At 65.4% G+C, this 47,180-nt stretch carries 49 protein-coding genes; 25 read left to right on the top strand and 24 right to left on the bottom strand.

Annotation, left to right across the window (positions count from 1 at the left end):
- Nucleotides 1–155 precede the first annotated feature (155 nt).
- From C0V72_RS10845 to C0V72_RS10830, 4 genes are all read left to right on the top strand, one after another.
- A complete protein-coding gene (locus C0V72_RS10845) occupies nt 156–770 on the top strand; it encodes an acyltransferase family protein (RefSeq protein WP_143704574.1) in 615 nt (204 codons plus the stop codon).
- 169 nt (nt 771–939) lie between these two features.
- Complete coding sequence (locus tag C0V72_RS10840; RefSeq protein WP_101794151.1) at nt 940–1,530, top strand: GNAT family N-acetyltransferase; 591 nt, start codon at nt 940–942, stop codon at nt 1,528–1,530.
- Between the two features lie 19 nt (nt 1,531–1,549).
- The gene (locus C0V72_RS10835; RefSeq protein ID WP_101794150.1) at nt 1,550–2,536 is read left to right on the top strand and encodes an asparaginase; all 987 of its coding nucleotides are present in this window, start codon (nt 1,550–1,552) and stop codon (nt 2,534–2,536) included.
- A 77-nt stretch (nt 2,537–2,613) separates the two neighbouring features.
- Entirely contained in the window at nt 2,614–3,105 is a 492-nt protein-coding gene (locus C0V72_RS10830; RefSeq protein WP_101794149.1) for a nucleoside deaminase, read from the top strand.
- 54 nt (nt 3,106–3,159) lie between these two features.
- Here the strand turns inward: C0V72_RS10830 and C0V72_RS10825 are convergent, their stop codons facing one another.
- From C0V72_RS10825 to fmt, 3 genes are all read right to left on the bottom strand, one after another.
- Nucleotides 3,160–4,272, bottom strand: coding sequence for a zinc-binding dehydrogenase (locus C0V72_RS10825; protein ID WP_101794148.1), 1,113 nt, complete (start codon nt 4,270–4,272; stop codon nt 3,160–3,162).
- Between the two features lie 117 nt (nt 4,273–4,389).
- A complete protein-coding gene (truA, locus tag C0V72_RS10820; protein ID WP_101794147.1) occupies nt 4,390–5,142 on the bottom strand; it encodes a tRNA pseudouridine(38-40) synthase TruA in 753 nt (250 codons plus the stop codon).
- A 106-nt stretch (nt 5,143–5,248) separates the two neighbouring features.
- Nucleotides 5,249–6,154 (bottom strand): methionyl-tRNA formyltransferase, encoded by a 906-nt coding sequence (fmt, locus tag C0V72_RS10815; RefSeq protein WP_101794146.1) that lies wholly within the window; start codon nt 6,152–6,154, stop codon nt 5,249–5,251.
- A gap of 112 nt (nt 6,155–6,266) precedes the next feature.
- On the opposite strand from fmt, the gene recR reads away from it, so the two are divergent.
- The 3 genes from recR (at nt 6,267) to C0V72_RS10800 (ending at nt 9,203) form a co-directional block, all read left to right on the top strand.
- Nucleotides 6,267–6,863 carry a recombination mediator RecR gene (recR, locus tag C0V72_RS10810; RefSeq protein WP_101794145.1) on the top strand — a complete coding sequence of 199 codons (597 nt, stop codon included), beginning with the start codon at nt 6,267–6,269 and terminating at the stop codon, nt 6,861–6,863.
- Nucleotides 6,864–6,910: 47 nt separating this feature from the next.
- The gene (def, locus tag C0V72_RS10805) at nt 6,911–7,486 is read left to right on the top strand and encodes a peptide deformylase (RefSeq protein ID WP_101794144.1); all 576 of its coding nucleotides are present in this window, start codon (nt 6,911–6,913) and stop codon (nt 7,484–7,486) included.
- Nucleotides 7,487–7,706: 220 nt separating this feature from the next.
- On the top strand, nt 7,707–9,203 hold the full coding sequence (locus C0V72_RS10800) for a DNA recombination protein RmuC (protein ID WP_101794143.1): 1,497 nt from the start codon (nt 7,707–7,709) through the stop codon (nt 9,201–9,203).
- Here the strand turns inward: C0V72_RS10800 and C0V72_RS10795 are convergent.
- From C0V72_RS10795 to C0V72_RS10765, 7 genes are all read right to left on the bottom strand, one after another.
- Nucleotides 9,173–9,970 carry a TrmH family RNA methyltransferase gene (locus tag C0V72_RS10795; protein ID WP_101794142.1) on the bottom strand — a complete coding sequence of 266 codons (798 nt, stop codon included), beginning with the start codon at nt 9,968–9,970 and terminating at the stop codon, nt 9,173–9,175. The two genes, C0V72_RS10800 and C0V72_RS10795, sit on opposite strands and share 31 nt — an antisense overlap.
- Before the next feature lie 32 nt (nt 9,971–10,002).
- Nucleotides 10,003–10,281, bottom strand: coding sequence for an HPr family phosphocarrier protein (locus C0V72_RS10790; protein WP_101794141.1), 279 nt, complete (start codon nt 10,279–10,281; stop codon nt 10,003–10,005).
- Nucleotides 10,282–10,292: 11 nt separating this feature from the next.
- Complete coding sequence (locus C0V72_RS10785) at nt 10,293–10,718, bottom strand: PTS sugar transporter subunit IIA (RefSeq protein WP_101794140.1); 426 nt, start codon at nt 10,716–10,718, stop codon at nt 10,293–10,295.
- 107 nt (nt 10,719–10,825) lie between these two features.
- A complete protein-coding gene (gene rapZ, locus C0V72_RS10780) occupies nt 10,826–11,743 on the bottom strand; it encodes an RNase adapter RapZ (RefSeq protein WP_101794139.1) in 918 nt (305 codons plus the stop codon).
- Nucleotides 11,740–12,243, bottom strand: coding sequence for an HPr kinase/phosphorylase (locus tag C0V72_RS10775; protein WP_101794138.1), 504 nt, complete (start codon nt 12,241–12,243; stop codon nt 11,740–11,742). The genes rapZ and C0V72_RS10775 overlap by 4 nt, the downstream gene beginning before the upstream one ends.
- Complete coding sequence (locus tag C0V72_RS10770; protein WP_101794137.1) at nt 12,240–13,844, bottom strand: sensor histidine kinase; 1,605 nt, start codon at nt 13,842–13,844, stop codon at nt 12,240–12,242. Before C0V72_RS10770 ends, C0V72_RS10775 begins: the two co-directional genes overlap by 4 nt.
- Nucleotides 13,837–14,616 (bottom strand): response regulator transcription factor, encoded by a 780-nt coding sequence (locus C0V72_RS10765; protein WP_101794136.1) that lies wholly within the window; start codon nt 14,614–14,616, stop codon nt 13,837–13,839. Before C0V72_RS10765 ends, C0V72_RS10770 begins: the two co-directional genes overlap by 8 nt.
- A 375-nt stretch (nt 14,617–14,991) precedes the next feature.
- Here C0V72_RS10765 and C0V72_RS10755 point away from each other — a divergent pair, with 375 nt between their 5' ends.
- Both C0V72_RS10755 and C0V72_RS10750 read left to right on the top strand, forming a co-directional pair.
- The gene (locus C0V72_RS10755; protein WP_101794134.1) at nt 14,992–16,608 is read left to right on the top strand and encodes a phosphoenolpyruvate carboxykinase; all 1,617 of its coding nucleotides are present in this window, start codon (nt 14,992–14,994) and stop codon (nt 16,606–16,608) included.
- Between the two features lie 121 nt (nt 16,609–16,729).
- The gene (locus tag C0V72_RS10750; protein ID WP_101794133.1) at nt 16,730–17,053 is read left to right on the top strand and encodes a hypothetical protein; all 324 of its coding nucleotides are present in this window, start codon (nt 16,730–16,732) and stop codon (nt 17,051–17,053) included.
- Between the two features lie 11 nt (nt 17,054–17,064).
- Here C0V72_RS10750 and C0V72_RS10745 read toward each other — a convergent pair whose 3' ends face one another.
- The 3 genes from C0V72_RS10745 to C0V72_RS10735 all read right to left on the bottom strand — a co-directional run bounded on the left by C0V72_RS10745 (nt 17,065) and on the right by C0V72_RS10735 (nt 22,273).
- The gene (locus C0V72_RS10745; protein WP_233999903.1) at nt 17,065–18,636 is read right to left on the bottom strand and encodes a hypothetical protein; all 1,572 of its coding nucleotides are present in this window, start codon (nt 18,634–18,636) and stop codon (nt 17,065–17,067) included.
- 94 nt (nt 18,637–18,730) lie between these two features.
- Nucleotides 18,731–20,353, bottom strand: a complete 1,623-nt coding sequence (locus tag C0V72_RS10740; protein WP_101794132.1) for a cyclic nucleotide-binding domain-containing thioredoxin-disulfide reductase — start codon at nt 20,351–20,353, stop codon at nt 18,731–18,733.
- 69 nt (nt 20,354–20,422) lie between these two features.
- Nucleotides 20,423–22,273 carry a DUF885 domain-containing protein gene (locus tag C0V72_RS10735; protein WP_101794131.1) on the bottom strand — a complete coding sequence of 617 codons (1,851 nt, stop codon included), beginning with the start codon at nt 22,271–22,273 and terminating at the stop codon, nt 20,423–20,425.
- 74 nt (nt 22,274–22,347) lie between these two features.
- Here C0V72_RS10735 and C0V72_RS10730 point away from each other — a divergent pair, with 74 nt between their 5' ends.
- A complete protein-coding gene (locus C0V72_RS10730; RefSeq protein ID WP_101794157.1) occupies nt 22,348–22,560 on the top strand; it encodes a hypothetical protein in 213 nt (70 codons plus the stop codon).
- 55 nt (nt 22,561–22,615) lie between these two features.
- Here the strand turns inward: C0V72_RS10730 and C0V72_RS10725 are convergent, their stop codons facing one another.
- Together C0V72_RS10725 and C0V72_RS10720 are read right to left on the bottom strand one after the other, a co-directional pair.
- Nucleotides 22,616–23,290 carry an energy transducer TonB gene (locus tag C0V72_RS10725; protein ID WP_101794130.1) on the bottom strand — a complete coding sequence of 225 codons (675 nt, stop codon included), beginning with the start codon at nt 23,288–23,290 and terminating at the stop codon, nt 22,616–22,618.
- 204 nt (nt 23,291–23,494) lie between these two features.
- Nucleotides 23,495–24,151, bottom strand: a complete 657-nt coding sequence (locus tag C0V72_RS10720) for an alpha/beta hydrolase (RefSeq protein ID WP_101794129.1) — start codon at nt 24,149–24,151, stop codon at nt 23,495–23,497.
- A gap of 170 nt (nt 24,152–24,321) precedes the next feature.
- Here C0V72_RS10720 and C0V72_RS10715 point away from each other — a divergent pair, with 170 nt between their 5' ends.
- The 3 genes from C0V72_RS10715 to C0V72_RS10705 all read left to right on the top strand — a co-directional run bounded on the left by C0V72_RS10715 (nt 24,322) and on the right by C0V72_RS10705 (nt 26,868).
- Nucleotides 24,322–25,317, top strand: coding sequence for a cysteine desulfurase family protein (locus C0V72_RS10715; RefSeq protein WP_442792583.1), 996 nt, complete (start codon nt 24,322–24,324; stop codon nt 25,315–25,317).
- A 121-nt stretch (nt 25,318–25,438) separates the two neighbouring features.
- Nucleotides 25,439–26,536: a cysteine desulfurase family protein gene (locus C0V72_RS10710; RefSeq protein ID WP_101794127.1), complete on the top strand. Its 1,098-nt coding sequence runs from the start codon at nt 25,439–25,441 to the stop codon at nt 26,534–26,536.
- Entirely contained in the window at nt 26,533–26,868 is a 336-nt protein-coding gene (locus C0V72_RS10705) for a 2Fe-2S iron-sulfur cluster-binding protein (RefSeq protein ID WP_101794126.1), read from the top strand. Before C0V72_RS10710 ends, C0V72_RS10705 begins: the two co-directional genes overlap by 4 nt.
- Nucleotides 26,869–26,872: 4 nt before the next feature.
- On the opposite strand, the gene C0V72_RS10700 is transcribed toward C0V72_RS10705, so the two are convergent.
- Nucleotides 26,873–27,430, bottom strand: coding sequence for a type 1 glutamine amidotransferase domain-containing protein (locus C0V72_RS10700; protein WP_101794125.1), 558 nt, complete (start codon nt 27,428–27,430; stop codon nt 26,873–26,875).
- A 195-nt stretch (nt 27,431–27,625) separates the two neighbouring features.
- Here C0V72_RS10700 and parC point away from each other — a divergent pair, with 195 nt between their 5' ends.
- The gene (gene parC / locus C0V72_RS10695) at nt 27,626–29,929 is read left to right on the top strand and encodes a DNA topoisomerase IV subunit A (RefSeq protein ID WP_101794124.1); all 2,304 of its coding nucleotides are present in this window, start codon (nt 27,626–27,628) and stop codon (nt 29,927–29,929) included.
- A gap of 72 nt (nt 29,930–30,001) precedes the next feature.
- On the opposite strand, the gene C0V72_RS10690 is transcribed toward parC, so the two are convergent.
- The 6 genes from C0V72_RS10690 to C0V72_RS10665 form a co-directional block, all read right to left on the bottom strand.
- Nucleotides 30,002–30,532, bottom strand: coding sequence for a hypothetical protein (locus C0V72_RS10690; RefSeq protein ID WP_143704573.1), 531 nt, complete (start codon nt 30,530–30,532; stop codon nt 30,002–30,004).
- Between the two features lie 261 nt (nt 30,533–30,793).
- On the bottom strand, nt 30,794–31,981 hold the full coding sequence (locus tag C0V72_RS10685; RefSeq protein ID WP_101794122.1) for a CCA tRNA nucleotidyltransferase: 1,188 nt from the start codon (nt 31,979–31,981) through the stop codon (nt 30,794–30,796).
- Nucleotides 31,971–32,579 (bottom strand): CoA pyrophosphatase, encoded by a 609-nt coding sequence (locus C0V72_RS10680; RefSeq protein WP_101794121.1) that lies wholly within the window; start codon nt 32,577–32,579, stop codon nt 31,971–31,973. The genes C0V72_RS10685 and C0V72_RS10680 overlap by 11 nt, the downstream gene beginning before the upstream one ends.
- Nucleotides 32,576–33,130 carry a DUF1285 domain-containing protein gene (locus C0V72_RS10675; RefSeq protein ID WP_101794120.1) on the bottom strand — a complete coding sequence of 185 codons (555 nt, stop codon included), beginning with the start codon at nt 33,128–33,130 and terminating at the stop codon, nt 32,576–32,578. The genes C0V72_RS10680 and C0V72_RS10675 overlap by 4 nt, the downstream gene beginning before the upstream one ends.
- A 155-nt stretch (nt 33,131–33,285) precedes the next feature.
- Nucleotides 33,286–33,819, bottom strand: a complete 534-nt coding sequence (locus C0V72_RS10670) for a GNAT family N-acetyltransferase (protein WP_101794119.1) — start codon at nt 33,817–33,819, stop codon at nt 33,286–33,288.
- On the bottom strand, nt 33,819–34,982 hold the full coding sequence (locus C0V72_RS10665) for a PQQ-dependent sugar dehydrogenase (RefSeq protein WP_101794118.1): 1,164 nt from the start codon (nt 34,980–34,982) through the stop codon (nt 33,819–33,821). Before C0V72_RS10665 ends, C0V72_RS10670 begins: the two co-directional genes overlap by 1 nt.
- Here C0V72_RS10665 and C0V72_RS10660 point away from each other — a divergent pair.
- From C0V72_RS10660 to C0V72_RS10640, 5 genes are all read left to right on the top strand, one after another.
- Nucleotides 34,981–35,616, top strand: coding sequence for a ribonuclease HII (locus tag C0V72_RS10660; RefSeq protein ID WP_101794117.1), 636 nt, complete (start codon nt 34,981–34,983; stop codon nt 35,614–35,616). The genes C0V72_RS10665 and C0V72_RS10660 overlap by 2 nt on opposite strands.
- Before the next feature lie 310 nt (nt 35,617–35,926).
- Nucleotides 35,927–37,081: a site-specific DNA-methyltransferase gene (locus C0V72_RS10655; RefSeq protein ID WP_101794156.1), complete on the top strand. Its 1,155-nt coding sequence runs from the start codon at nt 35,927–35,929 to the stop codon at nt 37,079–37,081.
- 169 nt (nt 37,082–37,250) lie between these two features.
- Nucleotides 37,251–38,039 (top strand): outer membrane protein, encoded by a 789-nt coding sequence (locus C0V72_RS10650; protein ID WP_101794116.1) that lies wholly within the window; start codon nt 37,251–37,253, stop codon nt 38,037–38,039.
- Between the two features lie 128 nt (nt 38,040–38,167).
- Entirely contained in the window at nt 38,168–39,280 is a 1,113-nt protein-coding gene (folP, locus tag C0V72_RS10645; protein WP_101794115.1) for a dihydropteroate synthase, read from the top strand.
- A 78-nt stretch (nt 39,281–39,358) separates the two neighbouring features.
- On the top strand, nt 39,359–40,543 hold the full coding sequence (locus C0V72_RS10640) for an alkaline phosphatase D family protein (RefSeq protein ID WP_233999902.1): 1,185 nt from the start codon (nt 39,359–39,361) through the stop codon (nt 40,541–40,543).
- Nucleotides 40,544–40,610: 67 nt separating this feature from the next.
- On the opposite strand, the gene C0V72_RS10635 is transcribed toward C0V72_RS10640, so the two are convergent.
- Together C0V72_RS10635 and C0V72_RS10630 are read right to left on the bottom strand one after the other, a co-directional pair.
- Nucleotides 40,611–41,372 (bottom strand): SDR family NAD(P)-dependent oxidoreductase, encoded by a 762-nt coding sequence (locus C0V72_RS10635; protein WP_101794114.1) that lies wholly within the window; start codon nt 41,370–41,372, stop codon nt 40,611–40,613.
- A gap of 31 nt (nt 41,373–41,403) precedes the next feature.
- Entirely contained in the window at nt 41,404–42,840 is a 1,437-nt protein-coding gene (locus tag C0V72_RS10630; RefSeq protein WP_101794113.1) for a sigma-54-dependent transcriptional regulator, read from the bottom strand.
- Between the two features lie 302 nt (nt 42,841–43,142).
- On the opposite strand from C0V72_RS10630, the gene C0V72_RS16240 reads away from it, so the two are divergent.
- The 6 genes from C0V72_RS16240 (at nt 43,143) to C0V72_RS10605 (ending at nt 46,963) form a co-directional block, all read left to right on the top strand.
- A complete protein-coding gene (locus C0V72_RS16240; RefSeq protein WP_143704572.1) occupies nt 43,143–43,265 on the top strand; it encodes an aa3-type cytochrome c oxidase subunit IV in 123 nt (40 codons plus the stop codon).
- 12 nt (nt 43,266–43,277) lie between these two features.
- Complete coding sequence (locus tag C0V72_RS10625; RefSeq protein ID WP_101794112.1) at nt 43,278–44,399, top strand: NAD(P) transhydrogenase subunit alpha; 1,122 nt, start codon at nt 43,278–43,280, stop codon at nt 44,397–44,399.
- Between the two features lie 107 nt (nt 44,400–44,506).
- The gene (locus C0V72_RS10620; RefSeq protein ID WP_324761534.1) at nt 44,507–44,866 is read left to right on the top strand and encodes an endonuclease domain-containing protein; all 360 of its coding nucleotides are present in this window, start codon (nt 44,507–44,509) and stop codon (nt 44,864–44,866) included.
- Nucleotides 44,866–45,147: a proton-translocating transhydrogenase family protein gene (locus tag C0V72_RS10615; protein ID WP_067407592.1), complete on the top strand. Its 282-nt coding sequence runs from the start codon at nt 44,866–44,868 to the stop codon at nt 45,145–45,147. Before C0V72_RS10620 ends, C0V72_RS10615 begins: the two co-directional genes overlap by 1 nt.
- A gap of 3 nt (nt 45,148–45,150) precedes the next feature.
- Nucleotides 45,151–46,608: an NAD(P)(+) transhydrogenase (Re/Si-specific) subunit beta gene (locus C0V72_RS10610; protein WP_442792582.1), complete on the top strand. Its 1,458-nt coding sequence runs from the start codon at nt 45,151–45,153 to the stop codon at nt 46,606–46,608.
- 13 nt (nt 46,609–46,621) lie between these two features.
- Nucleotides 46,622–46,963 (top strand): hypothetical protein, encoded by a 342-nt coding sequence (locus C0V72_RS10605; protein ID WP_101794111.1) that lies wholly within the window; start codon nt 46,622–46,624, stop codon nt 46,961–46,963.
- Nucleotides 46,964–47,180 lie beyond the last annotated feature (217 nt).

The raw sequence follows: 47,180 nt of genomic DNA, 5'->3' as shown, positions 1-47,180 counted from the left end.
GAGGCCGGCTTCTGATCCCTTGCATCAAAAGACACCCCCCTGTCCTCACTCGATGTCCCAGAAAAATCAAACTGGCCCGGCTTTCGCAACAGGTCTAGTTTACTCTACCGGGTGTCTTCGCGCTTAACCCCTATCCAGCTGCGATCAATGGCAGTTTGTGGACTCTGTTCTACGAAGTGCTCTGTTATGGTGGTGTGGTTGTGCTGGGGCTCGCTGGATTGTTTAGGCACCGGATGCTCTTTCTGGCTTTCACCGGCGTGGTTGCAGTCTTCTTCATTATCGCGCTGGACTGGAGCCCAACGCATCCAGCACTTCGCAGGGTCGATCTGCTCATTCAGGTGGGTTACCCATTTGTGCTTGGGATGGCTGCCTACCTGTGGCGGGACCGCTTGTCGCTCAACTGGAAGATCGGCGGCTTGCTCTGGCTACTATGCATCCCGATGCTGTATTCTGCTTATGCGCCCTTCTTCGTCGTCAGTGCGCTTGCATACTCTGTGTCAATTTTCGCCTTCGTGCCGAGAGGCGTGCTTATGCGATACAACAGCATTGGTGATTTCTCTTACGGGATCTACATCTATGCTTTTCCAATCCAGCAGCTTGTAGCGATGAATAACGCTGATTTTGGTCCGTATGAAAATATGGCCTGGTCATTTCCTCTTGTACTCATCATTGCGATCGCCTCTTGGAAATTCATCGAGGAACCCGCGTTGCGATACACGGACTGGCTGGCTGATCGCTTCCAGATCATGAAGGCGAGGGTCGGGGCTTAACGCGGAAGGCTTGTTTAACAGCCGAGCCGGCCCAGAGGGCCGCAACCCGTCCAGCGCCAACGGTCCAGAGGCAGTGGTGCCTGCTAGCATCGCATATTCGCCAGACCTGGGATATCCTCGGGCAGCGATCCCGCCTTGGGACGCAGCGCGAACACGGTTATGAAGCGGCATGATCATTGAGACGCAGCTGAATGATGGAACGCCCGTCTGCATTCGCCGGGTGCGCAAGGATGATGAACAGCGCATCAAGGATGGAATCGCGCAGCTTTCGCCCCAGTCGCGCTATCTGCGGTTCTTTTCCGGCATGCGCGAGGCGCCGCCGCAGGTGATCCGCGCGCTGGTCACGGTCGATGGGCACGATCACATCGCGTGGGGCGCGCTGCGCTCGGATTTGCCCGAAGTGCCAGCGCTGGGCGTGGTCCATGCCTTCCGCGAAGCTGATGATCCGGGCGCCGCGGAGTTTTCGGTCGCGGTGGTGGATGCCTATCATGGCCGCGGCCTTGCGCGTCTGCTGACAGCGGTGCTGCTGCTCGATTGCCAGCGCGAAGGGTTGGCGCGGCTGTCGGTCAACATCCTGCCCGAAAACCGCCCGGCGCTGACGCTGGTCCGCTCGCTCGGGGCGGAAGGGAAGGGGTTTGATGCCGGCGTCTCGCAGCTGGAGATCGACATTGCCGAGGCGCTGTCAGCGCTCAGGGCGGAAAGCGATGTGCCGGGGCTGGCGGCGGTCTTCGATCAGTTCGGCGCTTCCAACGGGCTGTGACAGCCTCTAGGGCGGGGGGATGATACCCCCTCGCATTCTCGTATTGGGCACCGGCGGCACGATTGCCGGTGCGGGCAGCAGCGCCACGGGCGCAGCGTACCGGCCCGGCGGCCTCGCGCTCGAAACCCTGATTGCGCACCTCGATGCGCTGGGCCTTGCAGCGCAGCTGGTGCCGCAGGATGTGGCGCGGATCGGCTCGCAGGATATCGGCATGGCGGAATGGCGCGCGCTCCACGCGGCGTGCATGGGCGCACTGGCCGATCCGGCGGTGGACGCGGTGATCATCACCCACGGCACGGATACGGCAGAGGAAACCGGCTTCCTGCTGGATCTGACGCTGCCCACCGCCAAGCCGGTGATCCTTGTCGGGGCGATGCGGCCCGCCGATGCGGTGGGCACGGACGGGATGCGCAACTTCGCCAATGCGGTGAAGGTGGCGAGCGACGCAGCGGCGGCCGGGCGCGGCGTCATGCTGGTGATGGGCGATGCGGTGCTGCCCGCGCGCGATGCGCGGAAGGCCGCGACCAGCGCCATCGACGCCTTCCGCACCTTCCCGCGCGGCCCGCTGGCGCGCGTGACCCCCTCAAGCCTCGACTGGTTCGGCCCGCCCCACCGGTTGGGAGAGCCGGCGCGCTATCCGTTCCCGGCAGAGCTGCCGCGGGTCGCGATCCTCACGGCGGGCGCGGGGATGGATGCAAAGCCGGTCGAAGCCCTGCTCGGCATCGGCGCGCGCGGGATCGTGCTGGCGGGCATGGGGCAGGGCAATGCCCCGGCGAGCGTGCTGGAAGCCCTGTCCCGTGCGGCGGCGAGCGGCGTCCCGGTGGTCCGCGCCAGCCGCGTCGATGAAGGGCTGGTCGACCGCAATGTCGAGGTCGATGACGATGCCTTGGGGCTGGTCGCAGCACGGGCGCTCGGCCCGGCCAAGGCGCGGATGCTGCTGATGGTGCTGGTGGCCAGCGGGATCACGGACGCGGACGAAGTGCAGGCGGCGTTTGACAGGGGGTAAGGCCTCCCGCCCGCATTCAGCATGGACCTTAACGGGGGATAGTGGCCTTATCACCCCATGCAAACCATGAGGACCCCATGACGCCCGACGATGAAACATGGATGCGCGAGGCGATTGCGCTGGCACGGACCAAGGGCAGCACCCCTGCCGATACGCCGATTGCCGCGATCATCGTGCGCGATGGGGCGATCATCGCCGCCGAAACCAACCGCACCGCCGAAGACAACGACGCCACAGCCCATGCGGAAATCTGCGCGTTTCGGGCGGGCGGGGCCAAAGTGGGCGATATGGAACTGCGCGGGGCGACGCTCTATTCGACGCTCCAGCCGTGCGGGATGTGCACCATGGCGAGCATCTGGGCCAAGGTCGGCCGGATCGTTTACGGTGCCGGGCGCGATGATGTTCACAAGATGTATTTCGAGGACCGTAATCTCGATACGGTCGATTTCATCCGCGATGCTTACCGCGATGATCTGAGCCTTGAGGGCGGGTGCCTGAAAGACGAATGTGCCGCGCTGTATTATCGCCCCGACGATGATGTGCCCGAGGAAGAGCAGGGCAATATCTGATCGGCCGGGCGCAGCAAGGGCGGGCACGCAGCAGCGGCCCGCCCGGTGCGCGGCTTAGCCCCAGGGTGTGACCAGATATTTCTCGCCGGTCTTCATCTGGCGGTAATCGCAGATCGCGGGCTTTTCGAGCATCCCTTCGAGTGTCACCTTCGCCTTGTAATGACTGGCAAAGGTGGTGGTGAGGTTCGCCTGGACGCGGGCCCGCATCCGCACCACGGTCTCCATCCCGGCGCGCGCGAGGAACGGCGTCAGCAGCCACCCGGCGATGCTCCATTGCAGGCCATAGGACGGCGTCAGGATGGTCGGGTTCTGGAGATCGAGCCGTCCGTAGATATACATCTTCTTCTGCTGGTTCGAGCCATAGCGCGAGAACTCGCTCATCTGGCTGACCGCGACCTGCTCCATCGCCTTCAGCACGCCGTCAGACGCCTGACCGCCGCCGATCGGATCGAAGCCGAGGAACGCGCCCGTCTCGGCAATCGCGGCGCGCAGGTCGGCCATGTAGGTGGGGGCGGAGCTATCGACCACGTAAGTCGCGCCCTGCGCCTTGAGCATCGCCACGTGTTCCGGCTTGCGGACGATGTTCACCAGCTTCATCCCGTCATCGATGCAGATGCGGTTGAGCATCTGGCCCAGGTTCGAGGCGGCGGCCAGGTGGACGATGGCCGAGTGGCCCTCCATCTTTGCAGTCTCGACAAAGCCCAGCGCAGTCATCGGGTTGACGAAGCTGGAGGCGCCGGTTTCGGGCGAATGCTCGCCCAGCGGCAGGCACATCATCGCGTCGGCGATGGCGTATTGCGAGAAGGCGTTGCCGGGCACGCAGGCAACGCGCTGGCCCATCAGGGCCTTGGCCATGTCGCTGTCACCCGTCGCGATTACCGTGCCGGCGCCTTCGTTGCCGGCGGGAAGCCGCTGGCCGTGGCGGGCCTTGTTCCCCGAAAGGAAGGGCTCGGGCATCGTGGCAACGACCTTGCCGGGAGTGTATTCGGCGGTCTCGAAATCAGCCGCGCTGGTCAGGATCGCGAGATCCGAAGGATTGATCGGCGCGGCCTCCATCTTGACCAGCACCTGATTGCCGGTGGGCGCGGGGAACTGGCTTTCCGCCACTTCCAGCGTCAGCTTGCCGTCGGCGGTGAGGGTGGTGAAAAGCTGCTTTCCGGTGGTCATGGCGATGTTCTCCCGTCCATTTTTCGTCATTGCGAGGAGCCGAAGGCGACGCGGCGATCCAGCTCCGGAACTGGATTGCTTCGCTACGCTCGCAATGACGAGATGGCTAGGGTGACGTTACGTCACTATTTCGGGATAGGTCGCCGCGACGAAATAGAGCCCGTGCGGCGGGGCGTTCAGCCCCAGCGCGCCCCGGTCGCGCGCCGCCAGCGCCTCGGCCATGCGGCGTTCCGGCCATGTGCCCGCACCCACCAGCTTGAGGCAGCCCACCATCGAGCGCACCTGATGGTGAAGGAAGCTGCGCGCAGCGGCGTGGATGTGGATTTCCTCGCCCACCCGCTCCACGTCCAGCTGATCGAGCGACTTCACCGGATCGGCCGCCTGACAATGGACTGACCGGAAGGTGGTGAAATCGTGCCGCCCCACCAGCGCCTGCGCCGCGCGGTGCATCGCGTCCGCGTCGAGCGGCTGGGCGACATGCCACGCCCGGTCGCGCTGAAGGGTCAACGGCGCGCGGCGGGCGGCGATCCGGTACAGGTAACGCCGGCTGGTGCAGGAAAAGCGCGCATGCCAATCATCCGGCACCACCTCGCAGGCGGTCACCGCGATGGGATCGGGCCGCACCTGCGCGTTGATTGCGGCCATCAGGCGAAAGGGGTCGAAGGGCTTTTCGATATCGACATGGCTGCGCATCGCCAGCGCGTGAACGCCCGCATCCGTGCGCCCGGCGGAGTGCAAGGTGACAGTCTCGCCGGTGATCCGGTGCAGCGCGTCCTCAACGGACTGCTGCACGCTCGGCCCGTGGGACTGGCGTTGCAGCCCGAAGAAGGGCGTGCCGTCGAATTCCAAGGTGAGGGCGAAGCGGGTCATTGCGCCAATCCGTCACCCCAGCGAAAGCTGGGGCCTAGGGCCGAATGCGCAGTGCTCGCCGCACTAGGCCCCAGCTTTCGCTGGGGTGACGAGAAAGGGTGGGTTTTCACGAAAGCACCGTCTTCGCCGCCACCGGCCGACCGCGCAGGAAATCGCTGCGCTCCAGCACCGGTTTGCCCGCGCGCTGAAGCCGCAGGGGCCGGATCGCGCCCATCCCGCAGGCGATGGTGAAGTCGTCGTCCAGCACCGTTCTGGGCGCACCGCTGGCGTCTGCCACCTCGGCGAGCAACAGCTTCACGCGTTCGCCCGCCAGCTCAAACCAAGCACCCGGAAACGGCGCCAGCCCGCGCACCTTGCGTTCGATCACCTCGGCACTTTCGGCCCAGTCGATCTTGCCTTCCGCCTTGTCGATCTTGGGCGCGTAGATCGCTGCCGTGTCGTCCTGTACCTCGGGCGGGAAGGCGCCGAGATCGGCCAGCACCTCCACCATCGCCGCTGCGCCCAGCGTGCCCAGTTCGCCGAACAGCTCGCCCGTCGTCTTGCGCCCCACCGGCACGGCGACCTTGTGGAGCATCGGCCCGGTATCCAGCCCCGCTTCCATCTGCATGATCGTCACGCCCGTCTCCACGTCGCCCGCCATCACCGCGCGGTGGATCGGCGCCGCCCCGCGCCAGCGCGGCAGCAGGCTGGCGTGGATGTTGAGGCAGCCATGCACCGGCGCACCCAGCACCGCCTGTGGCAGGATCAACCCGTAAGCCGCGACCACCGCCACATCGGCATGCAGCGCCGCGAATTCCGCCTGCGCTTGCGGGTTCCTGAGCGATGCTGGGACACGCACCGGCACGCCCAAACCCTCCGCCGCCACTTGCACGGGCGAGGGGCTGAGCTGCTTGCCCCGTCCCGCTGGCCGCGGCGGCTGGGTGTAGACGCAGGCGATCTCGTGCCCCGCTTCGTGCAAAGCGCGCAAGGCCGGCACCGCGAAATCGGGCGTTCCCATAAAAACTACACGCACGTCACCAGTCCCGTTCGCCCTAAGCTTGTCGAAGGGCTGTCCTTACTTCTATCGCGGACAAAAGAAAGACAGGCCTTCGACAAGCTCAGGCCGAACGGAGTATAGCCGGAGCATGGCATCGCAAGAGATCGAAGCGCTGAGTTCCGCACTGGCCCGCCTGCCCGGTCTGGGCCCGCGTTCGGCGCGCCGTGCGGTGCTGTGGCTGGTCAAGCACCGCGAAACGGCCTTGCCGGCTCTGCTCGAAGCCTTGGCGGGGGTGGCCGAGACGCTGGTCGAATGCCAGACCTGCGGCAATGTCGACACCCGCGACCCTTGCGGCATTTGCGCCGATCCGCGCCGCGATGCCCGCGCGCTGTGCGTGGTCGAGGAGGTTTCCGACGTCTGGGCATTGGACCGGGCCCGGCTGTTTCCGGGGCGCTACCACGTGCTGGGCGGCCGGCTGTCGGCGCTAGACGGGATTGCGCCCGACAATCTCAACATCGCCAGCCTGCTCACCCGGGTGGAAGCCGGCGGGATCGATGAAGTCGTGCTGGCGATGAATGCCACGCTGGAAGGGCAGACCACCGCGCACTACGTCGCCGAGCGGCTCGAAGCCTTCCCGGTGCGTGTCACTCAGCTTGCCCACGGATTGCCTGTTGGCGGAGAGCTCGATTACCTCGATGAAGGCACACTGGCGCAAGCCCTGCGGGCCCGGCGGCCGGTGGGATAGCACGCGGCGCGTTGAAATCCGCGCATCCCTCGCCTAAGTAGCGCGGCATGGCTATCCGCGAAATCCTTGAAGTGCCGGACCCCCGGCTGAAGACCATCTCTGTTCCGGTTGAACCGCACGAGTTCGGCGACGACCTGCGCACGCTGGTCGAAGACATGTTCGAAACGATGTACGATGCCCCCGGCATTGGCCTGGCCGCGATCCAGGTCGGCGTGCCCAAGCGCGTGCTGGTGATCGACCTGCAACCCGACGATCCGGATGCCGAGCCGGTCGAATGTTCATCGCATGGCGGACACAAGCACACGCATCCTGCCACCAAGAAGGAACCGCGGGTGTTCATCAACCCGGAAATCCTCGATCCCGCAACCGAGCTGTCGTCCTATCAGGAAGGGTGCCTTTCCGTCCCCGAGATCTACGCCGATGTCGAACGCCCGGCGACCTGCCGCGTGCGGTATCAGGATCTGGACGGCAACACCCATGAAGAGGCGCTCGAAGGGCTGATGGCGACGTGCCTCCAGCACGAGATGGACCATCTGGAAGGCATCCTGTTCATCGACCACCTGTCGCGGCTGAAGAAGGCGATGGCGCTGAAGAAGCTGGAAAAGATCCGCCGCGCGGCGTAACTGATTTGCGAAGGCGCCTGCGCGCCTTCGTCCTCGCTGCGTTTCGTGCTGTGCACGAGCAGCTGCGGGCGGCCGGTTGGCCTTGCAGCGCCTTGCGCCGATGTGAGCGCTATTCTCACCTCCACGTCACCCCGGACTTGATCCGGGGCTCGGCTTTTTTCTTGTTGGAAAGCGCGACGCGGGCCTGGCGTTCACTATACGTTCCATGTAGGCTCGTCGCATGGACCTTGCGATACTCTCGATTCTCGCCCTCGTTATCGGCGCTGCGCTCGGCTGGTTTTTCGCTGCGCGCCCGCTTGCTGACCTGCGTGCACGGCTGGCAGCGGCGGAAGCGGCGGGGGCTGAGGGGGAGGCGCGGTTTGCCCGCGCCATCGCCGAATTGGGCGAAGCGCGGATCGAGGTGGCCGGGCTGAAAGAGCGCGCCGGGCAGGCCGATGGCTTGCTGACCCGGCTTGATGCTGTGCAGGCCGACCGGACGCTGCTGGCGCAGCGGCTGGCCGCGCTGGAAAGCGCTGCGGCCGAGCGTGAAAAGGCGTTCGCTGAACAGAAGGCCGGGCTGATCGCCGCGCAAGAATCCTTGCGCAAGGAATTCGAAAACGCTGGCAGCCGGGTGCTCGAACAGGCCCAGAAGGCTTTCCTCGAACGCGCCGACGCGCGTTTTCGTCAGTCGGAAGAAGCGGGCGAAGCCAAGCTCAAGGCGCTGCTGTCTCCGGTGGGTGAACGGCTGGCGAGTTACGAAAAGCAGGTCGCCGAACTGGAGGCCAAGCGGACCGATGCTTTCGGGCAGCTCACGGGCGTCATCCAGTCGATGCGCGAAGGGCAGGAAGAAATCCGCAAGGAAGCCCGGCGGCTCGGCAATTCTCTCACCAACGCGCCCAAAGCGCGCGGACGCTGGGGGGAGCGCGCGCTTCAGAACGTGCTCGAACAATGCGGCCTTGCCGAACATACCGATTTTCACCTCGAACAATCGCTCGAGACGGAAGAAGGCCGGTTGCGGCCCGATGCGATTGTCAATGTGCCGGGCCAGAAGAAGCTGGTGATCGACGCCAAGGTATCACTGAACGCCTATCAGGCCGCGTTCGAAGCGGATGACGAGGGTGAACGCAAGCGCCACCTCGATCTGCACGCCAAATCGATGCGCGGGCATGTGCAGACGCTGGGTTCCAAAAGCTACCAGAGCCAGTTCGACGACGCGCCCGATTATGTGGTGATGTTTGTGCCGGGTGAACACTTCGTTGCCGCCGCGCTCGAACATGATCCCGAATTGTGGGACTTCGCCTTCCGCAACAAGGTGCTGCTGGCAACCCCGACCAACCTCGTGGCGATTGCCCGCACAGTCGCGCAGGTGTGGCGGCAGGACAAGATGGCGTCCGAGGCCGCAGAAATCGGGCGGATGGGCGCGGAATTGTATGACCGCCTCGCCACGGCTGCCGAGCACCTGAAGCGTGTGGGCGGGGGCCTGGAAAGCGCCGTCAACAATTACAACAAGTTCGTCGGTAGCTTTGAACGCAACGTGCTCTCGTCAGGGCGGCGTCTGGCGGAGAAGGGCGTCGAAATCGGGAAGCGCGAAATTGAAGCCGTGCCGCTGGTGGAAAGCGCCCCGCGTTACAATGCAGCCGATGGCGATGCGGTCGCGGCCGAATATCCGGCGCTGCAACCGCGCAAGGACGCAGCGGAGCAGCTGCGCTACCCCTCCAGCCCCGCCAGCACTTCGTAAGCCAGCACCGCGCCTGCCACAGCAGCGTTCAGCGAATCTGCCCGGCCTCGCATCGGCATCGTCACCCTCAGGTCACACGCCGCCTCGTATTCCTCGGGCAGCCCCTGCGATTCGTTGCCCACCAGAATGAAGCACGGCGCAGCGTAAGGCGCGCCGCGATAGGGCACGGCATCGCGCAAGCTTGCTGCCACCAACTGGCCGGCTCCGCTGCGCAGCCACGGCACAAACTCCTCCCACCGCGCCTGCGCCAGCCCCACGGTGAACAGCGCGCCCATGCTCGCGCGCACGGCTTCGGCGCTGAACGGATCGGCGCAATCGTCGATCAGGATCAGCCCGCCCGCGCCGACCGCATCGCAGGTTCGCAGCATGGTCCCCAGGTTGCCCGGATCGCGCAAGGCCTGCGCGACCAGCCAGATCGGCGCCCGGCTGCGGTCCAGCAGGCCGAGCGCGGTGTCCCATTCATCAAACACCCCGGTCACCGACTGGGCGTTATCCTTGCCGGTGATCTTGGAAAGGATGTCAGGGCTGGTTTCGATCACCTCGCCGCCCGCTGCGATAACATCGGCCTCAAGCGCGGCCAGCAAGGCATGCTGGCGGCCCTCGGCCATGACCAGCGTCTGCGGCACCCGGCCTGAAGCGCGCGCATCTTCCAGCAGCCGCAGACCCTCGACCAGAAACTGGCCGCTGCGTTTGCGATGCTTCTTGTCGCGCAAGGACCGCAGATATTTGACGGTCGGATTGGAAAAGCCGGTGATGTGCTTGCGCATGGCAGAACCGCTGGCGGCAGAAAGCCCCTGCGTCAATCCTCGCCGAAGCCGCCTGTGACCAGCGCGATCAGATCGGACAGCACGGCTTCGGCGTTGTCACCTTCGACCATCACTTCGACCGTATCGCCCTTGGCCGCCCCCAGCATCATCAAGCCCAGGATCGACCCGCCGGCCGCGCTGTGCGGCGCTTTGGTGACGGTCACCTTCACCCCATCAGGCAAGGCGGCGACCGCGCCGACGAACTTCGCGCTCGCCCGGGCGTGCAGACCCCGGCGGTTGACGATCGTTACGCTCTGTCTGGCTTCCCCCACCGCGATTGTCCTCAGGTTTTCGCGCGTGCAGGCGCTGTGTCCTGCCCCAGCAATTCGCTGGCGATGGTGATGTAATTGCGCCCGGCGGTCTGCGCGGCCAGCACGGCAGCAGTCACATCCATCGCCTTGCGCGCTCCGGCGAGGCGGATCAGCATCGGCAGATTGATGCCCGCAATCACTTCGACATGCCCGGCATTCAGCAACGAGATCGCCAGGTTCGATGGCGTGCCGCCGAACAGGTCGGTGAGGATGATGACGCCGCTGCCCTGATCGACCGTGGCGATGGCCTCGGCGATGTCGGCGCGGCGCTGCTCCATGTCATCATTGGGGCCGATGCAGACCGTGACGATCCCGTCTTGCGGGCCGACAACGTGCTCCATAGCCTCGACAAATTGGTCCGCGAGGCGGCCATGAGTTACCAGGATCAAGCCGATCATGTGTGAATAGGGGTCCGTTAACTGCCCGCCCGAGGGGCTGCCTTACGCGTTAATACCATGCCGGACAATGCGCGGGGTGCATTGAAGCAGCGAATTTGCGGCCACGCCTAGCGCCGATCACGTTCGATCGCGTCAGCCGCGCGGGAGCCGAGATTGCGGTGCCGGACAGTGGGCGAAAATCCCGCGCTGCGCAAGGCCTGCGCCATCTGCTCGGCGGCGAAGACCGAACGGTGTCTCCCGCCGGTACACCCGAAGGCGACGTGGACATAGGGTTTGCCCTGTGCAGCATAGCGCGGCAGCAGCAATAGCAGCAGGTCGCGGATCCGTGCGAAGGCGTCGGCAAAGGCCGGATCGCGGGTGATATGTTCGCCCACTGCGGCGTCCTGCCCGGTCTGGTGGCGCAAATGCGGCACCCAGTGCGGATTGTCGAGAAACCGCATATCGAACACCAGATCGGCCAGCGGCGGCATGCCCCGCGCAAAGCCGAAGCTCGACAGGGTGAGCGTCAGCGGCGTCCCGCTGGTGGCCGGGGCGAACAGCTCGCGGATCTTGCCTTGCAGATCATTGCTGGTCATCGCGGTGGTATCGATCATCACTTCGGCCCAGCGGCGCAGCGGTTCCAGCAATTCGCGCTCGGCCGCGATCCCCTCCATGACGGGGCGGCCATCGGCCATCGGGTGACGGCGGCGGGTTTCGTTGAAGCGCCGTTCCAGCTCGCCCCCAGCGCAGTCGAGGAACAGGAACGAGAGCGCAATATCGGGCCGGGCTGCCAGGTCTTTGACCAGTGCTATGATGTCGGCAGGGACAAAACCGCGGGTGCGCGAATCGAACCCGATCGCCAGCGGCCCGCGCGCATCATCCGGCCCCGAGACAAGACGCTTGAGCATGCGGACCGGGAAATTGTCGATGGTCTCCCAGCCCAGATCCTCCAGCACAGCCAGCGTCGTCGACTTGCCGGCCCCCGCCAGCCCGGTGACAAGCAAGAGCGGGCGGGTTGCAGGAAGGGAGGCGGCGGGTTCGCTCATGCGTTGTCATCTGGCGTGTTCGCGGCGCAAAGGGAAGCCGGTTCGACCACCAGACCATGATGCCGCAGCGCCCATTCGGCGCGCAGGGCCGGGGCAAGGGCACCCGGATCAAAGGCGAGCACCGGCACGGCAATCCCGCAGACCATCCGGCAGGCCAGGGGCGTTTCGGGCAGGCGTTCGGGCGCGCCGCCGCCCAGCGACAGCAGCAGCGCCGCAGGCGTGGGCGGGGCCGTGGGCAGGCTGACAAGGCCCACCCCGCGCACTTCGATCAACCCGGCGATGCGGGGCGGCTGGCTGGCGAGCAGGCGATTGCCAGCCGCCGTCAGCGTTACGGCATCATCACCGATCAGCACGGCCCCCCGATCGATCAGCGCCAGCGCAAGGCTCGATTTCCCGCTGCCCGGCGGGCCTTCGATCAGCAGCGCACGGCCAGCAATGGCGACCGCGCTGGCCGGAAATACGATGCCTGGCTCGAAACCGGGGCTGTCCGGCCCGCTCATAGCGCAGCCGGTAGCGTCAGGCGCAGGCAGGCGCCGGGTGCGCCATCGGCGCGGGAATCGGCCGCCAGCGTGCCATCGTGCGCTTCGGCAATGGCCCGGCCAATCGCCAGACCCAAGCCGGAGTGATTGCCGAAACTCTCGCCATCGGGCCGGTCGGAATGGAACCGCCGGAAGATGTCTTCGCGCCGCTCGGGAATGATCCCGGGGCCTTCATCGCAGACTTCGGTGATGATCTTGCTGCCGGCCCGGCGGATCGCCACGCTGACCACGCCTGCGGGGGGAGAAAAGGACACCGCATTGTCGATCAGGTTTTCGGCCACCCGCTCCAGCTGGGTCGGCACGCCCATGACACACGACGCAGAAGGGGTGCCGGGCGCGCCGGGCGTGTCCAGCATGACCAGCCGCCGGCCCCCGTTCATGCCGCGATCATCGCGGCTGCGGATGATGTTTTCGAACAATTCGGCCAGATCGACGCGTTCCAGCTTCGCGCGGCTGATTTCGGCATCGACCCGGCTGGCGGCGGCGATTTCGGTGACGAGCCGGTCGATCCGGCGCACGTCATGGGTTGCGATCTGGATCAGCTGGGCGCGCAGGTCCGGGTCTTCGACGCGGGGCAGGGTGTCGATCGCGCTGCGCAGGGACGCCAGCGGGTTCTTGATTTCGTGCGCCACATCCGCGGCAAAGGTGTCAACCGCGTCGATCCGCTGGCGCAGCGCCGCTGTCATGTCCGATACCGCGCGGGCCAGCAGCCCGATCTCGTCGCTGCGCTGGGGCAGGCGCGGCACCTCGACCTCGCGGTCACGCCCTTGCCGCACCCGCACCGCCGCGCGCGCCAGCAGCCGCAAGGGGGTGACGATGGTGCGCGCCAGAAACAGCGACAGCAGCGCCGATGCCGCCATCACCAGCAGCATCGCCAGAAACAGGGTGGTGCGCGCCGCGCGCACGCTTTCGGTAATGTCGACCGCGTTGCGCACTGTCAGCAGCGTTGCACCCTGCAAGCCGACGGGCACAGCGGCGGTGATGACGGGGGTGCCGTCGCTCCAGTCGTACAGCCGCACCTGGCTGAGGCCCAGCTCGCGCGCCCGGGCCAGTTCAGGCCAGGCGTCGGCGTCTTGCGAATCGGGCTCGGTATAGTCCTGCACCGCCTCGGCGCTGACAATGGTATCGACGGTGCGATCCAGCCAGCGCGCAAAGCGCTGCTCCCAGTCATCATCGCGGATGTCGTTGAAACTGAACGCAGGTTCGGCCAGGGCAAAGCTGTCGGCGGTCAGCTTGCCCTTGGTATCGAACAGGCGCAGGCGCATGCGCTGTTCCTTGCCGATCTGCACCAGCAGCGCCTCCTGCCGCTCCCGCGTGGCGCCCGCCAATGCTTCGGCGGTGATCTGGGCTTCGATCCGCGCCAGCTTGAAGCGTTCATTGATGAGCTGCGTGCGGTAGCTGTCGAGATAGAACAGCCCGCCGCCCAGGATCAACAGCGGCAGGATGTTGACCGCAAGGATGCGGCCCGTCAGTGGGAAGCGCCCGGTGCCGCTGGACGACGATCTGCCGGCGCTCGCCTGTTCAACGGCGCGCGCGTCGGCGCGCTGCTGCTGGTCAGCCATCGGTGAAGCTGTAGCCGGCGCCATACAAGGTATCGATCGCGTCGAAGGCCTGATCGACGCCCTTGAACTTGCGCCGCATCCGTTTGATGTGGCTGTCAACCGTCCGGTCATCGACGAACACATCGTCAGGATAGGCGGCGTCCATCAACTGGTTGCGGCTTTTGATGACGCCGGGCCGGATGGCGAGCGCTTCAAGGATCAGGAATTCGGTGACCGTCAGGCTGACAGGTTCACCGTCCCACGTCACCTGATGCCGGGCCGGGTCCATGAACAAGCGCCCGCGCGTCAACGTGGCCGGGGCAGGTTCGGGCTGAGTGGCCGGATTGGCGCCGGCCGCCAGCGGTTCTGCGCGGCGCAGGATCGCGCGAATGCGGGCGATCAGCAGGCGCAGGCTGAACGGCTTGGCGATGTAATCATCCGCGCCCAATTGCAGCCCGGCTTCCTCGTCGCTTTCATCATCCTTGCTGGTGAGGAAAATCACCGGCAGCGCCGATTGGCTGCGCAGGCGTTGCAACAATTCCATGCCGTCCATCTTGGGCATCTTGATATCAAACACGGCGAGGTCAGGCGGGTTGTCGAGCAGCGCCTTCAATGCGGTTTCACCGTCGGAATACAGCCGGGTGGCAAAGCCTTCGGCCTGCAACGCGATCGACACCGTGGTAAGGATGTTGCGATCATCATCGACCAGCGCGATCTGAAGCTTGCGGGCGTCTGCGCCGGGGTGCTCGGCTGCGCCGGGTTGGGCAGCAGGTTCGGTGGTGCCTTCGGACATGGCCGCTATCCTCTTTGCCCCTGCGCTTGCATTGGGTGTGGTTAGCGCCAAGCGGCGGTGATCGCAATGGCACTGCCCAGCATGGCCTGACGCCGGATCACGGTCGGCGAAGCGGAAATTGCCGGCCCCGCATTATTGCTATGCGCCGCAGCGTTTGACGCAAATGGCCTTGCCACGTAAAAGCTGCCGCAGGGATCAGGCAGCTTGGCGAAGCGAAATCCGCCCACGGTTGCATACGTATGCGCAGATGCTACGGGATGCGGGCAAGGGGTCGGAGATTCGCGCGCTTCGGGCGGATTGTGACCTTTTGACCATCACGACCTGTCGATCATCATTGGACCGACCTTTTCTTAGCTGCCTTCGCCCAGGAGACGTATGTTGACCTCGCTCGCAACCCCGCTGGCCGCCCAGAACCTCCACACCAGCGCGCGCCTCTATGCCAATCTCGGCACGGCTGCGCTGGTCGAACATGCGCTGGCCAAGGGCGAGGGCAAGCTGACCAAGCACGGCGCGCTGCTGGTCGATACCGGCCGCTTCACCGGGCGCAGCGTCAAGGACAAGTATATCGTCCGCGATGCCGAAACCGAAAGCACGATCAACTGGGGCACGATCAACCAGCCGATGAGCGAGGCGCACTTTGCCGCGCTGAAGGCAGACTTCCTCAAAGAGCTGGAAGGGCAAGAGGAACTCTATGTCGCCGATCTGTTCGGCGGCTCGCAGCCCGAATACCGCGTCAACGTCCGCGTCATCAACCAGATGGCGTGGCACAACCTGTTCATCCGGACGCTGCTGGTGCGCCCCACCGCGGAAGAACTGGCGGATTTCGTCCCCGAATACACCATCATCAACCTGCCGAGCTTCAAGGCGAACCCCGAACGTCACGGCTGCCGCAGCGACACGGTGATCGCGGTCAGCTTCACCGAAAAGCTGATCCTGATCGGCAACACCGAATATTCGGGCGAAATGAAGAAGGGCGTGTTCGGCCTTTTGAACTACCTCCTGCCCGCGCAGGGCGTGATGCCGATGCACTGTTCGGCCAATATCGGCGCGGACGGCAAGAGCGCGATCTTCTTCGGCCTCTCGGGCACCGGCAAGACCACGCTTTCGGCTGACGCCAGCCGCACGCTGATCGGCGATGACGAGCATGGCTGGTCGGACACCGCAGTCTTCAACTTCGAAGGCGGCTGCTACGCCAAGATGATCAACCTGTCTGCCGAGGGCGAGCCGGAGATCTACGCCACCACCAAGATGTTCGGCACGATCCTCGAAAACGTGGCGATGGACGAGACGACCCGCGAGCTCGATTTTACCGATAGCAGCAAGACGGAAAACACCCGCGGCGCTTACCCCATCGAGTTCATTCCGAACACGTCGGAAAAGAACCTCGGCCTGGCGCCGTCGAACGTCATCATGCTGACCGCCGATGCCTTCGGCGTCCTGCCTCCGATCGCGCGGCTGACCGCAGATCAGGCGATGTATTACTTCCTCAGCGGCTACACCGCCAAGGTCGCCGGCACCGAAATCGGCGTGACCGAGCCGGAAGCCACCTTCTCGACCTGCTTCGGTGCTGCTTTCATGCCGCGCCACCCCAGCGTCTATGGCAACCTCCTTAAGGAGCGGATCGGCAAGGGCGGCGCGGAATGCTGGCTGGTCAACACCGGCTGGACCGGCGGCAAGTATGGCACCGGCAGCCGCATGCCGATCAAGGCGACCCGCGCGCTGCTGAACGCCGTGCTCGATGGCAAGATGGACGCAGTGGAGTTCCGCAAGGACCCGAACTTCGGCTTTGACGTGCCGGTGCATGTGCCGGTGCTGGCCGCAGCCGGGATCGATCAGACCATCCTCGACCCGCGCAGCACCTGGGCTGACGCGGCCGAATATGACGCGACCGCCAAGAAGCTGGTGCAGCTGTTCATCGACAACTTCGCCCAGTTCGAAGCCCATGTCGATGAAGGCGTGCTGCAAGCCGCGCCGGCACCCGTCGCCGCCTGAGCGCGCATTACAAGTTGGAGAGGGGAGCCCCGCCCGGCGTAAGATCGGTGCGGGGCTTTTTCTTTGAATAGTCCCGCGTTTGGCCCACACTCGTCAAAAGAACGACTCGGAGGAAAACGACATGAGCATTCTCGACGGTATTCTGAAGAACATCGGCGGCGCGCCGGATGATGTGGTGAACCTTGCGACCAAGCTGGGGATTGACCCGGCGATGGCCGAACAGGCGATTGCCGCGCTGGGCAAGACGCACACGATGGACGGCGACACCGTGACGCTGGCAGCGGAAAAGACCGGCATTTCGCCCGACATCCTCAATCAGGTCGTTACGGCGATTGGCGGCGAAGGATCGCTCAGCCATTTCGCCTCTATGCTCGACCGGGATGGCGATGGCAGCCCGATCAATGACATCTTGGGTATGGCCAAGGGTCTCTTCGGCAAAAGCTGAAAGGCGCGCGCTCAGCCTTCGGCAACCGCCACTTCGGGGACCTCGACAGGCTCGGGCAAGGTGGTGAGGTCGAGCGGCACGTCATCGGGCGCATCGGCCATCGCCGCGATCAATTGCTTGGCGCGCGTCGCTGCCACGCCGCCGTGGGGATTGGCCGCAACCGGCGCAATGAAGCCGCGGGCGATGGTGATCTTGCCTTCGCCCGCCAGCATTATCCCGGCATTGATCTGCAAGTCATGATCGAAAGGCGCGAGCACCGCCGCGCGCTCCAGTGCGGCGCGCGCAGTCTCGTTAGGCGGAAGCCCGCGCTCAACCTGCGCGCGGAAGAAATAGATCAGCGGCAGCGGATGGTCCGCCTCCAGCTTGTTGAGCGCGACGAAGGGCTTGATCGCGGCGACATAGGCCGCCTTGCGCGCGCCCCCATCGGCCTCGGCTGCCTGGCGGAACAGGGCATAGCCTTTCTGCACATAGGCATTGGCCCGCGCGGGATCGCGGGCAATCGCCGCGTCGGCGGCGGCAATGGCGGCGACATCGTTGCCCGCGTCGAACTCCGCCTCGGCTAAGGCGGTCAGTACGCCCGGATCATCGGGGAACCTGGCCGCCACCAGCCGCGCTTCGCCCAGCAGCACTGCGGCTTCTTCGGCATCCACGCCGCGCTGCGAGCGGATCTGGAGCGGCATCATCGCCGCCTCCCCCTCGGTCAGCGAACGCAGGGTAATGGTGCCGGACTTGAGCTTGGTCGGCGGAATGTCCAGCGACAGCATCTTGGGCTTGCGGGCATAGGCCTTGAGGTCGCGCTCCAGCTTGTCGAGATCGCCGAATGCCGCTTCGCCGGCTGCCTTCTGCTCCATACCATTGAACAGGTTCGCCAGATAAGCGTTCAGCTGTCCTTTGCGCACCTCATCGAAGGTCAGATAGTGATAGAGCAGCCAACTCTTGGCGTAGAAGGCGTCATGACCCTTGACCTTCTTTTCCTCATAGACAGCCGGGTCGAGCAGCTCGCGCACGTGGACCGGGTCGGCAAATGCGAAATCGCCCGCGCGGTGCATTGCGGGGCGGCCAAGCCAGACCCCGCCATCGGCCTCGAAGGTCGCCGCAGCATAGAACTCGGCCGCGCCCTCGTTGAACCAGCGCGGCTTGGCAAAGCGCGAGGACGACATCAGGAAGTGGTGGGCATATTCGTGCAGCAGGATGATGGTCGAGAAATCGGGATAGCCTTTTTCGTTACGAATATCCTGCACGAAAGCCCGGCTGCCGCCTGCGCGCGGGATATAGAAACCGCCGATCCTGCTGCTGCCCGAAAGCGACCGCATCGCCCTGTCGCCGCCCACGACGTAGATGACGACGCGGTTCGAGGGGCTCGGCGCCTCGGCCTCGCGCCCGGTGACCCACACCATTGCGCTGTGGTAACGTTCGAGATTGGCGGCGAAGGTCTTGATGTCGGCGGGCCGATCATCGGCGTAGATGACGAAGTGTTCGGACGAAGCCTCGTACCATTCCGCTGCGGCGGGCGTGGCCGCTGCGGCCATTGCGGCGACGGCCATTGCGGCGGCGCAAGTGAGGCGAAAAAGCGCAAGGATCATGGCAGGCGTCCCCTCGTCTCCGGCTCTGCGAATGCCGGATAACGCGGTGCAGCATATCGCATATTTGCAGCAATGCCAGAGGCTTGTAGCTCTGTTACTCAGCCGGGCGGGTGTCTTCCAGATACTGCCAGATGCGGCTGACCACCACCGATCCTTCGCCCACCGCGCTGGCCACGCGCTTGACGGAGCCTGAGCGCACGTCACCCACGGCAAAGATGCCCGGCGCGGTGGTGGCGTAATCGTCGCCTTGCCCTGCGGCCGCTCCGGTCAGGACGAAGCCTTTGTCGTCCGTGGCGGCAAGGCCTGAAAGCCAGCCGGTGTTGGGCGCAGCGCCGATCATGATGAACAGCGCGCGGGCATTGATGCGCTGCTCGGTGTCCTTGGTCTTGAGGGTGATGCCGTCCAGCCAGGTGTCACCGTGCAGTGCGGTCACTTCGCTGTGGTAATGGATGGTGACGCGCGGATCGGCCTCCAACCGCTGCGAGAGATAGCTCGACATCGACGCCGCCAGGCTGCTGCCGCGCACCACCAGATGCACATGGGCGGCCGCGCGGCTGAGATACATCGCGGCCTGCCCCGCCGAATTGCCGCCGCCGATCACCACCGCTTCGGTGCGGGCACAGAAGCGCGCTTCCATTTCGGTCGCGGAATAGAAGATGCCCGCGCCCTCCAGCTCCTCCAGCCGATCGAGCGGCAGGCGCCGGTATTGGACTCCGGTGGCGACCAGCAGCGCGCGGGCGCAAATCTCGTCGCCGTCATCCAATGTGGCGCAATAGGCCCCGTCCTCGCGCCGCGACACGCCCTCAACCCGGCGCGGCATGACGAAGCGCGTGCCGAACTTCATCGCCTGCACCTGCCCCCGAAAGGTCAGATCGGTGCCGCTGATGCCGGTGGGAAAGCCCATGTAATTTTCGATCCGGCTGGATGTGCCCGCCTGCCCGCCCACGGCGGTATCCTCGATCACCAGCGCCCCGATGCCTTCGCTGCCCGCATAGACCGCCGCCGCCACGCCCGCAGGCCCGCCGCCAACGATCAGCAGATCGTAGGTCCGCTGCGAACAGATGCCGAGATCAAGGCCGAGATATTGCGCCACCTTGCGCGGGGTGGGCTGATCCATCCGTGTGTCCGCCCCAACGATCACGCCGGGCTGATGGCCGGTGAGATCGCACAGCGCCGTCACCTCGCGGTCGGATGCGTCCATGTCATAGCTTTGGAAGGGAATGCGGTTCCTCGACAGGAAGCGTTCGACCGCCTGCACTTGTGGATCGCGGTCCGCGCCGATCACCTTGATCGTGTCGTTGCGCGTCTCGAACTGCTTGCGCCGCCGCGCGGCGAAGACGGTGATGAGATGGTCGGACAATTCCGGCACCCGCCCCATCAGCGCCAGCATTGCCTCACGCGGGGCCTCGATCACCCTGGTATCGACCGCCGCGCGCATCCGCATGATATTGGTGCCGCCGTTGAGAAACCCGATCTCCCCCATGAACTGCGTCGGCCCGAGGCCCGAGGGCAGCAGGCGTTCGCCGGTGTGGGGATCGACGACCTCGATCTCGCCATCGACGACATAGACGAAACGATCCATCGCCTCACCGATGTCCATCACGATCTCGCCCGCGCGGTAGAGCTTTTCGCCGCCGATTTCGCCAATCGCCGCGACATGGTCGGGCGCCAGCGGCACCCGGCGCATGGTTTCAAGGTCCTGTCCCAGTGTTTCCATGCTGCCCTCCTGCCATGCGCGGGTTGCAACATGGGGTCAGGGGCGGGACTTTGCAATTAGCGGCCTGTCCTACCCCTTGGCCGCGTCGATGTAGCGGCTGACGGTGTTCGCCATCACCGACAGCGGGGCATTGCCGCCCAGAACCACGGCGGTGTTGAAGGCCTTGAAATCGTAAGCCGCGCCCAGCTCAGCCTGCGCCCGCGCGCGCTGGCGCACGATTTCGCTGTGCCCGATCTTGTAGCCGCAGGCCTGCCCCGGCCAGCTGCAATAGCGATCGACTTCTGATGCGACCTCTTCGACCTTGGACCCGTTTTCTTCGACAAAGAACTGCCGCCCCTGTTCGCGCGTCCAGCGCTTGGAATGCATCCCGGTGTCCACCACCAGCCGGCAGGCGCGGAAGGCGAGCGATTGCAGATAGCCCAGCCGCCCGACCTTGAATTCGTCATAAGCGCCCAGTTCATCTGCCAGCTGTTCGGCATAGAGCGCCCAGCCTTCGCTGAAAGCGTTGAAGGCGAGGATCGAGCGGATCAGCGGCAGGCGGTTGCTGAACTCCCCCTCCCACACGTGGCCGGGAATGCTTTCATGGAAGGTGAGGTCGGCCAGATCATATTTGCGGTGCAGATCGGTGGTGCGCAGGTTGATCCAGAAGCGGCCCGGAATGCTGCCATCCTTGCTGCCCGCCCCGCCGTAAGCCCCCGGCGCGCCGGGTTCCTCGGCCAGCGGCAGGCGGCGCACTTCCAGCGGCGGGTCGACCAGCCGGTTGAAGGCGCGCGGCATCTGCGATTTGATCCACGATACCCGGTCATTGATGAAGGCGAAGATTTCCGCGCGGCCCGGATCGCCTTGCGCAAACTGGTAGCGCGGATCGGCGCTGAGCGCCCGCATCCGTTCACCCACGCTACCTTGGGTGTAGCCGATTTCGCGCAGGATCGGGTCCATCCGGCCATGCAGATCGCGCAATTCATCAAGGCCCTGACGGTGGATTTCGTCCGGCGACAGGCTGGTGGTGGTCGAGGCGCGGATTGCCCAGTCGTAATATTCCTCGCCCTGCGGCTGTGCCCACATGCCGGCCGCATCTCTGGCGGCGGCGCGCTGGACTTTCAGTTCCGCCAGCTGCCGTTCAAGCGCGGGGACAATCCCGCGGGCCGCGATCCGCATCGCCTGATCGGCCGCGCGGTCGGCCCCGTCGATGCCTGCTGCGGCAAGCGGCCCGGCGTAGCTGTCTCCCGCTGCGCCGATGCTGGCTTCCAGCTGCGCAATCGCCTTGTCGAGCAGGAAGGCGGGCGGCACCAAGCCGGCCCCGCGCGCGTCGCGAATGCGGTCAAGCTCGCCATCGAGGATCGCCGGAACCTCCGCCAGCCGGTCCATATAGGGGCCGATATCGCCGGGCGCGGTGAGCGGCTGGGTTGAGCTGAAGAAGCGCGGCAGATCGATATAGCCGCCGACATTCTGGATCACGACATAGGGCGCATTGCGCCAGCTGCCGACCGCGACATCGCCGAAGGAAAACGCCATGCCTTCCAGCGCGCGGGTGAAGGCGGTTTCCACCACCTCAAACCCGATCTGCTGGTCATCGGGCAGGCCCTCCTTGGGATAGGCCCGCACATCGGTGACCAGTTCCTTCAGGGTCGCGGCATATTCGCTGCGCCCTGCCGCGCCCGGTGTGCCGAAGGTGGACCGCCAGGCGGCATTGTCGCCGGTGTCGACCCCAAGGCCGGTGGCGCGGCTCGGCTCATGCGCGAGCATCCGGTAGGCAATGTCGTCCAGCTTCGCTTCGGCAGTGGGCAGCGGCGGCGGCAGGGCGGGCCTTGCGACAGCGGGCTGCCTTGCTGCGCAGGCAGGCAGCATGGCAAGGGCGGAGGTGCCGGCCAGCCCCACAAGGGTCTGGCGGCGGGTGACGTCAGCGGTTCTCTCTCTCATGGCCGCAAGGTGTGGCGAGCCGCTGCGCCCAAGTCAATTGCGCCCGCCCGCCGCTGCGCGCTATGGCCGCGGGCATGACCGATATTGTGCTTTCGATCGTAATGCTGGCGGCCTTGGCGCTGGTGGCAGGCGCGTTTTTCCTGTGGCGGCGCACCGGCGAGGTCAAGAACCCCGCGCTGATGGTGCTGCTGGCGGTGATCGCGGTGGCCAATGTGCTGATCTGGACGGTGCCCAGCGACAGCGGCCAGGCACCGATTGAACAGATCAAGACCGCCGGCGAAAACTAGGGGGGTAGCCTCCTGAGCGAGGAATGGCGCGCCGCAACCGGCGCGCCAGCCCCCATCACGGTATCTGCCAGGTCACCGATCCGCTGTAGCTTCCGGCGACCGGCTTTCCGCTGCTGTCACGCGCCGCATCGAAGCGCGCGCGCTTGGTCACCAGATCACAGGTCGCCGCATCCAGCGGCGCGTGCCCGGTCGAGCGGGTAATGGTGCAACCTGTCACCCGTCCGCGCGCATCGATGGCGAGGGTGAAGGCGGCCCGGCCCGACATTTCCTCCATGATCCAGCGCGGGCGATAATCCTGATTGGTCACCCACTTGCCCTGATTGCCTGTGGGCCGCGCGCCGACGGGGTCGAAGGGGGACGCGCTGGGTACGGGTTGCGGGATGACCAGATCGCCGGTGCCGATCGGCAGGCCGGGCAGCTCGCCAGAACCGTACAACGGCCCGATGGGGTCGATGATGAGGGTGTTGGTCGGCGCGATTGTCGTCGTCCCTGCGGGGCGCGGGGCGCTGTCGGCGGCTTTCTGGTCGGGCTGCGGCTTGTCAGGCGTGGGCGGCGGTGGGGGCAGGGGGGCCTGCGTGATGGTTTCGCCCGTAAGCCGGGGCTTGTCGGGCACGGTCACCACGGTCACCGCAAGACCGGCGACCAGCAAAGCGCCGAAGGCACCGGGTATTCCCAGCGCTCCGGCAAGCGCGGCGGCGTTGGGGCGTCTATTGGCAGAAGCGTATGTCATGCAGGGGCTCCTCTCTCCATCATCGTGGGAGCAGTGGCCGGAGTGCAGATGACACCAACGCAGCGAGCACGAACCCTCCGGCCCCGCTCACTCACGAAAGTACTATGAATTTTGCTAGGGGCGAAATGGTTTCGAGTTGCGACTGAAAACCATTCGTAACTTTTGCAGGCGTGCCCGAGGAGGCGGGCACGCCCACAGAAATACCTACTTGATCGGGCAGTCCGGCGAGAGGCGGAAGTCGAGGTAATTGTCGACCGCGCGCATCATCTCGTCCAGCTCGTTCTCAAAGAAGTGGTTGGCGCGCGGGATTTCTTCGTGGTGGATGGTGATGTGCTTCTGGGTGCGCAGCTTGTCGACCAGTTTGACCACCGCGCCCGGCTGCACCACCGTATCGGCCGCGCCCTGCACGAAGATACCGCTGGCGGGGCAGGGGGCTAGGAAGCTGAAATCATACATGTTGGCGGGCGGCGCAACCGAGATGAAGCCGCGCACTTCCGGGCGGCGCATCAGCAATTGCATCCCGATCAGCGCGCCGAAGCTGTAACCGGCGATCCAGGTGCTTTGCGCTTCGGGGTGGATCGATTGCACCCAGTCCAGCGCGCTGGCCGCATCGCTGAGTTCGCCCACGCCGGAATCAAAGCTGCCCTGGCTGCGGCCCACGCCGCGGAAATTGAAGCGCAGGGTGGCAAAGCCGCGGTCGGCGAAGGTCTTGTAGAGCCGTTGCACGATCCGGTCATTCATCGTCCCGCCGCCTTCGGGGTGCGGGTGCAGGATCATCGCCACGGGCGCGCGCGGGCGCGGCGGGGGCGAGAAACGGCCTTCGAGACGGCCTTCGGGGCCGGGGAAGATGACTGAGGGCATCGGTAAACCTTATGAACGAGAAGCGGCACCGGCTGGCGCTGGAAAATGCCGGGCCTATATAGGCAGCCTCGCCGAAATCGCAATTTTTTCTCAGGATGCGCGCCATTCCCGACCGGGTCTACCTCGATCACGCCGCCACCAGCCCCCTGCGCCCTGAAGCGCGGGCCGGGATGGAAGAGGGGTTCCGGCTGTGGGCCAACCCATCTTCGCCCCATGCAGAGGGGCGCAAGGCGCGCGCCGCGCTGGAGGATGCGCGCGAGCGGATCAAGCGGTCGTTGGGGTGGGACGGGGAGCTGATCTTCACCAGCGGCGCGAGCGAGGCTTTGTGGATTGCGCTGGGCCGCGCAAAGGCGAAGCGCCGGATCGTCAGCGCGGTGGAGCATGACGCGGTGTTCAGGGCGGCGCCGGATGCTGAGGTTATTCCGATCCCGCCCTTTGGCGCGGAGCCTGACCGTGAGGCGCTTGGCGAAGCACTGGGGCGGGGCAAAGCAATCTTCGCGCTCCAATCACTCAACTCCGAGACCGGCACACGGATGCTCGATGTGGGCTCTGAGCATAGCCAAGACCTCGCGCGGCAGGTGCGCGCAGCAAGTGGGTTGCTGCTTGCCGATTGCTCGCAGAGCGCGGGCAAGCGGCCGCTGCCTGATGCTGACATGATCGTGGTCAGTGCGCACAAGTTCGGCGGGCCGATTGGTATCGGCGCTTTGCTGGTGCGTGATTTTTCCCTGCTTGAACCGGGCGGCGGGCACGAGCGCGGTTATCGCCAAGGCACCGAAAATCTGCCGGGTGCGATGGGCATGGCAGCAGCACTGGAGGCTGGCGGGCTGGACAGCTGGGCGACGAGCGAAAGCGAGCGGCTCGATTTCGGCCAGACTATTTGGGCAGCGGGCGAGGGGATCGTAATGGGGCCACAATGCTCCCACATCTTCGCCGTCGCCCACCCCACCATCAGTGCCCAAGCCCTGCTGATCCGCCTCGACGCCATGGGCTTTGCCGTCTCGGCGGGCAGCGCGTGTTCTTCGGGCACACTCAAGAAAAGCCGGGTGCTCGATGCTTTTGGCGTGCCCGATGATGTCGCGGCGCGCACGATCCGGGTGAGCCTGGGGTGGTCGACCACGCCCGAGGAACTAGAGCGGTTTGCCGAGGCTTGGGGGTCGCTCATTTAACCCCCATCGTCACCCCGGACTTGATCCGGGGCTAGGCTTCTTGCGGCGAACAAGAAAGGTAGCCTTGTCCCGGGTCAAGCCCGGGATGACGAAAGGGGTTAGGTCAGGCATAGGGAAACCGATGATCTACCTCGATTACCAATCCACCACGCCCCTGTGCCCCGAAGCACGTGAAGCCATGCTCAGGTGGCTGGGCGGGCCGGACAGCGACACTTTCGGCAACCCGCATTCGCCCCACCGCATGGGCCGCATGGCCGCCGCCGCGGTGGAGACCGCGCGCGAACGGGTGGCGGCGCTGCTTCCTGCAGGCGGCAAGCTGATCTTCACCTCCGGCGCGACCGAGGCAATCAATATGGTGCTGCAAGGCACGCCGGGCGATGTCATCACCTTCGCCACCGAACACGCCGCCGTGCTCGATTGCCAGCGCGTGGTCGAAGCGCTGGGGCGGCGCTTCACCATCCTGCCCGTCACCCCCGATGGCCGGGCCGATCTGGATGCGCTGCAAGCCGCGATCACGCCTGCAACCGGCCTCATCGCTGTCATGGCGATCAACAATGAAATCGGCGTGCGCAACCCGCTGGCCCCGGTGGTCGCCATCGCGCGCCAGGTGGGGGCCAGAGTGCTGGTCGATGCCGTCCAGGCCTATGGCAAGGTCCCGGTCGAGGTGGCGGCGGATTACATCGCGATCTCGGCTCACAAGTGCCACGGGCCCAAGGGCATCGGCGCGCTGTGGATCGGGCCGGATGCAGCCGCGCCCCAGCCCCTGCTGTGGGGCGGCGGACAGGAGGCTAGCTTTAGGTCAGGCACCTTGTCGCCCGCCCTTTGCGCAGGCTTTGGCGCAGCGGCGCAGGCGGCGCAGGAGGGATTTTCCGACCAAATGTTTCACGTGGAACATTTGTGGAACATTGCGCGAGAGGCGTTTGCGGATTGGGCGCTGAACGGCAGCGCGGTTGATCGCTGGAAGGGCAATCTCAACATCCGCAAGGATGGCCTTGATGTGGGCCGATTGATGAGCGACTGCCGGACTGTGATGTTTTCCGCCGGCAGTGCCTGCGCCAGCGGATCGGGGCGGCCCAGCCATGTCCTGCGCGCGATCGGGCTGACGGACGGCGAAGCAAAGTCCTCTATCCGCCTCGGTTTCGGGCGCTATACGAAGCCTGAAGACATCGAAACCGCTGCCGCCCTGATCAACGCCGCTGCCAAGGAGCAAGGCCTGTGAGCATCACTGTCACTTTCGTCGATCCGCACGGCAAGCCGGTGATCGCCGCCTGCGAGGTGGGCGACAATCTGCTGCGCGCAGGCCAGGCGGCAGGCTTGCCGCTGGAGGGCACCTGCGAGGGGCAGATGGCGTGTTCGACCTGCCATGTGATTGTCGCGCCCGAATGGTTTGGCCGCCTGCCGCCTGCCTCGGAAGAGGAGGAAGACATGCTCGATTTTGCTGCGGGAGCCCGCCGCACCTCGCGCCTGTCATGCCAGATCGAACTGACGGGCGAGATGGACGGGCTCACCGTCAGCGTGCCGGGCGAAGCCAGCGACGCGCGGCGGATGTAGTGCGTCAGGCGCGCTTGCGCTCGGCCGCGCCGCCTTCGTTACCGAGGCCAACCGCGTCGATCAGCGCGGCGGTAAAGGCCGGGATGTCATCGGGCTTGCGGCTGGTGATGAGGTTGCCATCGACCGCGACTTGCTGGTCCACCACCGTGGCGCCCGCATTGGCGAGATCGGTACGGACCGAGGGCCATGCGGTGACCACCTTGCCTTTGACGATATCGGCTTCGATCAGCAGCCAGGGCGCGTGGCAGATCGCCGCGATCGGCTTGGCCGCGGCGGCAAAGTCGCGCACCAGCCGGATCACGTCCTTGTCCATCCGCAGGATATCGGGGTTCATCTGCCCGCCGGGAAGCAGCAGCGCGGCGTAATCATCCGCTGCCACGTCGGCAATCAGCCGATCAACCGTGACGCTATCGCCCCAGTCCTTGTCGTTCCAACCCTTGATCGAGCCAGCCTGAAGGCTCGCGACGACCGTCTGGGCACCGGCTTCTTCCAGCAGGCGCTGGGGCTCCATCAGTTCGGACTGTTCAAACCCGTCGGTGGCGATGATGAGGATCGGTTTCATGCTGTGTCTCCTGTGTGTGACATTGCATGGGCCAAGGGGCGCGGCGGCCGCGATGTTCCGCCCGGCGCGGTGGTGCGTGGTGGGGCCGGGGCAGGGCGGGGCGGGACAGGGCAGGCCGGGGCGGGGCGGCATCAGGGCCGAACCCTGTGGAAACCCCTCTCCCGGCGGCCGCGGCGGGTTGCTAGACAGGGGGTCATGGCCGATCCTGTTACCACCGATTCAGACCCGTTCGACGCCATCGTCGATGCGCCTTTCGATGCCGCCCTGTCTGAGCGGTATCTGGTCTATGCGCTGTCCACCATTACCGCGCGCAGCCTGCCCGATCTGCGCGACGGGTTGAAGCCTGTCCACCGCCGCCTGCTGTGGGCGATGCGCCAGTTGAAGCTCAACCCGACCGATGCCTTCAAGAAATCCGCCCGCGTGGTCGGCGATGTCATCGGCAAGTATCACCCGCACGGCGATGCGAGCGTTTATGACGCGATGGTGCGCCTCGCCCAGGATTTCAGCCTGCGTTATCCGCTGGTCGAAGGGCAGGGCAATTTCGGCAATGTCGATGGCGATAATGCCGCCGCCTACCGCTACACCGAAGCGCGCCTGACCAAGACCGCGCTGGCGCTGATGGCGGGGCTGGATGAAGGCACGGTCGATTTCATCCCCACCTATAATGGCGAGGAGGTCGAGCCCGAGATCTTCCCCGGCCTGTTCCCCAATCTGCTCGCCAACGGGTCGAGCGGGATTGCGGTGGGCATGGCGACCAGCATCCCCAGCCACAATGTCGCGGAAATCATCGACGCCACACTGGAGCTGATCGACAACCCCGGCGTCACGCATGAACGGCTGATGGAGGTGTTTCGCGGCCCCGATTTTGCCACCGGCGGACAGGTGATCGACAGTCCGGCCGCGATAACTGAAGCCTATCGCACCGGGCGCGGCGCCTTCCGGCTGCGGGGGCGGTTCCTGGCGCCCGAAGCCAAGGACCCCGATGATATCGCCGCCGGGATTGAGCGGCTGGGCGCCGGGCAATGGCAGCTGGTCATCAGCGAAATCCCTTATCAGGTGCCCAAGGGCAAGCTGATCGAACAGATCGCGCAGGCTATCGCTGATCGCAAGCTGCCGATCCTCGAAGACGTGCGCGACGAAAGCGACACTGCGATCCGCATCGTGATCGTGCCCAAAAGCCGCAATGTCGATCCCGAGTTACTCAAGGAAAGCCTGTTCAAGCTGACGGATCTGGAAACCCGCTTCAGCCTCAACCTCAACGTGCTCGACACGCAGCCGGGCTTTGGCCGGACCCCGATGGTGATGGGGCTGAAGGAACTGCTCGACAGCTGGACCCGGGCCCAGATCGATATCCTCCAGCGCCGGGCGCAGCACCGGCTGGATCAGATCGCGAACCGGCTGGAACTGGTGCGCGGTTACATCATCGCGTTCCTCAATCTTGACCGGGTGATCGAAATCATCCGCACCGAGGATGAACCCAAGCCGGTGATGATCGCCGAGTTTGACCTCACCGACCGGCAGGCCGAGGCCATCCTCAACATGCGGCTGCGGTCTTTGCGCAAGCTGGAAGAAATGCAGCTGCGCAAGGAGCAGGACGAATTGCTCGCCGAGGAAGCCGACTTGCAGGCCCTGCTCGAAAGCCCGGCCAAGCAGCGCACCCGGCTGAAGCGTGATCTGCGCGCCCTTCGCAAGGATTACGCCGAGGACACGCCGCTGGGTCGCCGCCGCACGCTGATCGCCGAAGCTGCGCCGACAGCGGTGTTCAGCATGGACGCGATGATCGAGAAAGCACCCGTGACGGTGATCCTCAGCCAGAAGGGCTGGATCCGCGCGGCGAGCGGCCATGTGCCATTGGATCAGGAGTTCAAATACAAGGAGGGCGATGGGCTGGCCTTTATCCTCCACGCGCAGACCACCGACAAGCTGCTGCTGGCGGCGAGTGACGGGCGGTTCTACACGCTGGGCTGCGACAAGCTGCCGGGCGCGCGCGGGTTTGGGGAGCCGGTGCGCACGATGCTCGATCTGGAAAGCGATGCCAGTGTCAGCGCGATGATGGTGCATCGTCCCGGCGGCAAGCTGCTGCTTGCGTCCAGTCACGGCAAAGGCTTCGTCGCGGAAATGAACGAGCTGCTGGCCGAAACCCGCAAGGGGCGGCAGGTGGTCAACCTGAAAGACGGCGCAAGGCTTCAGGTGATCCGACAGATCGGCGATGCCCACGATCACGTCGCCTGTGTCGGCGACAATCGCAAGCTGGTGGTGTTCAATCTGGAAGAACTGCCGGTGATGACGCGCGGGCAGGGTGTGCAGTTGCAGCGTTACCGCGATGGCGGGATGTCGGACGCGATCACCTTCGTGCTGGCCGAAGGGCTGAGCTGGAAGATGGGCGGCTCGGGCGAGCGCACCCGCACCGAAACCGAAATCCGCATGTGGAAGGTCGCGCGCGGCGCTTCCGGACGGATGCCGCCGCAGGGCTTCCCGAAATCAGGGCGGTTTGACTAAGGCCCGGAAAAAAGGGCTGCGCAAAGCCTTGCCTTGCGCAGCCCAATTCCCACCCATGCCGGGTAACTTGGCTTAACGCGCGCCGCCTGTTGCGGTTTGCGCCTTGCCGCCCGAAGCTGCACTGGCGATTTGCTCGCTGCTGTAGAGCACGGTCAGCTTGCCTTGCGGGTTCACCGCAAAATGCTCCTTCTTCAGCTTGAGCGGCCCCTCGGGGGTTTGCAGCATGATGGCATCGGCGGTCAGATCCACAGCCGCCAGCGTGCCGACATCGCTTCCGCCAGCAGACACCACCGATGCACCTTGCACCAGCGCGGCATCACGCTTGGCGTTGGCTTCCGCTGTGCGCTCGTCCATCATGGTGTTGACCTGCGCTTGCGTGGCGTTGACGCTTTTGCCTTTCTCGCCATCAAACACCATGCCGACCGGAACCGGTGCTTTGTGCTTGCCGGTATCGATCACGACCACCTGATCGTTGACTTCCGTAACGGTGCCCACGGCATTGCCATCATTGCCGTAAATGGTGGCGCCGACATCCTGCGCGAAAGCTGCCGCGGGCGTCATAGCAAGGGCACCGGCCAGCAGCGCCAGCTTGAGTTTCGTCATCATCAAACTCCCATTCCATATCGTCGGGCCGTGCCGAAGCTGCGGCACGCCCGGCAGGGGACACGCGGGCGAGGGCGACCAACATCGTGTCGCAGCGATAGGCCCAGAGGCCTTGACGAGGGTGGCCGGAGCGCCTGTGAAGACCACATCCGACCTGCCCGCGTCAGGAAATGTAACCCGCGTTCGGCAGCGCGGACAACCGCTGGAGATAGCGCAAATGGCCCGTCCGTCGCGGTTTTGGCCCTGTTTGCCCCGCCGCAGTTAAGGCTGGGGCCGTTTAGCCAATTCTTCGGCCAGCAGCGCTTCGATTCGTTCGCCTTGCGGAAAGCCCTCGCCAACCCAGCGCGCTTCGACGGCTTGCAGCAGACGTGCGACGGATGGCCCGGCGGTCACTCCGCGCGCGACAATGGCGCCGCCTTTCAGCGGGAACTGGGGAACCGCCCAGCGGTCCAGCCCACGGGCATCGGCGCCCTCCAGCAGCAGGCGGTCGATCGCCAGCGGGGGGGTCAGGCGATAGGCCAGCGCCTTGGCGTTGGCGGAATCATGGGCTGTCCGTTCGGCCGCATTCACCAGCCGGGTGCGCTGGGCTTTGGACAGGCGCAGGCGCGCCGCGACAGTTTCGGCGACATCGGGCGAGGGCGGCAGCAGCGCGGCCAGCCGCCGGATCGGATCAGGTGCAAAGCCCTGCGCGCTTTCGGCGGCAATCAACCGGGCGAGCGCTGCCACCTGCGCGGGGCAGGCTTCGGGCAGGATCACGCCGAGCACGCCCCGCTCCCGCATCCGGGCGATGGTGGGGTGCGGATCTGGCAGCGCCAACAGCGCCAGCAATTCCGCCGCGATCCGCTCACGGCTCAGGCCCTTCAAGGTGTGGGCAAGGTCAGCGCAGGCGGTTTCCGCTGCCTCGTCCAGCGCGGCGCCGAACCGGGTCTGGAAGCGGTAGTAGCGCAGGATGCGCAGGTGGTCTTCGGCGATCCGCTGGCGTGCGTCCCCGATGAAGCGCACCCGGCCTTCGCGAAGATCATCAAGACCGCCGAAATAGTCGGCAATCGCCAGCGTTTCAGGATGGGCATAGAGCGCGTTGATAGTGAAGTCGCGCCGGGCGGCATCCTCGCTCCAGTCGCTGGCAAAGGCGATGGTGGCGCGCCTGCCATCGGTGGCGACATCGCGGCGCAGGGTGGTGACTTCGACCGGGCCGTCCTTGAGGATGACGGTCACCGTGCCGTGCTCGATCCCGGTCGGCGCGGTGCGGAGCCCGGCGCGCTTGCAGGCGGCGATCACGTCTTCGGGCCGCAGCGTGGTGGCGCAATCGACATCATGGGCGGCAACGCCCAGCAGCCCGTCACGCACGGCCCCGCCGACCCAGCGGATATTCTCGGCCCCCAGCGCCGCTGCCAGCGCGGCCAGCCCCGCACGGCGCGGCCATTCGGCACCGGCCAGATCACGCAGCATCGCGCAATCCTTCCAGCGTGATGCGGCGCGACAGGTTGGCGATGATCGCAGCCGTCACGCCCCAGATGCGGAACCCCTGCCATTCGAGTTCGAGATAGCGCCGGTTCGCCCCGCGCCAGAACACCTCGTTGGTGGTCCAGCTGGCCGGATCGAGCAGCAGGTGGAGCGGCGCTTCAAACCATGCTTCCACTTCGGTCGGGCTGGGAACCAGTGGCAACCCCTGTGGGACAACGCCGATCACCGGGGTCACCAGAAAGCCGGTGCCGGTATGGTAGACATCGCTGGTGCCGATCACGCGGACCGCGCTGCGGGGCAGGGCCAGTTCCTCTTCCGCCTCGCGCAAGGCGGCCGTGATGGCGTCTTCGCCCGGATCGATCTTGCCGCCGGGAAAGGCGACTTGCCCCGGATGATCGCGCATCGCGCGGGGGCGCTGGGTCAGGATGACTTGCGGATCATGCGGCACATCGGTGATCGCGATCAGCACCGCGGCAGGCGTGGCGCGGCCATCGCGGGCGAAATGCGCGTCGCTCAGCAGATCGGGAATATCGCGCGCATGGCCTTGCGCAAAGGCAGCGGCGAGGTGGTCGTAAAGGCTCATGGCAGCAGGCGAAAAGCCTTGCCCTGACTGGTGATCTGCCAGCCGTTGGCCTCGGCCCCTTCGGCCAGCGCGATGTCAGCGAGCTGCGCCCAGGTCGACCGGTTCAATCGCGCCTCGCACCCGCGCCGGACATGGAGGTAGGCGGCAGGCTCTTCGGCGGTGCCAGCAGCGCGTAGCGCGTGGTCTGGCCCGGCGATCACGATGTCATCGGTGTTGAGCCGGAACACCAGCGCATCATCGGCGCGAACGCAATCGGTGGCGATAAAGGCTGCGTCTTCCACTTCGATGGCGAGTTTCTCGAACGGGGTGACAAGCCAGTGATGGCCTGCATCGTCCCGCGTCAGCAGGCCCGCAAAGGCCCGCACCATCGCCTCGCGCCGGATCACGCCGCCTTCGTGAAACCATGTGCCGTCGGCGGCGATCACCATGTGACTTTCGCCGATGATCTGCGGAGCCCAGCCTTCCACCGGGGGGAGCTTGCGGTCAGCCACCAGCGCCGCGATTTCGGCAAGGGTCAGGCTGGCAAGGTATGGGGGCGGTTCGTAGGGCATGGTTTCAACGGGATGCCAGATGCGGGAGGGAAGGTGAAGAGCTTAAGCGCCGGTTCGGTTTGCCGCAGGCAAATCGCAAGGCCGACCGGCCGCCCGCAGCGATGCGGCCGTGAGGCCGCGGGAGCGAGGAGATCACGCGGCCTTACGGCGCGTGATCACGCAACAAGCCACGGCCCCAGCATCCCCTCGGCGGGCATCGCGGCAAGGGCGGTGCCGCGCGCCAGCAGGCGATGCTGTTCATAGGGGCCGGGGCAGCGCCAGCCGCCTGTCAGCGCCGCGGAAAAGCCCCAGCGTCCGTAATATTCCGCATCGCCGATCAACACCTGGGGCAGCGCCCGCCCGCCCGAAGCCGCGAGCCGCGCATCCTCCGCAATCATCGCGCTCATCAGGCCGACGCCAAAGCCTTCGCCCTGCCGTTCGGGCACGACCGCGACCGGCCCGACCATTACGAGCGGCACCTGACCCTGCTTGGTCTGCAAGCCGATCGGCCAGCACTGGATCGTGCCGACCAGCATGTCATCCTCGTCGAGCGCAGCAAGGCTGAGGCCCGGCAGCCACGGCATGCCTTCCCGGATCCGGTAGGCCGTGCGCGCGTGGCGGTCGGGGCCGAAAGCCCGGTCCAGCACCGCTTCGACCATAGCAGGATCGACCGCTTCGAGCGGGATCAGCGTGGCAGTGGTGCTGGCCATCAGCGGGCAGTGAGTTTCAGCAGATTGGCGTCTTCGCCGTCCTCGGCTACCCACAGCGCGCCGTCAGGGCCCTGCGCGATCGAGCGCAGGCGCCGGTCGAATTCGTGGCGGGTGACTTCGCGCGCTGTTTCGCCGTCGATTGCGACATCGACGATGGCCTGACTGGCGAGCCCTGCCATCAGCGCATGGCCTTTCCAGGTCGGGAACATGTCGCCGCTGTAGATCAGCATGTCACCGGGCGCGATCACCGGGTTCCAGCTGGTCGCGGGCTGGGCAAAGCCATCATCGGCGGCGTGATCGGGGATCGGGTCGCCATTATAATGGTCGCCATTGGACCGGACCGGCCAGCCATAATTGGCAGCGGGTTTGACCAGATTGAGCTCGTCGCCGCCGGCCGGGCCATGCTCTACTTCCCACAGGCGTCCCTCAGCGTCCCAGTCCATGCCAAGGATGTTGCGATGGCCATAGGACCAGATTTCGGCGGTGACCCCGCCCTTGTCCGCCATCGGGTTACCGGCGGCGGGCGTCCCATCCAGGTTGAGGCGCACGATCGTGCCGAGCGTGTTGGTGGTATCCTGCGCAGGCTGCATCTTCTGCCGCTCGCCGCTGGCGACGTAGAGATACTTGCCGTCCGGCGAAAAGGTGATGCGGTGCGAATAATGCCCGCGCCCGGTGACCTTGGGGGTCTGGCGCCAGATCACGTTCAGGCCTTCGATGGCGCAGGTGGTGGTTGCGCTGCACACCAGCGTTCCCTTGCCGACCACAGCCCCGCGCGTGTCGGCTTCGCCGGCTTCGGCCCAGCTCAGATAGATCGTGCGGCGGCCCAGCGTGGCCGAGGCTTCAGCGGGCAGGAAGGCGACATCGCCCAGACCGCCCTGACCACCGAAATCAACCGTCGGCGCTCCGCTGACAGTGCCGACCGAACCGGTGGCCGTATCGACAACCTTGATGGTGCCAGCCTTTTCGGTGACGAACAGCACCCCTGTGCCCGGAGCAAAGGCGATGGCCCAAGGCTCATTGAAAACGGCGACCTTTTCGGCCGCAAACGGCATGGTCGATGCCGCAGCGGGCGGGGCGGTTTCCCCACCTTCGGCATTGGCGCAGCTTGCCAGCGCCAGCGCGGAGACGGAAAGAGCAGCGAACAATCGGGCAGAACGGATCATGCTAGGGGTCACTCCGGGTTTCAGGCACGCAGGCAAGACGGTCGTCATCGGGGTTGACGAAGCTGGCCGCGGTCCGTTGGCCGGGCCGGTGGTGGCCGCGGCGGTGGTTCTGGGGGAGGCGATACCTGCGGGGCTCGATGATTCCAAGCGCCTTTCGGCAAAGCGGCGCGCTGTGCTCGACCCCGCGATCCGGGCGAGCTGCGGCTGGGCGGTGGCGGTGGTCGAGCCCGAGGAGATCGACCGGGTCAATATCTTCATGGCGACCATGCTGGCCATGACCCGCGCGGTCGCCAGCCTGGCCGATGCCTTGGCGGGGGCGCTGGGGGCAGCGCCGGACATTGTGCTGATCGATGGCAACATGACCCCGCAAGGGCGCTGCGCCGAGTGGCGGTGGCCCGCCCGCGCGATCGTGGGCGGCGACGGGACCGAGCCGTGCATTTCGGCCGCCTCGATCATCGCCAAGGAATGGCGCGACCGGATGATGCTGGAAGCCGCCGCTGCGCACCCGCACTATGGGTGGGAACGCAATAAGGGCTACGGCACCGCGGAGCACATGGAAGCGCTGCGGGTGCACGGCGCGACCCCCTTGCACCGCCGCAGCTTTGCGCCCGTGGCGCAATTGTCGCTGATTTAGGCGACCATCAGCCCCTAACGTCATTCCAGCGAAAGCTGGGGCCTAGAGCGGCGAAGTGCGACGCTTGCGGCCATAGGCCCCAGCGTTCGCTGGGGTGACGGATAAGCCAGATGTGAGTCCTCCCCGCCACACCCCTGCATCTGGAGTCCTGCGCTGCGCGCCGGACTCTACATCTTGTGGCGGACTCGTTTCGTTCCGCACGCTGCCAGATCGCCGCGGACAAGCGTTGAAAAATTAGTCGCTTGACGCCGACTCTTCAAAGACTCATGCCTGTGGATAAGTGCATGTGATAGCAGGCGGGATCAAGACGGTGAGTGTGATAGAAAAAGTTAAGTCGCGGGCAAAAAGCGTTGTAAAGACGCCGGAAACTGCGCGCGCACTCGATTTGCGGCGTGATTTGCCTCTGGGCCGTATCCTGCCGGGCGATTGCATCGAAGCGATGCGCTCGCTCCCCACCAACAGCGTCGATCTGGTCTTCGCCGATCCGCCCTATAATCTGCAATTGGGCGGCGATCTCAACCGGCCCGACGGCAGCCATGTCGATGCGGTGACCGATCACTGGGACCAGTTCGCCAGCATGGCGGTGTATGACAAGTTCACCCGTGAATGGCTGACCGAGGCGCGCCGCGTGCTCAAGCCCGATGGCGGATTGTGGGTGATCGGCAGCTACCACAACATCTTCCGCGTCGGCAGCATCTTGCAGGATCTGGGGTTCTGGATCTTGAACGACATCGTCTGGCGGAAGACCAATCCGATGCCCAACTTCCGCGGCACCCGCTTCACCAACGCGCATGAAACGCTGATCTGGGCGAGCATGGGCGAAAAGGCGCGCTACCACTTCAATTACCGCGCGATGAAGACGCTGAACGACGAGCTTCAGATGCGTTCTGACTGGGTGATGCCGATCTGCGCGGGCGGGGAGCGGCTCAAGGAAAATGGCAAGAAGGCCCACCCGACCCAGAAGCCCGAAGCGCTGCTCTACCGCGTGCTGCTGGCGACGACCGAGAAGGGCGACGTGGTGCTCGATCCCTTCTTCGGCACCGGCACCACCGGCGCGGTCGCCAAGCGTTTGGGCCGCGAATGGATCGGCTGCGAGCGGGAGGATTTCTACCGCGAGGTCGCGATGAAGCGGATCGCCAAGGAGCTGCCGCTGGATGAAAGCGCGCTCACCACAATGCAAAGCGCGCGCACTGCACCGAAGGTGGCTTTCGGGGCGGTGGTCGAGGCGGGGCTGATCCCGCCCGGAACACAGGTGTTCGACAAGAAGCGCCGGTGGATGGCGACAGTGCGCACCGATGGCAGCCTGGAATGCGGCGGCAAAACCGGATCGATCCACGGGCTGGGCAAGGACCTGCAAGGCGCGCCGTCGTGCAATGGCTGGACGTTCTGGCATTACCAGACCGGGGGGGACGTCCAGCCGATCGACGCCGCCCGCCAGCTGTACCTGCTTGCTGCGGAAGACTAGCGCCGCTTTGGGTAAAACATTGCTGCAATATGAACAGCTTCGCCTGTTTGCAGGTAGCCGCGACTGAGGCACAAGTCGTCGCATCCGGCGACAACCCATCCGGTCCTCAAGCGTAGCACTGGCGCGCCGCCAACCCCTATGGCGGGCGCACCACGCAAGAGGAAACATCATGAACAACATCCGAAGGTTCCGCCTGATCGCCGTCAGCGCAGCTGCCATTGCCGCTGCCTCCGCCGCTGCTGTGCAGGCCGAAGGACCCTATATCGGGCTGAGCGGGGGCGTTTCGCTGCCCGGCGACAGCAACAACAGCGGGGCCTTTGATACCGCTGTTCCCGCGACTGACGATTTCGCCGCGATCCCGGCGGACACCTCGGTCGGCTGGAAGACCGAATTCGACACCGGCTATGCCATCAACGGGCAGGTCGGTTATGCCTTCGACAACGGCGTCCGGCTTGAACTGGAGGGATCATACACCCGCTACGGCATTGATCGCCATTCCGGTCTGACGGTCGGCGGCACCAATATCGACAATGCCGATGTCGCCGTCCTCACCCGCGGCGAACCGGCAGCGGCCAACCCCACGGTCGGCGCGGTGCTCGACGACGGGCAGGGCCGCGTCGCCAATTACGGCCTGTTCGGGAACGTCTTTTACGACATCAACACCGGTTCGGGCTTCAAGCCCTTTGTCGGGGCGGGCCTTGGCTACCAGTGGGCCGACATCAAGTATCGACCCTCGGGCGTGGATGTTGCCGATGAAAATGATGGCGGGCTTGCCTATCAGCTGATGGCAGGGGCCAGCTTCGCGCTGTCGGACACTGCCGAGGTCTTCGGCCAGTACACCTGGCGCGACCGCACCGATACCGCCGAAGTGCCGCTTAATCTGCTGCCGGCGACGCTGGGTGTGGAGACCGGCCAGTCGCTGCTGACGGCGGGCGTGCGCGTCAAGTTCGGCGGGTAATCCGCGCCGGGCCACAGGCTCACAAGGCCGCGCCCCCCGCATGGGGCGCGGCCTTTTTCGTGCGCGACTGTTGGCAGCGCCGCAACGCGGGCTTTGCGCCGGGCCGCTGCCCGCGTAAGCCCCGCAGCATGGCTGACAGCGTTTACATTCATCCCATCACCTTTGTTTCCGGCCCGCAAATGGTGGAGGGCGATGCGGTCAGGCTTGGCGGATCAATGGCCTATGCCCGCGAATTTGCGCTGGTGCTGCGCGATGGGCGCGCGGTGGCGGATCGGTTTGTCGGCACGCCCAAAGAGATCGAGGCGGCGCTTGCACGGCTGGCAGGTTCGCTGGCGGATGATGCCGCAGCGCAATGGGCGAACCTCAGGAAAGCCCACGCACCCCTGCACCTTGGCAGCCGCACCGTCCGGCTGGACCAGCCCCAGATCATGGGCATCCTCAACGTCACGCCGGACAGCTTTTCGGACGGCGGCCTGCATGACACCGCTGACGCGGGCCGTGCCCACGCCGCCGCCATGCTGGAAGCGGGCGCGGCGATCATCGACATCGGCGGGGAAAGCACCCGTCCGGGCGCTGCGGCCACTTTCGAGGACGAGGAAATCGCCCGCGTGGTTCCGGCGGTGGAATACTGCGCCAGCATGGGGGCCGCCATCAGCGTCGACACCCGGCGTGCGGGCGTGCTGTCAGCAGCGCTGGCTGCGGGCGCGCATATCGCAAACGACGTGTCGGCGCTGCGCTATGATCCGCGCAGCATCGAAGTGGTGGCGGCCAGCGGGTGCCCCGTGGTGCTGATGCATGCGCCGGGCGCGGGCGAGGACTTGCACAAGGGCGCGGCCTATGCCGATGTGGTCAGCGATGTCTTCGATTTCCTCAAGGCCGCCCGCGCCAAGGCTGTGGCATCAGGGGTTGCCGAGGATCGCATCATCCTTGATCCGGGCATCGGCTTTGGCAAATCGCTGGCGGATAACCTCGCGCTAATGAATGCGCTGCCGCTGTTTCACGCGCTGGGCAGCCCGCTGATGCTGGGGGCAAGCCGCAAGCGGATGATCGGGGCGCTGTCAGCTGAGGAAGCTGCGGGTCAGCGCCTTGCCGGTTCCATCGCGCTGGCGATCAAGGGGATGGAGGCCGGCGTCCATCTGCTGCGCGTGCATGACGTGGCTGAAACGGTGCAGGCGCGCAATGTTTGGCGGGGCTTGCGCGATGCGGGCCTGACCGATTTCAGCACGCTGGCGCCGCTCTAAGCCTCTTTTCCTGCTGCCACGCTTCTGTCACGGAGCAGGGGCAATAGATCCCCATTCGTCCCCCCAAGGAGCTTCCCCATGCGCCGCATCCTGCTTGCCGCCACTGCCCTTGCCACTGCCGGTCTGATGGCCGCGCCCATCATGGCCCATGATGATGAGCCCGCGCCGGTCAACACCGCGCCGGTGCCGGTCAGCGTCACCCCCGATCAGTTGCTTGCCCCCTATTACGAGGCGCTGCGCCAGCAGGTGGAGATGCCGGTGGCCGGGCCCAACCCGGCGCTGTCCCCGGCGACCACGCTGACGCGGATTGCCTTTGGCAGCTGCAACCACCAGAGCGCGCCCCAGCATATGTGGGCGCAGATCGCTTCGGCCAATCCGCAGCTGTTTCTGATGATCGGCGACAATGTGTACGGCGATAATGGCTGGAACGCCGATGCCGGTCTGGAAAGCCTGCGTTCGGCCTATGCGCTGCAAGCCTCGCACCCCGAATTCACCGGTTTTCGCGCGCGGTTCCCGATGATGGCGACGTGGGATGACCATGATTACGGCCTGAACGATGCCGGCGGCGGTTTCCCGTTCCGCCGCTGGGGCGAGACTCTGTTCGAGACGTTCTGGGGTTCGTCCGACGCCGTCCGTTCGCGCCCCGGCGTTTACGAAAGCAGCATCACCGGGCCGGAAGGCAAGCGGGTGCAGGTGATCCTGCTCGATACGCGCTATTTCCGGTCAGACCTGAAACGCGCCGCCTGGACCAAGGACCGCCCGCCGCTCGGCAGCTATCTGCCGGACGAAAGCCTCGACAAGACCATGCTGGGCGAGGTGCAGTGGGCCTGGCTGGAGCAGGAACTGGCCAAGCCCGCCGACCTCAGGATCGTGGTTTCCTCAACGCAGGTCATTACCACCGCGCACCAGTTTGAAGGCTGGACCAATATGCCGGTCGAACGCAACCGGCTGCTCGATCTGCTGACGGCGCGCGAGGCGAGCGGGCTGGTGATCCTGTCGGGCGATCGCCACGCGGCGGGCATCTACAAGACCGCGCACAAGGGTGAGACCATGTGGGAGCTGACCAGTTCCTCGCTCAACCTGGCGTTCGGTGACGACATTGAAAAAAGCACCGCGCGCGAACCCGATCCGGCGCGCCTCACGCCGTTCTTCCCGATCGAGAATTACGGGCTGGTCGATATCGACTGGAAGGCCAAGCGCCTGACCATGACGCTGAAAAGCAATCAGAGCGCGACGCTGGCCGAACAAATGTTCAGCTGGTGATGTTCGCGCAATGTTTCACGTGAAACATTTCAAGGACTTGGTGTAGGATTGGCGCAGGGCCAATCCTTCATAGCGTAAAGCCGCCGTCTGATACCATGACGTGACCGGTGATATTGGCGGCAGCATCGCTGAGCAGATACAGGATGCTGTCCGCCATTTCCTCGGACGAGGCGAAGCGGCCCAGCGGGGTCGTTTTCGCCATCGCCTTCAGCGTCGCCTCGCGCCCGATGGCGGCGACCGAGGCGTTGAAATCATCGCCGCTTTCCCAGATTGCGGTGTCGACCCCGCCGGGGGCTATCGCATTGACGCGAATGCCTTTTCTGGCGTTTTCGACCGCGGCGATGCGGGCCATGTGCGCCACCGCTGCCTTGGAGACGCCGTAGGGGCCGATGCCGGCGACCGGCTTGATTCCGGTGGTTGATGCCACCACCACCACGCTGCCGCTTTTGCCGGCCATCGCCCGCAGCGAGGAGGCCAGCGTCAGGAATGCGCCATCAAGGTTTACGGCCATCACGCGGCGCCATTCCGACGGTGAAATGCTGGCAATCGGCCCGCCCGAACCGATTCCTGCGTTGACCACGGCATGGTCGAGACCGGTCAAGGCGGGTTCCAGCCCCTGCCACAGCGCCTCGTCAGCGACGCTGCCCACGATGCGGTGCACCTCGCACCCCGACAGGTCGAGCGCGTCCAAACCGGCGGCATCGACATCGACCAGCACCAGCTTGGCCGCCCCGCACGCCGCCAGCGCCCGGGCACAGGCCGCGCCGATCCCTGAAGCGGCTCCGGTGACGAGCGCCGAGCGCCCGGCGAAATCTTGAATCTGTGTCATGTCCACGGGCTAAGCCCGGCAGGCCTGCCAATCAAGCCGCGTTATCAATCCCCAGATCGGAAAGCTTGCGATACAATGTCGAGCGTCCGATCCCCAGCCTGCGCGCCACCTCGGTCATGCGCCCGCGATAATGGCCGATGGCGAGGCGGATCACGTCAGCCTCGATTTCTTCGAGCGGGCGCAGGTTGCCGTCGGGGGTGTAAAGCATCACGCCCACGCCCTCATGCGCGCTCGCCACGGTGACGCTGCCCTGTTCGCCAAGCATCTCGGACAATTGCGGGAAGCTGTCGGCGCCCAGCGAATTGCTCTCGCAATAGACCGCCGCGCGGAACAACACCGATTGCAGCTGGCGGACATTGCCCGGCCAGTCATAGGCGGCCAGCAAGGCGAGTGCGGAATCGGAGACGGAAAGGTGGTTGAGGCCCGGTTGCTCGCCGATGCGGGCAAGGAAATGGCGGGTCAGCGCCGGGATGTCCCCCGTGCGATCCCGCAAGGGCGGCAGCACGATCCGGGTCGCGCCCAGCCTTGCGGCAAGGCCTGCATCAAACTGCCCGGCCGCCACCATGCGTTCCAGCCCGATATTGCTGGTAACCAGCAGCCGCACATCGACGCGGAAGCCATAGCTTGCGCCGACGGGCCGGATGATCCCGGTCTCCAGCGCTTCGGCAAGGCGCTGCTGGAGCATCGGGGTCAGCCGGTCGATTTCGTCAAGGATCAGCGTGCCGCCATCGCAATGCTGGAACGCGCCGATCTGGCGGTCGAAGGCGCCGGGAAAGCTGCCGGGTTCATGGCCGAACAGCACCGAATCGATCGATCCGGGCGGAACGCTGGCAAGGTTGATGATCCGCAGCGCTTCTTTCGCACGCGGCGATGCGCCGTGCATCGCGCGCATCAGCATTTCCTTGCCGGTGCCGGTTTCGCCTTCGATCAGCACATGGCCGTGCCCGCGTGCCGCCTTGGCCGCCTGCGCCAAGGCAGCGCGAAATTGCGGCGCGGTGCCGATCATCGCATCGAAATCGAGGCTGGCGGACATTTTTTCGGTCAGCGGGGCGAGCTCATCGCGGGGCGCTTCGCGGGTGGTGACGGTGCGCAGCGCTTCCATCAGCCGGTCGGGCGACACGGGTTTAACCAGATAATCCGAAGCGCCCGCCCGCATCGCTTCGACCGCCAGCAGTGGCGATGCGCTGGTGGTCAGCATCAGGATCGGCAGGGCAGGGCGGCGTGATTTCAGTTCAGCGATCAATTGGCAGGCATCATCGCCCGGCACCCATTGATCGAGCAGGATCGCGGAAAGCTGCATCCCTTCGCGCGTGCCCAGCATCGCAATCGCGGTCTCAGCATCGGATGCGACAATCGTGCGCCAGCCATCACGCGCAGCGATCGCGGTGATCAGCCGCGATTGTGCAGGCTCATCATCGATCAGCATGACGATTCGCGCGTCTTCCGTTGCTTCGGGGTGGCAATCCATCTCAGCCATCAATCGTGCCGCTCGCTTTCCCTCGTCGTGCGGGCGTGTGACCCGTAGCGACCATGTTGTCCCTGCATAGGACGGGGAGGTAAAAACGGGATTAAAGCTGTGCCGCGGCGGGACAGATGGCCGGTGCGGCAGAATGATGCTTGCGACTGGCCTCTCACTAAAGGTGACTTGAGATAGCAGGCTGGCTTCGATACGGGAACGGACACGGGCTTTGCGGCCCGGATTTTTTCGCTAACCATTCGGCAACCAATCGCGCTGGCGCGCGTTCGAGAGCCCAAGGGGAAATAAACGAGATGAACGTTCACGACATGGAAAAGGCCGAAGCCACCTATGGCGGCTTCATGGCGACGCTGAAATGGGCCGTCCCGGTAATTGCGGTGATCGTGCTTGTCGTCGTTTCGGCAATCGCCAGTTAAGCCGCCGCACCAGTGAAAATCGCCATCCTGAAAGAGCGCGCTTCGGGCGAGACGCGCGTCGCTGTCACGCCGGAAACGGCCAAGAAGTTTGCGGCGCTGGGCTGCTCGGTCGCGGTAGAGACGGGGGCCGGGGTCATCGCTTCGATCACCGACGATGCCTATGCCGAAGCCGGAGCGACGGTTGCCGATGCGGCAACTTGCGTGAAGGATGCGGACATCGTGCTTGGCATTCAGGCGCCCGATGTGGCGCTGCTGGCGGGCGCAAAGCCGGGCGCATGGGTGGCGGCGCTGTTCGATCCCTTCACGGCGCGCGAGCGGGTGGACGCCTATGCCGCTGCCGGGCTGGAAGCGTTGAGCATGGAATTCATGCCGCGCATCACCCGCGCGCAAAGTATGGACGTGTTGTCCTCGCAATCCAACCTTGCCGGATACAAGGCCGTGCTGGCGGCAGCGGATGCCTATGGCCGCGCCTTTCCGATGATGATGACCGCGGCCGGCACCGTGCAGGCAGCGCGCGCCTTCATCATGGGTGTGGGCGTCGCGGGGCTTCAGGCGATTGCCACCGCGCGGCGGCTGGGTGCGCAGGTTTCGGCCACCGACGTGCGCTCCGCCACCAAGGAACAGATCCAGTCCTTGGGCGCCAAGGCGATCTTCGTCGAGAATGTCGCGGGCATCGAAGGCGAAGGTTCGGGCGGCTATGCCACCGAAATGAGCGAGGAATACCAGAAGGCCCAGGCCGAGCTGATCTCGTCGCACATCGCCAAGCAGGACATCGTCATCACCACCGCGCTGATCCCGGGCCGGGCCGCCCCGCGCCTTGTCACCGACGCGCAGATTGCGACGATGAAGCCCGGCAGCGTGATCTTCGATCTCGCGGTGGCGCAGGGCGGTAACGTGGAAGGCTCCAAGCCTGATGAAGTCGTGATCCGTCACGGCGTGAAGATCATCGGCTACGCCAACACCCCCGCCGCGCTTCCCGCCGACGCCTCGGCACTGTTTGCGCGCAACCATTACAACTTCCTCAGCGCCTTCTGGGACAAGGAAGCTGGCCGTCCCGTGCTGGATGAGGAAATCGGCACGGCCATCCGCCTGACGCAGAGCGGCAAGGTTGTGAACGAGAGGCTGGCGGGTTGAACGCTGACCGCCAAAATCCTCCTCGGAACGGGGAGGGGGACCGCGCGCAGCGTGGTGGTGGGGATTCGCGGTTCGTCGCGCGGCCTGAAGTCGTTCTGGCCCGCAAGTTGCGGAAGGACATGTCGCTTCCCGAACGGATGCTCTGGCAATCGCTCCGCCAGCGCCCTCGCGGGTTCAAATTTCGCAGGCAGCATCCCATCGGCCCCTACGTGGTCGATTTCTGCTGCCTGTCCGAGCGCTTCGTGGTCGAGGTCGACGGCGGCGTGCATGACAATATCGACCGCGCCAAGTTTGACGACCGGCGCATTTCGTTTTTGAAGGAAAACGGGTTCAGGGTTCTGAGGGTCTCGGCGCAGCGGGTGCTGCGCGATTGTGTCGACACGGCTGACGCCATTGTCGCGCGCACGGCGAGTCCCCTCCACCAGCCTGCGGCTGGTCCCCCTCCCCGTGCCGGGGAGGCTAATTAGTGGACTTCATATCTATCCTTTCGATCTTCGTGCTGGCCTGCTTTGTGGGCTATTACGTCGTCTGGTCGGTGACCCCGGCGCTGCACACCCCGCTGATGGCGGTGACCAATGCGATCTCGTCCGTCATCATCGTCGGCGCGCTGATCGCTTCGGCTGAGGCGAATAGCCCGATTGCCAAGTATCTTGGTCTGTTCGGCGTGGTGCTTGCGAGCATCAACATCTTCGGCGGCTTCGCTGTGACACAGCGCATGCTCGCGATGTACAAGAAGAAGGGGAAGTAAGAGATGAGCTTCTCCATTCTTGCAGCGGGCGTCGCTGGCGAAGGCGGCACGCCGGCCTGGGCGATGCTGGCCTACCTTGTTTCCGGCGTATTCTTCATCCTCGCGCTGCGCGGGCTTTCCAGCCCGGCCACCAGCCAGACGGGCAACCGCAATGGTATGATCGGCATGGCGATTGCAGTCGCCACAACGCTGGTCACGCATGACATTGCGAACATCGCCGAAATTCTGATTGCTGTCGCCATCGGCGGGGCGATTGGCGTGGTGATCGCTCGCCGTATCGCCATGACCGCGATGCCGGAACTGGTTGCGGGCTTCCACTCGCTGGTTGGTCTGGCGGCGGTCGTGGTGGGCTTTGGCGCGTGGCTTGATCCGCAATCCTTCGGGATCGTCGATGCAGCCGGGCAGATCCTTGCCGTCAGCCGCGTGGAACTGGGCCTCGGCATTGCCATCGGCGCGATAACGTTCTCGGGCTCGGTCATTGCCTTCCTCAAGCTGTCGGGCCGGATGGGCGGTTCGCCGATCATGCTGCCGGGGCGGCATGTCATCAATCTTGGCACGCTGGCGGCAATCCTCGGCCTGATCGCGCTCTACACCGTTTCGCCGCAGGGCGGCGCGGGTGAGGGCTGGATGATCCTTGCGGTCGCCGTGCTGGCCTTCATCATCGGTTTCCTGCTGATCATCCCGATCGGCGGGGCGGATATGCCGGTCGTGGTGTCGATGCTGAACTCCTATTCCGGCTGGGCGGCGGCGGCGATGGGCTTCACGCTGGGCAACAGCGCGATGATCATCACCGGCGCGCTGGTGGGCTCTTCAGGGGCGATCCTCAGCTACATCATGTGCCGCGCGATGAACCGCAGCTTCATTTCGGTGATCGCAGGCGGCTTTGGCGCGGCCCCCGAAGCGGGCGGTGCGGGCGGCGCGCGCGAACAGCGGCCCTACAAGCAGGGCTCTGCGGAAGATGCGGCCTACATGCTCGAACAGGCCGAAAAAGTCATCATCATCCCCGGTTACGGGATGGCGGTGGCCCAGGCCCAGCACGCGCTGCGCGAAATGGGCGACAAGCTGAAGGAAAAGGGCGTGGAGGTGAAGTACGCCATCCACCCCGTCGCGGGCCGTATGCCGGGGCACATGAACGTGCTCCTCGCCGAAGCCAGCGTGCCCTATGACGAGGTCTTCGAGCTGGAGGACATCAACTCCGAATTCGCCCAGTGCGATGTCGCCTTCATCATCGGCGCGAACGACGTTGTGAACCCGGCGGCCAAGACCGACAAATCCAGCCCCATTTACGGGATGCCGGTGTTCGATGTCGACAAGGCCAAGCAGGTGTTCTTCATCAAGCGTTCGATGGGGGGCGTCGGCTATGCCGGGGTCGATAACGACGTGTTCTACATGAACCAGACCGTCATGCTGCTGGCCGACGCCAAGAAGATGGTCGAGGAAATCGTCAAGTCGCTGGACTGATACGGTTGTCTGCATGATGAAGCTGTTGGTGCGGATCGCGGTGCTGGCCGCGCTGGTGGGCGGGGCGGTGTATACCGGCCTCGCCAACCCGCTGATCGAAATGCAGGTGAAATCCGCGCTGGTGCAGTCGGGCATCGGCGAGAACCGCGCTGGCTGCATGGCGCAGCGCATGGTGGAACGGCTCACCATTCCTCAGCTGTGGAAGCTGCGCCAAGGCATGGCCGCGCAGGATGGCGAGCCGGACACCGGCTACGGCCTCGGCGAACTCGTCAAGCGGCTCGACCGGGTCAATGATGGCGAGGCGGTGGCGGTGCTCACCACCAGCGCGGGGCTTTGTGCCATAGGGCTGGGCTGACTGCCTAGCTCCCCTCCCCAGCGGGGAGGGGTCGGGGGTGGGGGCTCCACGGTCTATAGGGCAGAGCCCCCACCCCCAGCCCCTCCCCAAGGGGAGGGGAGCAAAGGGGTGCTTGCATTCCCTCCCCCCGATGCGCCACACTGCGCAGCGGAGAGGGAGAACACCATGAACCGATTGGCACTTGCCGCTGCGCTGCTGGCTTCAGCCGCACCGCTTG

The organism is Porphyrobacter sp. TH134, from assembly GCF_002855495.1.
Taxonomy (GTDB): domain Bacteria; phylum Pseudomonadota; class Alphaproteobacteria; order Sphingomonadales; family Sphingomonadaceae; genus Erythrobacter.
This window is presented reverse-complemented; position numbering and strand designations above follow the sequence as displayed.

Excerpts from the sequence above, each read along its gene's own strand:
- C0V72_RS10710 (WP_101794127.1), top strand. The coding sequence starts at position 25,439 with ATGATCTACCTCGATTACCAATCCACCACGCCCCTGTGCCCCGAAGCA.
- C0V72_RS10610 (WP_442792582.1), top strand. The coding sequence starts at position 45,151 with ATGAGCTTCTCCATTCTTGCAGCGGGCGTCGCTGGCGAAGGCGGCACG.
- C0V72_RS10730 (WP_101794157.1), top strand. The coding sequence starts at position 22,348 with ATGACCGATATTGTGCTTTCGATCGTAATGCTGGCGGCCTTGGCGCTG.
- C0V72_RS10750 (WP_101794133.1), top strand. The coding sequence starts at position 16,730 with ATGAGCATTCTCGACGGTATTCTGAAGAACATCGGCGGCGCGCCGGAT.
- folP (WP_101794115.1), top strand. The coding sequence starts at position 38,168 with ATGGCTGACAGCGTTTACATTCATCCCATCACCTTTGTTTCCGGCCCG.
- C0V72_RS10825 (WP_101794148.1), bottom strand. The coding sequence starts at position 4,272 with ATGACCACCGGAAAGCAGCTTTTCACCACCCTCACCGCCGACGGCAAG.
- C0V72_RS10700 (WP_101794125.1), bottom strand. The coding sequence starts at position 27,430 with ATGAAACCGATCCTCATCATCGCCACCGACGGGTTTGAACAGTCCGAA.
- C0V72_RS10770 (WP_101794137.1), bottom strand. The coding sequence starts at position 13,844 with ATGGCTGACCAGCAGCAGCGCGCCGACGCGCGCGCCGTTGAACAGGCG.
- C0V72_RS10685 (WP_101794122.1), bottom strand. The coding sequence starts at position 31,981 with ATGCTGCGTGATCTGGCCGGTGCCGAATGGCCGCGCCGTGCGGGGCTG.
- C0V72_RS10605 (WP_101794111.1), top strand. The coding sequence starts at position 46,622 with ATGATGAAGCTGTTGGTGCGGATCGCGGTGCTGGCCGCGCTGGTGGGC.
- C0V72_RS10650 (WP_101794116.1), top strand. The coding sequence starts at position 37,251 with ATGAACAACATCCGAAGGTTCCGCCTGATCGCCGTCAGCGCAGCTGCC.
- C0V72_RS10755 (WP_101794134.1), top strand. The coding sequence starts at position 14,992 with ATGTTGACCTCGCTCGCAACCCCGCTGGCCGCCCAGAACCTCCACACC.
- C0V72_RS10675 (WP_101794120.1), bottom strand. The coding sequence starts at position 33,130 with ATGCCCTACGAACCGCCCCCATACCTTGCCAGCCTGACCCTTGCCGAA.
- rapZ (WP_101794139.1), bottom strand. The coding sequence starts at position 11,743 with ATGAGCGAACCCGCCGCCTCCCTTCCTGCAACCCGCCCGCTCTTGCTT.
- C0V72_RS10630 (WP_101794113.1), bottom strand. The coding sequence starts at position 42,840 with ATGGATTGCCACCCCGAAGCAACGGAAGACGCGCGAATCGTCATGCTG.
- C0V72_RS10745 (WP_233999903.1), bottom strand. The coding sequence starts at position 18,636 with ATGATCCTTGCGCTTTTTCGCCTCACTTGCGCCGCCGCAATGGCCGTC.
- C0V72_RS10740 (WP_101794132.1), bottom strand. The coding sequence starts at position 20,353 with ATGGAAACACTGGGACAGGACCTTGAAACCATGCGCCGGGTGCCGCTG.
- C0V72_RS10775 (WP_101794138.1), bottom strand. The coding sequence starts at position 12,243 with ATGAGCGGGCCGGACAGCCCCGGTTTCGAGCCAGGCATCGTATTTCCG.
- parC (WP_101794124.1), top strand. The coding sequence starts at position 27,626 with ATGGCCGATCCTGTTACCACCGATTCAGACCCGTTCGACGCCATCGTC.
- C0V72_RS10835 (WP_101794150.1), top strand. The coding sequence starts at position 1,550 with ATGATACCCCCTCGCATTCTCGTATTGGGCACCGGCGGCACGATTGCC.
- C0V72_RS10830 (WP_101794149.1), top strand. The coding sequence starts at position 2,614 with ATGACGCCCGACGATGAAACATGGATGCGCGAGGCGATTGCGCTGGCA.
- C0V72_RS10640 (WP_233999902.1), top strand. The coding sequence starts at position 39,359 with ATGCGCCGCATCCTGCTTGCCGCCACTGCCCTTGCCACTGCCGGTCTG.
- recR (WP_101794145.1), top strand. The coding sequence starts at position 6,267 with ATGGCATCGCAAGAGATCGAAGCGCTGAGTTCCGCACTGGCCCGCCTG.
- C0V72_RS10840 (WP_101794151.1), top strand. The coding sequence starts at position 940 with ATGATCATTGAGACGCAGCTGAATGATGGAACGCCCGTCTGCATTCGC.
- C0V72_RS10715 (WP_442792583.1), top strand. The coding sequence starts at position 24,322 with ATGGAAGAGGGGTTCCGGCTGTGGGCCAACCCATCTTCGCCCCATGCA.
- C0V72_RS10785 (WP_101794140.1), bottom strand. The coding sequence starts at position 10,718 with ATGATCGGCTTGATCCTGGTAACTCATGGCCGCCTCGCGGACCAATTT.
- C0V72_RS16240 (WP_143704572.1), top strand. The coding sequence starts at position 43,143 with ATGAACGTTCACGACATGGAAAAGGCCGAAGCCACCTATGGCGGCTTC.
- C0V72_RS10680 (WP_101794121.1), bottom strand. The coding sequence starts at position 32,579 with ATGAGCCTTTACGACCACCTCGCCGCTGCCTTTGCGCAAGGCCATGCG.
- C0V72_RS10635 (WP_101794114.1), bottom strand. The coding sequence starts at position 41,372 with ATGACACAGATTCAAGATTTCGCCGGGCGCTCGGCGCTCGTCACCGGA.
- C0V72_RS10670 (WP_101794119.1), bottom strand. The coding sequence starts at position 33,819 with ATGGCCAGCACCACTGCCACGCTGATCCCGCTCGAAGCGGTCGATCCT.
- C0V72_RS10795 (WP_101794142.1), bottom strand. The coding sequence starts at position 9,970 with ATGCGCAAGCACATCACCGGCTTTTCCAATCCGACCGTCAAATATCTG.
- C0V72_RS10720 (WP_101794129.1), bottom strand. The coding sequence starts at position 24,151 with ATGCCCTCAGTCATCTTCCCCGGCCCCGAAGGCCGTCTCGAAGGCCGT.
- def (WP_101794144.1), top strand. The coding sequence starts at position 6,911 with ATGGCTATCCGCGAAATCCTTGAAGTGCCGGACCCCCGGCTGAAGACC.
- C0V72_RS10800 (WP_101794143.1), top strand. The coding sequence starts at position 7,707 with ATGGACCTTGCGATACTCTCGATTCTCGCCCTCGTTATCGGCGCTGCG.
- C0V72_RS10660 (WP_101794117.1), top strand. The coding sequence starts at position 34,981 with ATGCTAGGGGTCACTCCGGGTTTCAGGCACGCAGGCAAGACGGTCGTC.
- C0V72_RS10765 (WP_101794136.1), bottom strand. The coding sequence starts at position 14,616 with ATGTCCGAAGGCACCACCGAACCTGCTGCCCAACCCGGCGCAGCCGAG.
- C0V72_RS10665 (WP_101794118.1), bottom strand. The coding sequence starts at position 34,982 with ATGATCCGTTCTGCCCGATTGTTCGCTGCTCTTTCCGTCTCCGCGCTG.
- C0V72_RS10735 (WP_101794131.1), bottom strand. The coding sequence starts at position 22,273 with ATGAGAGAGAGAACCGCTGACGTCACCCGCCGCCAGACCCTTGTGGGG.
- truA (WP_101794147.1), bottom strand. The coding sequence starts at position 5,142 with ATGACCCGCTTCGCCCTCACCTTGGAATTCGACGGCACGCCCTTCTTC.
- C0V72_RS10725 (WP_101794130.1), bottom strand. The coding sequence starts at position 23,290 with ATGACATACGCTTCTGCCAATAGACGCCCCAACGCCGCCGCGCTTGCC.
- C0V72_RS10690 (WP_143704573.1), bottom strand. The coding sequence starts at position 30,532 with ATGACGAAACTCAAGCTGGCGCTGCTGGCCGGTGCCCTTGCTATGACG.